Source organism: Geodermatophilus sp. SYSU D00705 (assembly GCF_054050135.1).
This window is the reverse complement of record NZ_JBJGYT010000010.1, coordinates 1-56,081: the sequence shown is the minus strand read 5'-3', so window position 1 is coordinate 56,081 and position 56,081 is coordinate 1. Positions and strand designations below refer to the sequence as shown.

The following is a 56,081-nucleotide window of genomic DNA, read 5'->3' as shown; positions in this document are numbered from 1 at the left end:
GAGACCACCGTGACCGGCGTGGCCCCGGGCACCGGCTCGGTGCCCTGCACCAGCACCGGCCCACTGCTGCGCGCCGTCAGCGGCGACTGGACCTCGCCCACCAGCGGACCTCTCACCAGCGGCTTCGGCCAGCGCGAGAGCCCGACCGGCGGCGGCGTCCGGCTGCACGCGGGGCTGGACCTCGCCCCGGGCTGCGACGCCCCGATCGTCGCCGCGGCGGCCGGCGTCGTCGTCCGCGCGGGGGTCTCCGACGGGTACGGCAACCTGGTCGTCGTCGACCACGGCAACGGGGTGGTCACCCGGTACGCCCACATGGAGGACGACGACCTGCTCGTGGTGGTCGGCCAGCCCGTGGCCGCGGGCCAGCAGGTCGCGCGGGTCGGCACGAAGGGCGACTCGACGGGCTGCCACCTGCACTTCGAGGTGCTGGTGGACGGCGTCCCGACCGACCCGGTGGCCTTCCTCGCCGAGCGGGGGCTCCCCCTCGCCTGACTGTGGGCCGCAGCGCACCGGCGCCCGGAACAGCGGGTCGCCCGGGACTGCTGGACACGGTGTGGGAGCCGAGCCGACCCCGACCGCCGTCCACCCCGACCTCGCCCGGCTGCTGCCGGTGCGCGAGATCCACGCCGAGCCCGCCGCCCTCGCCTCCCCGCGTGGCCGCGAGGTGCTCGCCCGCTTCCAGGACGCCGAGGTCGTCGAGGTGGCCTCGCACTGGCAGATCCCGGAGCTGCACGGCAACGCCGGCAACGTCGAGCGCTGGGTGCGGGTGAAGTCCGAGACGCTGGTGATGGGCGTCAAGAAGTCGCTGTCGGCCCGTCCGAACGGCCGTTCGGCCAACTGGATCGCCCCCTCGACCGCGAACGGCTGCGCGATGGCGTGCGCGTACTGCTACGTCCCGCGGCGCAAGGGCTACGCCAACCCGATCACCGTCTTCACCAACATCGAGCAGATCACCGGGTACCTGCGCCGGCACGTGGCCCGGCAGGGCGCGAAGCCGGAGCCCGACGAGTGCGACCCGGTCAGCTGGGTCTACGACATCGGCGAGAACAGCGACTGCTCGGTCGACGCGCTGGTCAGCGACAACGTCGCCGACCTGGTCGCCACGTTCCGCGACCTACCGACGGCGAAGGCCTCGTTCGCCACCAAGTACGTCAACCGGCAGCTGCTCGACCTGGACCCGCGGGGACGCACCCGCATCCGGTTCTCGCTGATGCCCGAGCCGGACGCCAAGGTGCTCGACGTGCGCACCAGCCGGGTGGCCGAGCGCATCGCCGCGGTCGACGACTTCGTCGAGGCCGGCTACGAGGTGCACCTCAACCTCTCCCCGGTCGTCCTGCGCGAGGGGTGGGAGGCCGACTGGACCGAGCTGCTGCAGCGGCTGGACGGCGAGCTCTCGCCGGCGGCCAAGGCGCAGGCCGCCGCCGAGGTGATCATGCTGACCCACAACCGCGAGCTGCACGAGGTCAACCTCGGGTGGCACCCGAAGGCCGAGGAGCTCCTCTGGCGGCCGGACCTGCAGCAGCCCAAGCGCAGCCAGAACGGCCAGTGGAACGTGCGCTACCGCAACGACGTCAAGCGCGCCGGCCTGGAGCGCCTCCGGGGGCTGATCGCCGCCGCGGCGCCCTGGCTGCAGGTGCGGTACGCCTTCTGACCGCGGACCCCGTGCGCCCAGCGCTCGCAGGCTCGCGCCGGGCCCCTGCACGAGGCCGCACAGACGTCGGCAACCTCGCTCAGCCGGTCTGACCGGTGTCCGCGTGGGCGGTGCCCACCGGCTTGGACTCCGGCGACCCCCGCTGGCGCAGGTAGACCGAGAAGATCGCCATCGAGCCGACGGCCAGCATCTCCGACTGCCAGTTCTGGAACGACCGGTTCCAGAAGTCGGCCTCCCCGAGGTAGCCGACCCAGCCGACCGGGTCCTCCTTGTCCGCCAGCTGCTCGGAGTTGTAGGCCGACCAGCCGGCGATCGAGGAGGCTGCCCAGGTCAGCAGGAACAGCGCCCCCATGAGCAGGCCCAGCGAGCGGGAGAACACCGTCGTCCGCCAGCCGCCGGCGCGCGCCCAGGCCGGCGACTCCTCGTCGGCGTGCCGGCCCACCTTCTGCTCCTCGTCGGACTCGGGCCCCTCCTGCCCCGGCTCCTTGGACTCGGTCGACCCGCGCTGGATGAGCCACACGGTGGCGAACACGTAGAGGAAGAACTGCAGGTACTCCGACTGCCAGTTCTCCATGACGTCGACCCCGAAGGACGACGAGGTGACGTAGTCCAGGAAGGAGACGGTGGGCAGCCCGTCGGTGACCTGCTGGGCGTTGAAGTCGGCGGTCCCCGAGATCGCCTGGCCGACCAGGGTGACCAGGAAGAGGGCGCCGAAGACGAGGCTGAGCGCGTTGGCACGCAGCGGCCCGTACCGGCTCATCGCCCCATCAACCCCAGCGCCGTGACGTAGACGATGCCGGCCAGCAGCACGACCAGGTAGACGGTGAAGACCGCCCGGACACTCCTCACGGCCCCTCCACCTCACAGTCGTAGGGCGCGTCGGCGCGGGGTTCGCACGCGGCGGCGACCACCTTCCAGCCGGCGACGGTCTCGGCGAGGAAGACGGTGTCGCCGCCGAGCAGGACCTGGGCGTTGCCGCCCCAGACCTCCACCGACTCCACTCCGCCGCCCGGCAGCGGGATCTGCTCGATCGCGTCGGCGCACGGCGAGGACTCCTCGGACTCGAGCGCCGCCAACGTGGCAGGGGCGAGCAACGCGCACCGCTGCGCGGGGTCGCCGGCCGGGTCCTCGAACGCGGCGGCGACCTCCCCGACGTCCTCCTCCTGCAGGTCCGCGCACCCGGCCAGCACCGCGACGGCCGCCAGCGCGCCCCCGGCCAGGTACCTCCTCGTCGAGGTCCTCACGTGCCCTCCCGCTCGTCCCCCTCACGTCCCGGCGGTGCTGGCCGGGTGCATCGCCTACCCCACCGGGGACAGCGGGCAAACGATCTTCATCCGGCCGGGGGAACGGGGAGTTGCGGGGCGGGCCGCGGTTACCGTGGCCGCGTGGCGCGGGTGGTGGTCGTCGGCGCCGGGATGGGTGGCCTCGCGGCGGCGGCCCGGCTGGCGGCCCTGGGGCACGGCGTGACCGTGCTGGAGCAGGCGCCGGACGTCGGCGGCAAGCTCGGCTGGTCCGCACGCGACGGCCACGGCTTCGACACCGGGCCGAGCCTGGTCACCCTCCCCCAGGTCTACCGCGACCTGTTCGACGCGACCGGTGGGCCGCTGGACGAGGCGGTCGACCTGGTCCGCCTCGACCCCGCCGTCACCTACCGGTTCGCCGACGGCACCCGGCTGGCCGTGCCCGGCCGCCGCGAGGAGGTCCCGGACGCCGTCGACGCCGCGCTGGGCCCGGGGACCGGCGCCCAGTGGGCCGCGCTGATGGACCGGGCCGAGGCGATGTGGCGGGTGACCGAGCGGCCGTTCCTGCGCTCGCCGCTGGCCGGTGCCGCCACCCTGGCGCGGCTGGCCCGCAGCGCCTCCGACGTCGCCACCGTGGCGCCGTGGCAGTCGCTGCGCGGCCTGGGGACGGCGCACCTGCGTGACCCGCGGCTGCGGACCCTGCTCGACCGGTACGCCACCTACTCCGGTTCGGACCCACGGCGGGCACCGGCGGTGCTGGCCACCGTCCCGTACGTGGAGCAGGCGTTCGGCTCCTGGTACGTGCGGGGCGGGCTGCGCCGGCTGGCCGAGGCGGTCGCGGCACGGGCGGTCGAGCGGGGCGCCGTCGTCCGCACCGGCAGCTCGGTCGAGCGGCTGCTGGTGGCCGGCGGGCGGGTGTCCGGGGTGCGGCTCACCGGCGGCGAGGTGCTGCCGGCCGACGTGGTGGTCTCCGGCGCGGACGCCGCCGTGCTCTACGCCGACCTGCTGCCGGCGTCCCGCGCGACGCGGCGGGTGCGCCGGGACCTCGCGCGCAGCACGCCCTCGCTGTCGGGCTTCGTGCTGCTGCTGGCGCTGCGCGGACGGACCCCGCGGCCGGCCCACCACACCGTGCTGTTCCCCGCCGACTACGACGCCGAGTTCGACGCGGTCTTCGGCACCGGCCGGCACCGTGGCGCCCCGCAGCCGGTCGAGGACCCGACCGTCTACGTCAGCGCGCCCGACGACCCGGCGACCCGGCCCGACGACGACAGCGAGTCGTGGTTCGTGCTGGTCAACGCCCCCCGGCACGATCCCGCCGGCGGGGTCGACTGGGACACCCCCGGGCTGGCCGACCGGTACGCCGCCCGTGTGCTGGAGGTGATGGCCCGGCGGGGCCTCGACGTCCGCGACCGGGTGCGCTGGTGCGTCGTCCGGACGCCTGCGGACCTCGAGCGGGACACCCGCAGCGCCGGCGGCTCGATCTACGGGACGTCGAGCAACGGGGCGAGGGCGGCGTTCCTGCGCCCCGCCAACGCCGCGCCCGTGCCGGGACTGTTCCTGGTGGGCGGGTCGGCGCACCCCGGCGGCGGGCTGCCGCTCGTGGCGCTGTCGGCCGAGATCGTCGCGGGCCTGGTCGGACCGGCCTGAGCTCGCACCCGGGATGGCCGAGGGGCCCCTGCCGCGGGCGTCAGTGGTGGGGGCCGTGCCGGCCGAGGGTCTGCTCCGGCGTCGCGCCGGGGCGGGTCCACTGCGGCGCAGGGCGGCTGGTCGGGCCCCAGGTGGGGTTGCCGCCGGCGTCCGAGCGCCAGTACCAGCACGCGTGGCGCCCCTCGGGCCACCCCTCGGGCTTGTCCTCCCACGTCTCGCCGCGGCCGTAGGGCGTCATGTCGAGCAGGCCGAGGGACCCGTCGGCCGGCTCGTTGCCACGGCCCGTCGTGGAGTAGGTGAGGAACACGCGGTCGCCGTCGCGCAGGTAGCACTCGATGTGCCCCTCCTCCGTGGCGATCCGCGCCTCCACACCGCGCACCGAGTACCAGGGCTGGGTGTAGCCCATGAACGCGACGTAGTCGGCCACCTCGCCCCACCGGCCCGACGTCAGGACGGCGAAGGACACGCCGCGGGCGTGGAGGTAGACGGTGTCCCTCATCTGCCAGATGTTGAAGGTGCAGCCCTCGCACTGCCCCTGGTGCGGCGCGCCGTCGTACCACATCGAGTGGTAGACCACGAGCTCGTCGCGGCCCTGGAACAGGTCGCGGAACGGAACCGCGCCGTCGGGTCCGACGACCTCGGCCGTCCCGTCGACCTCCACCATCGGCAACCGGCGGCGGGCCGCGGCGATGGCGTCGCCCTCGCGGGTGTGGGCCTTCTCGCGGACCAGGAGCTCGTCCCGGGCGACCTGCCAGGTGGCCCGGTCGACGACGGGCGGGCGGCCGGGCAGCGCGGTGGTCGGGTCGGTCGGCGTGGTGGTCATGGTGAGCTCCGTGGTGTCTCGGGCCGGGAAGCGTCGTCCGACCTCCTACGGCGGTCACCAGTTCGGACTCGCGGCCCGGCCGGAACTCATCGCGGCAGGGACGCTCTCGGCCCAGCCCCTCACGGGCCGCGTCGGGCCGGCGAGCCGACCGACGCGGTCCCCACTCGCCCTCCTGCTCGAACTCAGGGCGCGGAGTCGCGAGTCAGCTTCGGCAACGGCCGAGCCACTCGCCCCCGCCGGTGCGCTGAACGACGATGGGAGACGCCACCGACCGCCGCGCACACGGCATCGACGTGGCCGCACTCGGCGGACGGCCGGGCGTCAGCCGCGGGCGGCGCCGTACCCGAGCAGGGCGGCCAGGCCGAGTGCGCTGCGAGGTGCGTAGGCGCTGCGCCACAGCCCGCCGTGCGCGGCGGCGTGTGCCTCGTCCTGCCACGGGTGCTCGTGTGCCGGGCCCCCGCCGGTGTGCAGGTCGTGCACCAGCAGGGCGGCCATGAGCACGTTCGAGGTGGCCGGCTCGAACACCTCGACGCCGAACCGGTGCGCTCCGGCGTAGGCCGCGGCGAGGGCGCGGTTCTTCACGACCGAGCGGGTCCGGGTCGGCGGCGCCACGTTCATCGAGACCGTGCGCCCCGCCGCCCGCGCGGTCGTCGCCCGCCACCGCTGCAGCCGCTTGGCCAGCGCGTAGTTGGGACCCTGCTGCGCCACCAGGCTGTCGGCGATGCCGGGGTCGCTGCCGGGCACGTAGGCCCGCTGCAGCAGCCGCCCGGCCGAGAGCGTCCGCAGCGGGCGGCCGAGGAGCTTGCCCGTCCGCGACCGCGCCGCGTACGCCCGCACCGACTGCTCGACCGCCTCGGCCGGGACGGCGAAGACGTCGGTCGGCGTGGCGAGGAACGCCAGCGCGAGGTCGTCGCGGGCCGCGGACAGCCGCACCGTCAGCGCGTCGACCGCCACCGAGACCCGCACGTTGGTCGCGCCGTCGGCGTAGACGTAGTTGCCGAGCACCAGGCGGCCGGGCAGCGCGGCCACCCAGTCGGCGACGGCCGGCACCTCGGCGATGAGGTCGGCACCGGCCACGGCGGCGACGCCCCCGGCCGCGGCGACGTCCCCGGTCCCGGCCACGTCCCCGGTCCCGGCCACGTCCCCGGCGTCGCGCACCGGCACCAGGAGCGTGCCGGCGCCGCGGCGGGCGGTGTCGAGCACCCGCTCCCACAGGGGCGCGCGCGGCAGGTCGACCCCGGCCACCCGGACGCCCCAGCGCAGCAGGGCGGGCAGCGGCCCCATCTCCGCGCCGGCGCCCAGCACGACCACGGTGGTGCCGGGCAGCGCCAGCCACTCCGGGTGGGCGGCGACGGTGCGGACCGCCTCGGCGCACGAGGGCTCCACCACCCCCGCCTCGACCCACGCGTCCAGCCGGCGCAGCAGGGCGTCGCCGCGCAGCCGCCCGCCGTGGAAGGGCAGGGACAGCTCCCGCTCCGGCTCCGCGGTGCCCCGCACCTCGGCCGTGGCCAGCACCCGCCCGGCCGGCGCGGTGGCCAGGACGTCGAGCCCCGCCTCACCGCCCCCGCCGGCGACCCGCATCCGCGTGTGCAGGGCGGTCAGCCCGGCGTCGGCGACGTCCCGCGCCGCCTGCGGCGTGGCCAGCCCCGCCTCCACCAGCCGGCGGAAGTGGGTGATGTACCCGGCCCGCCAGTTGGTCTCGCGCTCCGCGGCGCCGGCCCCGGTCGGGTCGACCGGGCGCAGCGCGTCGGCGACGACGGCCCGCCCGAGCGCCGCGGTGCTGCGCCGGCCGTCGGGGCCGGCCGGGAAGACGACGCCGCTCTCCTCGCCGGCCATCAGCCGGCGGTCATGGGGGCGTCGGCCGGCGCACCGGCCTCCAGCCAGCGCAGCAGCGTGCGCGCCCCGAAGCCGGTGCCGCCCTTCACCACCTCGGCGTCGTCGGCCGCGGCGCGGGCCGGCCCGGCGACGTCCAGGTGCGCCCACGGCAGGTCACCGGCGAACGGCCGGAGGAACAGCGCGGCGGTGGTGCCCCCGGGGTTGCCGGGCGCGTTGTTGGCGTCGGCGACCGCGCTCTCCAGCAGGTCGGCGTGCTCCTCGGCCAGCGGCATGCGCCAGACCGGCTCGCCGGCGTGACCGGCGGCGGTGCGCAGCGCGTCGGCGAGGCCGTCGGTGGTGGCGTACAGGCCGGCGGTGCGGGTGCCGAGCGCGACCTTCATCGCCCCGGTCAGCGTGGCGACGTCGACCAGCACGGTGGCGCCCAGGTGCAGCCGGGCGTGGGCCAGCCCGTCGGCGAGCACCATGCGGCCCTCGGCGTCGGTGTTGAGCACCTCCGTCGTGCGGCCCCCGACGTGCCGGACGACGTCGGCCGGCCGGTACGAGGAGCCGGAGACGGCGTTCTCCGCGGCCGGGACGACGGCGGTGACCGCGACCGGCAGCCGCAGCCGGGCGGCGGCGTCGACCGCGGCGAGGACGGCGGCGCCGCCGGCCATGTCGGTCTTCATCTCGCGCATGCCGGCGTTGGGCTTGATCGAGATGCCGCCGGTGTCGAAGGTGATGCCCTTGCCGACGAGCACGGGGTGCGCGGCGCCCGCGCCCGGCGGGCGGTAGGACGCCACGATCACGCACGGCGGCGTGGCCGAGCCGCCGCCGACGGCGAGCACCCCGCCGAAGCCGCCGGCCCGCAGGTCGTCGACGTCGAGGACGTGCACGGTGACGTGGTCGAGGCCGGCCAGCCGCTCCCCCGCCTCGGCGGCGAGCCACGCCGGGTTCTTGGTGTTGCTGGGGGTGTTGACCAGGTCGCGGGCCCAGGCGACGGCCCGGGCGGCGGCCTCACCCGCGCGGGCGGCGGCAGTGACGGCGGGGTCGCCGGCGTCGGTGGCCACGACGGTGACCGTGGCCAGCCGCGACGGGTGCGGCTTGGAGGTCTCCCGGAAGCGGTACCCGGCCAGCAGCACGGTCTCGACGGCGGCGCGCACCTCCTCCGCACCGGCGGGCGCGGCGGCGTCGTCCACCGGCAGCACCAGCCGGCGGGCGCCGTGCTCGGCGAGGGTCTGGGCCCGTCGGACGGCGACGCCCACGCCGCGGCGCAGGTCGGGCAGGGTGGCGTCGCCGACCCCCACCGCGACGACGCTGCGCGGGCGCCGGCCCGGGATCGGCACGTTGGTGACGACCCCCGGCCCGCCGGTGTTGCCCGTGTCGCGCAGGGCGCCGGCGACCAGGTCGGCGTCGACCGGCGCACCCGGCGCGGTCAGCCACGACGGCAGCGCGGTGCCCGACCCGACCGGCACGGCCAGGACGTCGTCCTCGCCGAGGGCGGGGAGGGTGGTGGCGAGCTCGATCCGCGGCAACGGCGCGGCCCCGGTCGCCGGCGTGCTGCCGGCGGCCGGGGCCGTGTCGTCCTGCGCGGTGCTGCCCGGGGGCAGGTGCGCTGCGGTGTTCAGCTGGTCGCGCCCTTCAGTGCCTCGGACAGCGCTGCCGCCTCGTCCGGCGACAGCTCGACGACCAGGCGACCGCCGCCTTCGAGCGGTACGCGCATGACCAGGCCGCGCCCCTCCTTGGTGACTTCCAGGGGACCTTCACCCGTGCGCGGCTTCATGGCCGCCATGCGTGCCTCCTTCATCGGCCACCCGCGAGCCTGGTGAGCTGCGGTGCGGCTGCTCGTCGATGCTGTGAGCTCTACCGTCCATGATCCCGTATCCGGCGCTCAGGACCAACACGAGGCCCCCTCGTGGCCGTGTCCCCGCCCACCGGGCCCCCTCAGGGAGCAGCGCGGAAGCAGTCGGCGACGTGGTCGTCGACCATGCCGGTCGCCTGCATGAGGGCGTAGGCGGTGGTCGGGCCGACGAAGACGAAACCCCGGCGTTTGAGCTCCTTGGCCATCGCGGTCGACTCCGGGCTCGTGGCCGGGACGTCGGCCAGCGTGGCCGGGCGGGCCCGCGGGCCGGCCGGCGCGAACGACCACAGCAACGCGTCGAGCCCCTCGGGGACCTGCTGCGCCGCCCGGGCGTTCGTGATCGCGGCCCGGATCTTGGCCCGGTTGCGGACGATGCCGGCGTCGGCCATCAGCCGGGCCTCGTCGTCCTCGGTGAACTCCGCGACGGCGTCGACGGCGAACCCGGCGAAGGCCGCCCGGAACGCCGGCCGCTTGCGCAGGATGGTGATCCACGACAGCCCCGACTGGAACGCCTCCAGGCACAGCCGCTCGAAGAGGGCGTCGTCCCCGTGCAGCGGCGTGCCCCACTCCTCGTCGTGGTAGGCGACGTACTCCGGGGTGCTCTCGCCCCATGCGCAACGGATGAGCTCCACGGCGCGGAACGCTAACCGCAGGCACCGACAGCCCTACGGTCGTCCGGTGGCCGCGCCGGTGACCCTCCCCTCCCCGGTCGCACCCCGGCCCGCCGTGGCCCGGGCGCCGCTGGCCGCGCTGGCCGCCGGCGTCGCGCTCCTGCTCCTCGCGGTCTCCGGCCGGTACGGGTACCACCGCGACGAGCTGTACTTCCTGCGCGCCGGGCGCGAGGCGGCGTTCGGGTACGTCGACCAGCCCCCGCTCACCCCGCTGCTGGCCGCCGCCGTCGACGCGCTGGCGCCCGGGTCGCTGGTGGCGCTGCGGGTGCCGTCGGCCCTGGCCGCCGGGCTGGTCGTGGTGCTGACCGGGCTGCTCGCGCGGGAGTTCGGCGGCGGGCGCGCCGCCCAGCTCCTGGCCGCCGCCGCGATCGGCGTCTCCGCGTTCCTGCTGGCGGTCGGCCACCTGCTGTCGACCTCGACGGTCGATCTGCTGGCCTGGGCGGCACTGTCCTGGCTGCTGGTGCGGGCGCTGCGCGACGGGGGCGCGGTCTGGGCGACCGCGGGTGCGGTCGCCGGGGTGGCGCTGCAGAACAAGGTGCAGCCGGCGTTCCTCGTGGCCGCCGTCCTGCTCGGGGTCCTGGTCGCCGGGCCGCGCGCGGTGTTCCGGTCGCCCTGGCCGTGGCTGGGCGGCGCGCTGGCGCTGCTGCTGTGGTCGCCCAACCTGGTGTGGCAGGCGGCCAACGGCTGGCCGCAGCTGGCGCTGGCCGAGGCGATCGCCGCCGGCAGCTCGGGCACCAGCGAGCCGTGGTACCTCTTCCTGCCCTTCCAACTGGTGCTGGTCAGCCCGCTGCTGGTGCCCGTCTGGGTCGCCGGCTGGGTGCGCCTGGCCCGCGACCCGGGGCTGCGCCCGTGGCGGGCGTTCGCGGTGGCCTACGTCGTCCTCGCGGGGGTGTTCCTGCTGACCGGAGGCAAGCCGTACTACCTGGCCGGCCTCTACCCGGTGCTGCTGGCCGCCGGCGCCGAACCGGTGCTGGCATGGGTCCGGCGCGGGGCCGGCCGGCTGCGGGGTCGGCTGGTCGCGGCCGCGCTGGTGCTCAGCCTGGCCGTCGACGCGCTGCTGATGCTGCCGCTGCTCCCCCTCGGCGCGCTGGCCGGCAGCCCGGTGCCGGCGGTCAACTACGACGCCGGGGAGACCGTCGGCTGGCCGGCGTTCGCGGCGGCCGTCGAGCGGGCCCGGGAACGGCTGCCGGCCGGCGAGACGGTCGCCGTCCTCACCCGCAACTACGGCGAGGCCGGCGCCGTCGACCGCTTCGCGCCCGGCCTGTCCCCCGCGTACAGCGGGCACAACGCCTACTGGTCGTGGGGCCCGCCCGGGGACGAGGTGACCGCGGTCGTGGCCGTCGGCTTCCCGGAGGAGCAGCTGCGCCGCTGGTTCGCCCGGGTCGAGCTCGCCGGGCGGGTGGACAACGGCGTGGGCCTGGACAACGACGAGCAGGGCGTGCCGGTCCGCATCGCCACCGACCGAATGGTGCCCTGGTCGCAGATCTGGCCGCAGCTGCGCCGGCTCGGCTGAGAACGGGGACCGCCTCAGCCCTCCAGGTCCAGCACCCCGATCGGGACTTCGGCCCACAGCTGCCGGGAGGCCTGCTCGGGGTACCGGCGCACCCCGCCGCGCTCGCCGGCGTCGAACACCCGGGTCAGCTGCTGCCGGTCGTCGTGGGCGGCCCAGCCGGGGTCGCCGTCGCGGGCGAACGCGGTCCACGCCGCCTGCAGCTGCGCGGAGACCTCGGCCGCCTCCGGAGGGGCCGTGGGGCCCAGCAGCTGCAGGGCCAGCCCCTGGTCGAGGACGCCGAACACCAGCGGGACGTCGAGCGCGTGGCAGGCGCCCAGGACGCCGCCCGCCGCCGGAGCCGGCCAGGTGAGCTCGTAGAGGTGGCTGCGCCCGCCGCCGGCGGTCTGCGCGCGGGCCAGCTGCAGGCTCGGCACGCGGAACATGCGGTCGGAGCGGGCCAGCACGTACAGCTCCTCGGCACCGGCCCCCGGGAACGCCGCCCGCATCCTACCCGGGGCGTCCGGGCCGGGCCCGAACACGGCCATCGCCTCGTCGGCCATCTCGTCGGTCACCCGCCCGGCCAGCCCGTCGAGGGCGAGGAACAGCCGCCACTCGTCCCGGTTGTGCCCGACCACCAGCGGGACGTCGCGGCCGGCGCCGGCGGCCAGCCCGGTCCACGGATCGGTGGGCAGCACCTCGCCGTCCACCACCGGGGAGTACGGCGTGGGCGTGTGCGAGACCAGGCCCCAGCGGTCGAGGGAGGACATCCGCCGGTCCAGCGCGGACAGCGCCGCCACGAGGTCGGCGGGCGGGACGTCGGCGAGCGCGGCGGCCGACGGGGCCAGCCCGAGCGGCGCGGTGAGCTCGGCGCTCACGTCGCGGGCCAGGGCGGAGGAGAGGTAGGTCCCCGGCACGCTCTGCGCGATCGCCTGCGCGAACAGGCCCTCGGCGGCCGGCACGACCAGCAGGGCGGCGATCGCCCCGGCGCCGGCGGACTCGCCGAAGACGGTCACCCGCGCGGGGTCGCCGCCGAACGCGGCGATCTCCTCCTGCACCCAGCGGAGGGTGGCCACGACGTCGAGCAGGGCCCGGTTGGCCGGCGCGCCCTCCAGCTCGGCGTAGCCCTCGACCCCCACCCGGTGGTTGGCGGTGACCACGACGGCCCCCGAGCGGGCCAGCGCGGCGCCGTCGTACCCCGGCTCGGCGGAGCTGCCCATCCGGTACGCCCCGCCGTACACCCAGACCAGCACCGGCAGCCCGGTCGCGCCCGGGTCCGGCGTCCAGACGTTGAGGGTCAGCCAGTCGTCCGGGTCGTGCCGCACGGGCCCGGAGGCGGCGGGGGCCGGCGGCGGCGGGCCCATCCACGCCTGGGGCGGCGGGGGCCCGAAGACGTCGGCCTCCCGGACGCCGTCCCACGGCTGCGCCGGGCGCGGTGCCTGGAACCGCAGCGGGCCGACCGGGGGTGCGGCGAACGGGATGCCGCGGAACACCGCGGTCCCGCGCTCGGTCCGGCCACGGACGGCGCCCGCGCGGGTGCGGACGACCGGCTGTTCGGTCATGCGGTTCCTCCGGGGGTCAGGGGACGGCGGCGTCGACGTCGGACAGCTCGCTCCGGTCACGGCGCACGGGACCGCGGCGGGTGGCGAGCACGCAGCCCAGCACGATGACCGGCAGCCCGAGGGCGAGGCCGAGGGTGAACGGCTCGTCGAGCAGCAGCACGCCCAGCAGGACCGCCACCGCCGGGTTGAGGAAGGTGATGACCAGCGCGCGCTGCGGACCGACCTCGCGGATCAGTGCGAAGAACAGCGCGAGGGCGACCGCGGTGCACAGCACGCCGAGGGCGGCCACCGACAGCAGGGCGTCGGCGGGCGCCTGCACCACGTCGTCCAGCTGCGGCGCGGCGAAGGGCGCGTAGACGACGGCGGTGACGGTGAGCGCGATCGCGCTGGCCGCCACCCCGGGGACGTCGGGCAGCTCGCGGCTGACGATCAGCGGTGCGGTGGCGTAGCCGACCACCACCAGCGCCACCGCCAGCAGCGGCAGCAGCGCCAGGCCCTCGACGTCCAGGCCGAGCAGGACGGCGATGCCGACGACGCCCAGGCCCATCCCGGCCAGCCGCACCGGCGTCAGCCGCTCCTCCTCCCCCGCCAGCCGGCCCGCGAGCGCGGCGACGAACGGCACGCCGGCGACCAGCAGCCCGGTCAGCGAGCTCGACAGCGTCTGCTCGGCGTAGGACAGCAGCAGCCAGGGACCGGTCATCTCCAGCACGGTGAACGCCAGCAGCGGCCGCCAGCGCCGCAGCGCCGGGCGCACCTGGCCGCGGGCGATCGTCCAGGGCAGCAGGAGCGCCGCGCCGAGCACGCAGCGGGCGAACACCACGACCACCGGGGAGAGCTCGCCGACCGCCACCTTGATCAGCAGGTACGGCACGCCCCAGATGAGCGACATCGCCAGGAACAGCGCCCAGCCCCGCCGGCTCACGCCGGCACCTCCCGGCTCCCCGTCACACGCACCGGCCCATCCTGGCCCACGCACGGGTCCCCACCCACGCGGACATCCGGAACGGATCTGTCTTGTGGCGCGCCGAGCGGCTCCGGGACCCTGGCGGCACCCCGTCCCGCCCACGCGAGGGGTGCACATGGACGCGACGGTCACCGGGCCCTCGAGCCGGGACGCCGACGCGGCGGCACCGCACCGGATCCGGCTGATCACCGTGCACGGCATCGGCGGGCAGGAGGCCGGCGGGACGGCGGCACGGTGGGCCGACGCCCTGATCCGCTTCGCCGAGGCCGCGGAGCACCGGGTCACCGTGCTGAGCGCGGACCTGCGGCGGGACCCCTGCATCCGTGTCCGGCTCGACCCGCCCGTCCGGCCCGGTCTCCCCCACCCACCCACCACCGAGGTGACCGTGGTGGAGGCCCACTGGGCCGACGCGTTCGCCGAGCCGTCGCTGAGCCGGGTCCTGCGCTTCCTCGCCACGATCGCGCCGACGCTGGCCGTGACCCAGTCGATCCTGGTCCTGCGGCAGCGCACGGGGCTCTGGCCGCAGCACGCCGCCGGCGGGTTCGTGCCGGCGGCCGGCCGCGTCGCCACCCTGGTCCTGCCGCTGGCCGCGGGGATCGTCGCGCTCGGCGTCGCGGCACCGGTGCTCGCCGTCGTCCTGCTGGCGGCCGCCGTCGTGGCGCTCGTCCCCGTCCCGACGGTCCGGAAGGCGCTCGGCCGCGGGCTCGGGTGGATGAGCACCACCATCGGCGACGCCTACCTGTTCGTCGCCGACCCGGTCAGCCGCGCCGCCATGGAGAGCAGGCTGGAGGCTCGCCTCACCGAGAAGGCCGCGCAGGGAGACCCCGGGACGACCGTCGTGCTGGCCCACTCGCAGGGCGCCGCGGTCGCCTACCGGACCCTGAGCCGCATGCCGCCCGAGCGGCGACCACCCCACCTGGTCACCGTCGGGTCCGGCCTCGGCCGGCTGGACGACGTGAGCCTGCTCCGGCGCTTCCCCCGGTACCTGACGCCGCTGTACCTGCTCATCGTGGTCACCGGCGCGTGGGCCGTCCGGCGGTGGGACTCCTGGTCGTGGCTGCTCCTGGCGGTCTCCGTGGCGCTGACCGCGGTGGTCTGGTGGCGCTGCCTGGTCGCGCTGGACCGGCTGACCGCCGGCCCCCTCGAGGGCCTCGACGGCGTGGCGTGGCTGGACATCCAGGCGGTCTTCGACCCGGTGCCCAACGGTCCGGCGGCGCTGGAGGGCGGCGGGGAGTACCGGTACGTGCGGGTGGCGGGCGAGCAGTCGGTCGTGCGCGACCACGTCCGGTACGAGCGCGACTTCGCCCGGACCCTTCCCCTGCTCGCCGGCCGGCTGGGCATGGGCCGCCCGGCGGGTCCCGGCGGCCCGGGCACCGGTGCGCGTGCGGCGCCGACGGCCCCGGGCACGGACGACGGCCGGCCGCCCCTCGCGCTGCGGGACTGGGTCGGGCTGGGGCTGCGCCTCCTCCCGCCCGTGGCCGCCGTGGTCGCCGCGGTGCAGACCGACCTGTTCGTGCTGGGGCTGTGGGCCGGGGTGGCCGGGCCGGACCCGCTGGACTCCCTCATCGGCCTGGTCATGGTCCCGCTGGGGTGGATCGCCGGCCTGCTGGCGGCCACGTGGCCCCACTCGCCGGCGCCCGAGACGATGCTCGGCGTCCTGCTCCTGGCGCTGCTGGGCCTGGCCGGTGCCGACCTCACGCGGCGGGTCCTGACCTGGCTCCGGGACCGGGAGACCCGCCGGTGGTTGCGCGGGGGCGGGCTGCTCGGCGAGGACGGTGGCCGGTGGCGGCCGTGGCGCTGGGTGGTGGCGTTCGTGCCGGTCGTGCTCGTCGCGGCCGCCGTCCCGGCCCTGCTGCTCTGGCGGGCCGAGGGGCCGCCGTGGACACCGCAGGAGGCCGTCGACGCCTACCTCACCGCCGTCGCCGACGGGAACGCCGGCGCTCTCTGCGCGGTCACCACGGGCACCATCGAGCAGCTGGGCCGGTCGGACGCGGCGTGCGCGCGCAGCGGGTTCCCCGGGGTCCACCGGTCCTGCGCCGACGCCCGCGAGGCGGTGGGCGAGCTGCCCTCCGGTGCGGTGTCCCTGTCCGGGACGGGGGGCGAGCGCACGGTGACGGTGACGTGGGTGCCGGAGCCCTGGCCCACCTGCTCCGCCACGGTCCCCGAGCCGGTCCCCGTGCCGGCCCGCGTCGTGCGCGCCGGCGACGCGTGGCTGGTGAGCGCCGTCGGCGGGCCGCCGGGGTCCTGACGCCCCGTTTCCGGCCCCTCCCCCGGGGCACCGCTCGGCCGTGACCGATGCCCGCGTCGTGCCCGGCCGCCGCCTGCTCGTCTCCGGGCTGCTGCTGGGCGCCGGCCTCATGGGGGCGGTCGACGAGATCGTCTTCCACCAGCTGCTGCACTGGCACCACTTCTACGACCGGGCCGGTGGCGCCGCCGGCCTCGTCTCCGACGGGGTGCTGCACGCGGCCACCCTCTCGGCCGTGGTCGCCGGGCTGGCGCTGCTGGCCGACGTCCGGCGCCGCGGGACGTTCGACCGGCTGCGCTGGTGGGCGGCGGTGCTGCTGGGCGCCGGCGCCTTCCAGCTGTGGGACGGCGTGGTCGACCACAAGCTGCTGCGGGTGCACCAGGTGCGCTACGGCGTCGACCTCGCCGCGTACGACGCCGCGTGGATCGGCGGCGCCGTCGTGCTGCTGGCCGCCGGCACCCTGCTGGGGCTGCGCGCCCGCCGCCGGCCGTGACCGCGCTCGCCGTCCTCGTCGCCGCCACGCTGTACGTCGCGGCGACCTGGCGGTGCGGGGCGCCGTGGTCCCTGGTGCGGACGGCGTGCTGGCTGGCGGGCCTGGTCGCGGTCGGTGCGGGCTGGGCGCTGGCCGGCGCGCACGGCGACCTGCGGACGCACATGGCCGGCCACCTGCTGCTCGGCATGGTCGGGCCGCTGCTGCTGGTGCTGGCCGCACCGGTGACCCTGGCGCTGCGGGTCCTTCCGGTGGACACGGCGCGGCGGCTGGCCCGGGTGCTGCGGACACCGCCGGTCCGCTGGGCGAGCGACCCGCTGGTCGCCGTCCCCCTCAACGCCGCGGGCCTGTGGGCGCTGTACGGCACGGGCCTGCACACGGCGACCGTGCACCGCCCGGGGCTCGGCGCGCTGATCTCCCTGCACGTGCTGGTCAGCGGGTACCTGGCCACCGCGGCGGTGCTGGCCGTGGACCCGGCACCGCACCGGCGCGGGGTGGGCGTGCGGGCCGCTGCGCTGGCGGCCGGCATGGCGGCGCACGACGTCCTCGCGAAGGCCCTCTACGCCGGCCCGCCGGCCGGGGTCGTGGCCGCGCAGGAGGGCGCGCGGCTGATGTACGACGGCGGCACGGTCGTCTCGCTGCTCACCGCCGCGGTGCTCTGGCGACGCTGGTACGTCAGCCGCGCCGCCGTCCGCCCCGCAGCCGCCGCGGCTGCCCGACCATGGGGGGCGTGGACGCCCCGGACCGCTTCGCCGCGCTCGTCGACGCCCTCGCCGCCGAGCCCGGCGTGACCCCGCCGGACGGCGACGGCGGGCGCCGGTTCGGCTCGGACACCCTGCGCGCGGGCGGGGCGGTCTTCGCGATGGTCACCGGGGACGCGGTGGTGCTGAAGCTGCCCGCCGACCGGGTGGCCGCGCTGCTGGCCGACGGCGGCGGACGCCCGTTCGGCGCCGGGAAGGGCCGGCCCTACCGCGAGTGGGTCGCCCTCCCGGACGGGGAACCGGCGAGCGACCTCGTGCTGGCCCGCGAGGCGCTGGCGTTCGTCCGCTCCCGCCGGGGCTGAGAGCTCTCAGACGTCCCCGCGCAGGTAGGCCCGCCGCCGGTCGGGCGGGTACTTCTCGATCGCGTGGCGCAGCATGGTCCGCGGCATCCGCCGGTAGCGCGGGGCGAGGAACTGCTCGGCGAGCGCCCGGTCGCGGTTGCCGACCTCGCGCAGCATCCAGCCCACCGCCTTCTGCACGAGGTCGTGCGGGTCCTCCAGCAGGCGGTCGGCCAGGGCGAGGGTCGGCCCGAAGCGCCCCGCGCGGACCGTCGCGAACGTCGCCATGACGGCGATCCGGCGGTCCCACACCGACGAGGAGGCGGCCAGCTCGTCCAGCACGGCCGGGTCGACGTCGCCGAGCAGGTGGGGCGCCGAGGCGTCCACCAGGTCCCAGTTGGACACGTGCTCCCGGCAGCGCAGGTACAGCTCGACGATCCGCTGCCGCTCCGCCTCGTCGGCCCGCTCGAAGCGCCGCACCAGCACGAACAGCGCGGTGAGCCGCTCCTCGTGCACCGGGCTGGTGAGCAGCTCGCCGGCGTCCGCCAGGGACGTGCCGGCCGCGTGCACCCGGGCGATCCGGCGCTGCTCGGGCACGCCGATGCCCAGGAAGCGGTCGCCCTCGCCGTAGCCCCCGGGCCGGGCCTGGAAGTACCGCGCCATGCCGTCGGCCCGCTCCGGGTCGGCAGCCGCGGCGAGGTCGGCCCGGATCGCCGCCGCGGTCACGGCCCGGGGTGGGCGGCGGCGAAGGCGGCGAACCGGCGCAGCGACCGCCGGACCCCCAGCACCACGAACGGGCGCACCAGCGGCCAGCCCACCACGCCCAGCAGGCCGAAGGGCAGGTACAGCCGCTCGGTCCAGGTGAACGCCGTCCGCCCGCCGTCGGGCACCAGCTCGAAGATGCCGGGGCCGCGCACGATCCGGCCGGTGTGCTGGACGACGACGCGCCGCGGCGGGTCCCACTCGGTGATCACCATCGTGTCCAGGACGCCGAGGTGCCGCCCGCGCCGCCACGGGATGCCGGTGCGGGCGGCCAGCCGCCCGCCGAAGCCCTGCGCGTCCCCGCCGACGGTCTCCACGTCGGTGAGCAGCATCCATTCGCCCTGCCGGGTCCAGTCGGTGAGCGCCGCCCACACCCGCTCCGGCGGGGCGTCGACGGTGGTCGTCTCGACGAGCTCAGGCATCGGCGTGGGTCCCGTCCTCGGTGGCGGGCGGGACGTCGTCCCGCGCGGGGGCTCCCCGGTCGTCCAGCCGGCCGCGCAGCTCGGCCAGCTGCGCGTCGCGCTCCTCCAGCGTCTGGGCCATCTGCTCGACCAGCCAGTCCACCTCGGTCATCCGGTAGCCGCGCACGGTCACGCTGATCCGCGCCGCCCGGAGGTCGTCGGCGGTCACCGGCCGGTCCTCCGGCAGCTCCAGCGGGGAGCGGTCCGGATCGGCCGGCGGCCGGGTCTCCCCGCGGCCGAGCAGCAGCGAGCCGCCGAGGAACACCAGCGCCCCGACCACCAGGACGACGACGACGAAGACGACGGCGGAGAGCACGTGGGGATCTCAGGCGTCGCTCGGGTCGGCCTCGACCGGCACCGACCGCATGCCGCCGCCGTTGTCGCCGGCCTGCCGGGCCGCCTCGGCCTCCTGGACCACCCGGACGACCTCGTCGACGTCGTCGGTGACGGTGAACAGGTCCAGGTCGGACTCCCTGATGGTGGCCGCCGGGACCATCGTGCTGCGGATCCAGTCGACCAGCCCCGACCAGTACTCCGACCCGTACAGCACCACCGGGAAGCGGGTGACCTTGCGGGTCTGCACCAGGGTCAGGGCCTCGAACAGCTCGTCGAGGGTGCCGAAGCCGCCGGGGAGGATGACGAAGGCCTGCGCGTACTTCACGAACATCGTCTTGCGGACGAAGAAGTAGCGGAAGGCGATGCCGACGTCGACCCACTCGTTGAGCTCCTGCTCGAACGGCAGCTCGATGCCCAGGCCGACCGACAGCCCGCCGGACTCCGACGCCCCACGGTTGGCCGCCTCCATCGCCCCTGGGCCGCCGCCGGTGATGACCGCGTACCCGGCGCGGGACAGCGCCGCCCCGATCTCGACGCCGGCGGCGTAGTGCGGGGAGTCCCGCGGGGTGCGGGCGCTGCCGAAGACGCTCACCGCACGGGGCAGCTCGGACAGCAGCCCGAAGCCCTCCACGAACTCGCTCTGGATGCGGAGCACGCGCCAGGGGTCGGTGTGCACCCAGTCGGTGGGACCGCGCCGGTCCAGCAGCCGCTGGTCGGTCGTCGTCCCGACGGTGCGGGCGTCGGGCTCGCCGCCGCGCAGCATCACCGGGCCGCGGTGCCGGGTCGGGCGGGGCCTGCGGCCGTCGGCGGGCTGCGGGGTGGTCGTCATGCGCGGCTCCTCAGGCGGAGGGGGTCGACAGGTAGGCGACGAGCGCGTCCTCGGCCGGCTGCAGCCGCTCGACGACGACGTGCTCCTCACGGGTGTGGGCCAGCTGCGGGTCGCCGGGGCCGTAGTTGACCGCGGGGATGCCGAAGGCGGCGAAGCGGGCGACGTCGGTCCAGCCGAGCTTGGCCCGGGCCGGGCGCCCGACGGCGGCCACGAACGCGGCGGCGGCGGGCTCGGCCAGCCCCGGCAGTGCCCCGCCGGCGTTGTCCACGAACGTGAGCGTGGCGCCGGCCTCGACCGCCTCGGCGAAGACCTCGCGGACGTGCGCCTCGGCGGCGTCCTCGTCGCGGTCCGGCGCGTAGCGGAAGTTGACCGTCACCGCGCAGCGGTCGGGGATGACGTTGCCGGCGACCCCGCCCTCGACCCGGACGGCGTTGAGCCCCTCGCGGTAGGTGCAGCCGTCGATCTCCACCTCGCGCGCCTCGTAGGCGGCGAGGGTGGCGAGGATGCCGGCGGCTCCGTGGATCGCGTTGACCCCCAGCCAGCTGCGGGCGCTGTGCGCCCGCCGGCCCGGCACCTCGAGCACCGCCCGCAGGGTGCCCTGGCAGCCGGCCTCGATCTCGCCGTCGGTCGGCTCGAGCAGGATCGCGAGGTCGCCGTAGAGCCAGCCGCGGCGCTCGCGGGCGACCCGGCCGAGGCCGTTCTTGACCGCCTCGACCTCCTCGTTGTCGTAGAAGACGAAGGTGAGGTCGTGCGCGGGCGCGGCACCCGGGACGCCGAAGCGGGCGGCCAGCCGCAGCATCACCGCGTCGCCGGCCTTCATGTCGCTGGTGCCGCAGCCGTAGAGCCGGCCGTCCTCGACCCGGCTGGGCACGTTGTCGGCGATCGGCACGGTGTCCAGGTGGCCGGCGAGGACCACGCGGGTGGGGCGGCCGAGGTCGGTGCGGGCGAGGACCGCGTCCCCCACGCGCTCGACCTCCAGCCCGCCCAAGGACCGCAGCGCCGCCTCCACCGCGTCGGCCAGCGCCGCCTCGTCGCCCGACACGGAGGGGGTGTCGACCAGCGCGCGGGTGAGGGCGAGGACGTCGGCGGAGAGGTCCAGGTGCGGTGCGGAGCTCACGGTGGACGACCCTACGGGCGCCGCCGGACACCGGCCGCCGCACCGCGCCAGGTCACCGGTTGGTCGCGCACCGTTCACCCGGCGGGGCGTCCGCCTCCTGACCGGACCCCGCCCCGCGCTGGGTAGCGTCGTCCCCGTGACGAACGCCGCCCCGCACTCCGCCGTCGCCGCCGGCCTGGCCACCGTGACCCCCTCGGGGACGGTGCTCGACACCTGGTACCCCGAGCCCCGCCTGGGCGCTCCCGAGGGCTCGGCCGCCGGGACGACGCGCCTCGGCGCGCTCGAGCTCTCCGGGGAACTGGGTCCCGACTACGGCGGCCTGGTGCGGCGCGACGAGGCCCGGGGGGTGGAGGTGATCGCCGTCCGCACGGTGATCCCGGACCTCTCCGCCCCGCCGGTCGACACCCACGACGTCTGGCTGCGGCTGCACCTGCTCTCCCACCGGCTGATCCGCCCGCACGGCGCCGACCTGACCGGCGTGTTCGGCCTGCTCACCAACGTCGCCTGGACCAGCGCCGGCCCGGTCGAGGCGGCCGCCTTCAACGCCCACCGGCTGCGCGCCGCCCACGGGCAGGTCACCGTGTACGGCGTCGACAAGTTCCCGCGGATGGTCGACTACGTCATCCCCTCCGGCGTCCGCATCGCCGACGGCGACCGCGTGCGGCTGGGCGCGCACCTCGCCGAGGGGACGACGGTCATGCACGAGGGCTTCGTGAACTTCAACGCGGGCACCCTGGGCCCGTCGATGGTCGAGGGCCGGATCAGCGCCGGCGTCGTCGTGGGCGCCGACAGCGACGTCGGTGGCGGCGCCTCGATCATGGGCACCCTCTCCGGCGGCGGGAAGCAGGTCATCTCCATCGGCTCGGGCTGCCTGCTGGGCGCCAACGCCGGCATCGGCATCTCCCTCGGCGACCGGTGCGTCGTCGAGGCCGGCTGCTACGTGACCGCCGGCTCGCGGGTCACCCTGCCCGACGGTTCGACGGTCAAGGCCGCGGAACTCTCCGGCCGCGACGGGCTGCTGTTCCGGCGCAACTCGGTCACCGGCGCCCTCGAGGCGCTGCCGCGGGACGGCGACTGGGGCGCCCTGAACGCGGAGCTGCACAAGAACTGACGGGAAGGGCCCCCGTGCCCCCACCGCTCGCAGGCTCGCGGCGGGTCCCTGCACGGGGGCCGTTCCGTTCCGGTACGTTCCCAGGCTCGCGGCGGGTCCTGCAGGGGTCCTCCGGCGCTACGCTCCGCCGCACTCGTGCGCGGACCGAGCCGGAGGAGACGACGGTGGCCGACCAGCGGACCAAGATCCTGCTCGAGGAGTCGCAGCTCCCGACGCAGTGGTACAACGTCGTGCCCGACCTGCCGAGCCCGCCCCCGCCGCCGCTGCACCCCGGCACGATGCAGCCGGTCGGCCCCGACGACCTGGCCCCGCTGTTCCCCCCGGACCTCATCGCGCAGGAGGTCACCGGCGAGCGGTTCGTCGACATCCCGGGCGCGGTGCTCGACGTCTACCGCCTGTGGCGGCCCTCGCCGCTGTACCGCGCGCACCGGCTGGAGAGGGCCCTCGGGACGCCGGCCCGGATCTACTACAAGTACGAGGGCGTCTCCCCCGCCGGCTCGCACAAGCCCAACACCGCCGTTCCCCAGGCGTACTACAACGCGCAGGCCGGCGTCCGGAAGCTGACGACGGAGACCGGCGCCGGGCAGTGGGGCACCGCGCTGGCGTTCGCCAGTGCCCTGTTCGACCTCGACTGCGAGGTCTGGATGGTCGGCGCCTCCTACGACCAGAAGCCCTACCGCCGGATCGCGATGGAGACCTTCGGCGCCCGCGTGCACCGCTCACCGTCCGACCTGACCGCGGCCGGCCGCGCCGTCTCCGCCGAGGACCCGCGGCACCCCGGGTCGCTGGGCATCGCCATCAGCGAGGCGGTGGAGGTCGCCGCGCAGGAGCCGCAGACCCGGTACGCCCTGGGCAGCGTCCTCAACCACGTGCTGCTGCACCAGACGGTCATCGGCGAGGAGGCGCTCCTGCAGCTCGCCGCCGTCGGGGACACGCCGGACGTGATCGTCGGCTGCACCGGCGGCGGGTCGAACTTCGGCGGGCTGGCGTTCCCCTTCCTCCGGGAGAAGCTGGCCGGCCGGATGTCGCCGACGATCCGGGCGGTCGAGCCGGAGTCCTGCCCGTCGCTGACCCGCGGCGTGTACGCCTACGACTTCGGCGACACCGCCGGGATGACGCCGCTGCTCAAGATGCACACCCTCGGCCACCGGTTCATCCCCGACCCGATCCACGCAGGTGGGCTGCGCTACCACGGGATGTCGCCGTTGCTCTCCCACGTCTTCGAGCTGGGGTTGATCGAGGCGCTGGCGCTGCCGCAGAGCGAGTGCTTCACCGCGGCGGTGCGCTTCGCCCGCACCGAGGGGATCATCCCGGCGCCCGAGCCGTCCCACGCGCTCGCCGCCTGCATCCGCGAGGCGGTGGCCTGCCGGGAGTCCGGCGAGGAGCGGGTCATCCTCACGGCGCTGTGCGGGCACGGGCACTTCGACCTGGCGGCCTACGACGCGTTCCTGTCCGGCCGGATGTCCGACGAGGACGTCACCGACGAGCGCCTGGCGCCCGGCCTGGCGGATCTGCCGGCCGTGCCGGCCGGGGCCTGAGGGCGGCGGGGCCTGGGGCCGGCGGGGACCGGGGGGGGGGGGGGGGGCCCGGCCGCCCCCGCCCGCCGCAGCAGGCCGAACCGGTCGTCCAGTCGGTCGAGCAGCTGGGCCGGCGTGAGGGTGCGCAGCCGGACGGCGGCCAGCTCCAGGGCCAGCGGGATGCCGTCGAGCCGCCGGCACAGCTCGGCCAGCACGGCGTCGTCGCCGGGCGGGAGCTCCAGGTCGGGGACCGCCGCCGTGGCCCGCTGCCGCAGCAGCGCGATCCCCTCACCGCCGACCAGCGGCGGCACCGCGCACAGCGCCTCCCCGGGGACGTCGAGCGGCGTCCGGCTGGTGGCCAGGACCGTCAGCCCGGGGCAGGCGCCGGTGAGCGTGTCGACCAGCACGGCGGCCGCGTCCCGCAGGTGCTCGCAGTTGTCGAGGACCAGCAGCAGCCGGCGCTCCCCCAGCACCTCGGCCAGGGACGCCGGCAGCCAGCGTCCCGTGGAGTCGCGGACGTCGAACGCGGCGGCGACCTGCGCGGCCACCAGCGCCGGGTCGGCGACCGCGGTGAGGTCGGCCAGCGCGACGCCGTCGGGGAAGGATCGGCCCAGCTCGGCGGCGGCCCGCAGCGCCAGCCGGGTCTTGCCCACCCCGCCCGGCCCCACCAGCGTGACCAGCCGGGACTCCCCGAGCAGCCCGCGGAGCCGGGTCAGCTCGGCCCGCCGGCCCACGAACGAGCTGCGCTCCGCGGGCAGCCGGTGCCCGGGAGCGGGGACCGGCCGCCGCGCCATGGCCGGGGACGGTAACGGCGCGGTACGGGTCCGCGGCAGTACCCGTACCGCCGTCCGTAGCTCCCCCGGTGTGCCCGGGACGCCGGAGCGGGAGCGTGCCCGCGTGGTCGACCGGCGGCACGGGCGGACGGGTCTCTACCTGGTGGAGGTCCGCAGCTGCCCGCCGTCGGCGGACGACGCGGTGGAGATGCACCGCGCACTGGCGCGGGCGGTGGCCCGGCTCGGCACGGCCGGGACGCCGATCCGCTGGTGCGCCGCGGTGCTGCTCCCCGGCGCGGGCCGCTGCCTGTGCCTCCTGCGGGCCGCCCGGCAGGCCGACGTCGTCCGTGCCCTCGACCTCGCCGCCGTCACCACCGCGTCGGTCTCCCCCGCCCGCGCGCTGGCCGACTCCCTCCCCCTCTCCGGAAGCAGGTCCTGACGTGTCCACCCTCGACGCTCGTCCTCCGCTCCGCGCCGGTGCCCCGGCCGCCCGTGGCCTGCGGGCCCGGGTCGCCCGCCACCCGCTGGCCGCCTTCCTCGTCCTCGTGTTCGGCCTCGGCTGGCCGCTGCTGGCGATCCCGGCGCTGACGGCGCACGGCGTCCTCCCGGGCGGCGCGCTGCCCGAGGAGCCGTTCACGCTCGCGCTCACGCTGCTGGTCATGCTCCCGGCGGCGCTGTGGGTCACCGCCGTCACCGAGGGCCGCCCCGGCGTCCGGGCCCTGCTGCGCCGCGCGGCGCAGTGGCGGTTCGGGCCCGGCTGGTGGGCCGCGGCGCTGCTGGCCCTGCCGGTGCTCACGCTCGCCCTCGGGGTGGCCGCCGGCCGGGAGCTGCGGACCGGCGACCTGATCGCCACGCTCGGCTCGGGCGCCGTCGCGGTCCTCACCTCGCTGCTGCTGGTGCACCTGTGGGAGGAGACGGTCTGGGCCGGCTTCTTCCAGGGCCGGCTGGAGCGGCGACACGGTCTGCTGGGCGCGGCCGCGCTGACGGCGCTGCCCTTCGCCGCCATCCACCTGCCGCTGCAGTTCACCGGCGAGATCGCCGCCGGCCCGCTGGCGCTCGCGGTCGCCGCGCTGCTGGTGTTCGGCGTCCTGCTCCGGCTGCTGGTCGGGGTCACCGTGCGCGGCGCCGCGGGCAGCCTGCTCGCCGCGGGGGTCGTGCACGCGACGTTCAACGCCTCCAACAACGCGGGCGGGCTGGCCGACGACCTGCTCGGCGGCGGCCAGCCGACGCTGTTCGCGATCGCCGCCGCGCTGCTGGTCACCGCCGGCGCCCTGCTGGCCCTGCGCACCCGCCGCTGACCGGGTGGAGTGCCAGGGGCGAGGTCCCTCCCCCCTGGCGCTCCACTGCGCGTCGCGGGGCGGCTGGGACCCGCGTGGCGTGACGTGACGGTCCGGCACGGGCATGACGATCCCCACACCGCCGGGTCGGTCGGGCACATCCGTGCAGGTCAGGGGTTCGCCAGAGCCCGCCATACGTCGGCGGCGGGACGGCGCGCGGGAGGCGGCCGGTTGGGCGTGTCGCCGTCGGCCCGGCGAAGATGGGTCCCGACATGGGGAGTGCAGCACGAGCGGAGGCCGTTGGCCCGCAGACGACCAGCCGACCGCTCCGGGCGTGGCAGCAGGCCGCGCTCGCCAGGTACGAGGAGAGCTCCCCCAAGGACTTCCTGGTCACCGCGACCCCGGGCGCGGGCAAGACGACCTTCGCCCTGACCCTCGCCGCGCGGCTGCTATCCCGGCGCGAGGTCGCCCGCGTCATCGTCGTCTGCCCCACCGACCACCTGCGCCTGCAGTGGGCCGAGGCCGCCGACCGGATGGGCATCGTCCTCGACCCGAACCTGACCAACGCCGTCGGCCCGGTGCGCGCCGGCACCCAGGGGTACGTCACCACCTACGCGCAGGTCGCGGGCAAGCCGATGCTGCACGCCGCCCGCGCCACCGCCGTCAAGACGGTGGTCATCCTCGACGAGGTGCACCACGCCGGCGACGGCCTGTCCTGGGGCGAGGCGGTCGAGGAGGCCTACGGGATGGCCGCCCGGCGGCTGTGCCTGACCGGGACCCCGTTCCGCACCAAGCCCGACGAGCGCATCCCCTTCGTCCGCTACGAGGAGGACGGCTTCGAGGGCGACGACGGCGAGGGCGGCATGGGCCTGGTCAGCCGCGCCGACTACACCTACGGCTACAAGGAGGCGCTGGCCGACAACGTCGTCCGCCCGGTCGTCTTCGCCGCCTACACCGGCACCTCGCGCTGGCGGAACTCCGCCGGCGAGGTCGTCGCCGCGTCGCTGTCGGAGGCCGGCACCCGTTCGGTGGAGATGCAGGCCTGGCGCACCGCCCTGGACCCCAAGGGCCAGTGGGTGCCGCACGTCATCGCCGCGATGGACGACCGCATCACCCACCTGCGCGAGAACGGCATGCCCGACGCCGCGGGGCTGGTGCTGGCCAGCGACCAGGACGACGCCCGCGCCTACGCCAAGATCGTCCGCCGGGTCACCGGCAAGCCGGCCGAGCTGATCCTGTCCGACGACCCCAAGGCGTCGAAGAAGATCGAGCGGTTCGCCACCGGGTCCGCCCGGATCGCCGTCTGCGTCCGGATGATCTCCGAGGGCGTCGACGTCCCGCGCGCCGCCGTCCTCGCCTGGATGACGTCCTACCGGACGCCGCTGTTCTTCGCCCAGGCCGTCGGGCGCGTCGTCCGCTCCCGCGCGCCGCACGAGTCGGCCACCGTGTTCCTCCCCGCCGTCCGGCCGCTGCTGGGTCTCGCCGCGTCGATGGAGAAGGAACGGAACCACGTCATGCCCCCGCCGAAGACGGTGCAGGGCGACGAGCTCGACCTCGACCCGCTGCCGCCCAAGGAGCGCGAGGTCGGCGACAGCGTCAAGCAGTTCGAGGCCCTGGAGGCCGACGCCCGCTTCGCGCACGTCCTGGCCAGCGGCACGGCGCACACCGGCGAGGGCAGCTCCGCCGCGGGGCGGGCGGGAGACCTCGGCGCCGAGGAGGAGGAGTTCCTCGGCATCCCCGGTCTGCTCACCGCCGAGCAGACGGCGTCCCTGCTGGCCAAGCGGGACGACGAGCTGCGGCTGCGGATCGCCCAGCGGGCACACCACGAGGACGACGAGGCCGGGCTGTTCCCCGTCGAGGACCACCCGGAGGAGATCGACGCCGGCCGCTCCTGGCGGGACGCCGCCGAGCTCCGGCGCGAGATCAACCGCCTGGTCAGCCGGGTGGCCGCCCGCACCTCGCAGCCGCACGCGGTGGTGCACACCGAGCTGCGCAGGTCGGTGCCCGGACCGCCGTCGGCCTCGGCCTCGGTCGACGTCCTCCGCGCCCGCCGGGAACGCCTCCGCACCATGCTGTGACAACGCGGTCCTCCGGACCGCACCGCGGCCAGGTGCCGTCCCCGGCCCGCCGCTGAGCCGCTGCCGACCGCGACTCGCGACTGGGCACCTGTGGCCGCCTGCCGCGGCGTGCCGGCGCGTGTCGGCGACGTCAACTGCCCAGTCGGCCGGCCTCCGCTGACGGGAGCAGGCCGCGGGCCGCGGCGATGGCGACGGCCTCGGTGCGGCCGCCGGCGCCGAGCTTGGCCAGGATGTTGCTGACGTGCACGCTCGCGGTCTTCTCACTGATGTGGAGCTCGGCGCCGATCTGCCGGTTGGTCCGGCCCTGGGCCAGCAGCCGCAGCACCTCGGTCTCCCGCGGCGTGAAGACCGCACCGCCCTCCACGACCCGCCGCGCCCCCGGGAGGTCCAGCGGCAACCGCCAGCGGCGGGCCAGCGCCACGACGGCGGCCTGCAGGGGCGCCGCCCCCAGCCGTACCGCTGTCTCGCCCGCGGCACGCAGCTCCGCGGCGGCGCCGTCCCGGTCGTCGGTGGCCAGCAGCGCCTCGGCGAGCCGGAACCGCGACCGCGCCTGCTCGAAGACGTGCCCGTACCCGAACCCGTCGACGGCGGCCCGCCACAGCTCCGGCACATCCCGCCCCGCCAGGCGGGCCGTCTCCGCCTCCACCCGGGCCCGCCACGCGGCGGCCTCCACGCCGTACCCGCCGATCGCCCGGACGTGGTCCTCGACCGCCGAGCGAGCCGCGGCGGCGAGTTCCTCCCCGGCGGCCGACCACCGCCGGACCGCCGCGTCGTCGCCGGTCAGCCGGGCGGTGGCCGCGGCGTCGGCCACCGGCGCGAGCGCCGTCGCGACCAGGCGCAGGACGGCCAGCCGGTCGACGTTCCAGTACGTGTGCACCTGCTGCACCGCGGCGCGGGCCCGCTCCACGGCGGTTCCGGCGTCGCCGGACCAGGCCGCGAGGTCGATCTCCGCGCCGGCGGTGGCCAGCAGCAGGAGGACGTGGGCGTCCAGCCGGGTGGTGAGCCCCCGCGCCCAGGCCACCCGCTCGGCGGCCGTCGGATCCCCGCGGCCGACCCGGACGAGCAGCCCGGCCGCGCGCACGTGCGCCGCCATGTCCGGCACCCGCGCCAGCTCCTCGGCCAGCGCCAGGCTGCCGTCCCAGTCGCCGGACACGTAGCGGACGACGACCCCGAGGTGCCGCAGCTCGGCGGGGTAGAACGCCCACTCCACGCCGAGCTCGCGGGCCCGCGTGAGCCCGGCGTCGATCCAGGTCCCGGACTCGGCCAGCTCGCCGGCCTCGTAGGGGACGACGGCGAGGTTGAACAGCACCCGCAGCTCGACGTCGGTGTCGCCGGATCGGCGGGCCCGCGCCAGCGCCTCCTCGAGCCGGGCGCGCACCGCGGCGCGGTCCCCGGAGCCGCGGACCCGCGCCAGGGACACGGCGGTGTCGGCCCAGGCGCTGTCCAGGCCGAGCGCGTCGGCCGCCGCGAGCGCCTCCTCGGCGGCGGCGTCACCGTCGGCCCACCGGCCCACGTCGTAGCTGGTGCGCGCGTGCGTGGCCGCCGCCCACGTGCGCACCACCGACGGCGGCTGCGCCGGCACCAGCTCCATCGCCCGGCTGCTCTCGCGGTGGGCCGCGGCCTGGTCCTCGATCCGGCCCAGCGCCTGGGCGAGGGTGGAGTGCACCTGGGCCCGCACCACCGGGTCGCCCTCCTCCCCCAGGAGCGCGAGCGCCTCCCGCAGCAGGGCCACCGCCCGGTGCAGCTCGCCGCCGCGCCGGGCCGCGGCCGCGGTCTCCAGCAGCAGGGCGGGGTGGTCGCGCCCGGCCCGCTCGGCCGCGTCGGGCACCGCCGGCCACAGGGCCAGCGCCGCCTCCAGGTGCTGCAGCTGCTCGGCCGGCGCGCCCGCCCGGCCGGCCTCCGCGGCGGCGTCGAGCGAGGCGGAGAGGGCCCGCGGGAGGTCGTTGCTGCCCAGCGCGTGGTGGGCCAGCTCGGCGGCGGTGCCCGCGCCCGGGACGGCGGTGAGGTGGGCCGCGATCGCGGCGTGCAGCCGCACCCGTTCCCCCGGCAGCAGGTCGGCGAGCACGGCCTCGCGCAGCAGGGCGTGCCGGAAGCGGTAGCGGCCGCCGTCGGACACCACCAGCAGGTGGTGGTGCACCGCCTCGGCGAGCGCGGCCTCCAGCTCCGCGGGCGCGAGCCCGCTGACCGCGGCCACGAGGTCGTGGTGGACGCGCCGCCCGGCGACCGCGGCCACCCGCAGCACGCGCTGGGCGGCCTCGCCGAGCTGCTCCACCCGGGCCAGCAGCACGTCGGTGAGCGCCAGCGGCAGGGTCTCACCGGCCAGGCCCGCAGCGGTCAGCTCCTCGGCGTAGAAGGCGTTGCCCTCGGCGCGCGCCACGACGTCGTCCACGGTCTTCTCGGGGACGCCTGCGGCCAGCCCGCGCACGAGCTCGCCGACGGCGGCGTCCGGCAGTGGCTCCAGCTCCAGCCGCTCCACGCCCGGCAACCGCACCAGCTCGGCGAGCAGCGGGCGCAGCGGGTGGCGGCGGTGCAGGTCGTCGGAGCGGTAGGAGACCACCATCGCCACCGGCTCGTCGGCCAGGCGGGCGAGCAGGTAGCGCAGCAGGTCGCGGCTGGAGCGGTCGGCCCAGTGCACGTCCTCCAGCACCAGCAGCAGCGGGGTGGCCGCGGCCAGCTCGGTGAGCAGCGCGGCGACCCCCTCGAACAGCGGCAGCCGGCCGTCATCCAGCAGGGGGCGGGACGCCAGGTGCGGCAGCGGCCGCCCGAGGTCCGCGGCCTCGCCACCCGGCTGCTCCGGGACGGCCACCGGCGCGCGGCCCGCCCACAGCCCGGCCGGCGGCTCACCGGTCACCGGCCGCAGCAGGTCGACGAACGGCAGGTAGGGCAGGCCGACGTCCCCGAGGTCGACGCAGTGCCCCACGAGGACGCGCACCCCGTGCGCGGGAGCGCGGGCGGCCAGCTCGTCGAGCAGCCGGGTCTTGCCGACGCCGGCGTCACCGGCCAGCAGCACCGCGCAGCCGCGGCCCTCCACGGCACGGTCGACCGAGGCCAGCAGCCGGGACAGCTCCTCGGCGCGGCCCACCAGGGGTCGGTCGTCCCACTGCGGCACGCCCTCGATCGTGGCAGAGCCCGGGGACAGCTCCGCGGCGGCCGGGACGAGGGGCGCCCCGGCCGCCGTCAGGCCGCCCGCCGGCGACGCGAGAACCAGGGTCCACGCCGGGTGCGCGTCCCGCGGCCGATCTGCTGCAGCACCTCGCGGCGGTAGGCCAGCTCGGCCTCGAGGCCGGGGTTCGGGTAGGTCGCCATCACCGTCTCCTGTCGTCGTCCGTTCCGACGACGTCGACGGTGTTGCTGAGGGGCCTGCCCCGGCATCGGCCGGTCGGGCAGTCCTGCGGGCCCGGCCGGGGCCTGAGGCCCCTCAGGTCACCTCAGCGCAGCTCGGTGCCCTTGGTCTCCTTCAAGGTCAGGATGACGCAGAACGCGATGGCGGCAGCGATGGCGACGTACCAGAAGAACCACAGCGGGTGCCCGGCGTCGGACAGCGCGACGATGACCAGCGGGGCCGTGCCGCCGAACAGGGCGACGGTGAGGTTGTACCAGGCCCCGATGCCGGTGGCCCGCAGCTCCGTGGGGAACAGCTCGCTCATGATCGCCGGCGCGATGGAGGCCAGCAGCGCGTACAGCCCGAGGCCGGTGCAGAAGACGACGATCAGCGAGAAGAGGTTGTCCTGCACCAGGAACGACAGGGGGACGATGAGGATCGCGTACCCGGCGGACCAGACCAGCATCTGCGGCTTGCGCCCGAACCGGTCCGACAGCGCCCCGAACGGGTAGCACAGCGCCACGAACAGGGCCGTGCCGATGGAGAGGGCCAGGAAGACGTCGCTGCCGTCGGCGTCGCGGAAGTTGATCGCGAACGGCGTGAGGGCGCTGAAGAACGTGTAGTACGACAGCGTCGACAGCAGGGTGAACGAGCACAGCTGGACGACGGCCTTCGGGTGGTGCTTGATCGTCTGCAGCAGCGGGTGCTTGGTCGCCCGCGCCTTCTCGGCGCTCTCCTCGAACTGCTCGGTCTCGACCAGCGACCGGCGCAGCCACATGCCGATCAGGCCCAGCAGACCACCGAGGAAGAACGCGATCCGCCAGCCGTAGGCCTGCAGCTGCCCCTCGTCGAGCACGTTGGTCAGCAGCACGCCGAGCAGCGAGGCGGCCAGCAGCGCCGAGCCGGTCGAGATGTAGAAGAACGACGAGTAGCGGCCGCGGTGGGCCGGCGGGGCGATCTCGCCCAGGTAGGCCGACGCGTTGGACACCTCGCCGCCCAGCGACATCCCCTGCGCGATGCGGGCCAGCAGCAGCAGGATCGGGGCCAGCCAGCCCGCCTGCTCGTAGGTGGGCAGGATCGCGATGACCATCGAGCCGCCGGCCATCAGCAGGATGGTGAGCAGCATCCCGGCCTTGCGGCCGCGCAGGTCGGCGAACCGGCCCAGCAGGATGCCGCCCAGCGGCCGGAAGAAGAAGGCGAGCGCGTAGGTCGACGTCGCCCCGATCAGGGCCAGCGCCTCGTTCTCGGCCGGGAAGAACTGGCCGGCGAAGTACACGACGAAGGTCGCGTAGACCGTCCAGTCGAACCACTCGACCGCGTTGCCGATGCTCGCCGAGATGAGCGTCTTGACCGGTAGCCGGTGCCGCTCGTCGACCGTCGTCCTGCCGTGCCCGTGCTGGACCGCGCCTGCCATGCCCACTCCCGATGTCTGCCCGGTCACACCTGGGGACGACGGTAGGCGGGAGCCGCCGCGGCGGCATGTCGAGGTCTGGGTCCGGACCGGATGACGGCCGCCTCGCGGCGAGATGCACAACACGGCTCCAGGCCCCCGACCGGAGTCGGGGCGGTGGTCCGTGAAGGCGGTAACCAAATGGCACCCGGGGGCACGATGCACCCGGCCCGGACGCTTCGAGGTTACCCCCGGTCCCGAGAGCTCACACGGGGGCCAGTCGGGTCGGTCGACGCCGCGGTCCGCCGTCGGCCGGGATCGACCGGGTCGCGTGCCAGACTCCGCCCGTGACCGACCTGACCGACCTGACCGACGTCGAGGCCCGCGTCCTGGCCGCCGTCGACGAGCGGTGGGCGGTCGACCGGCTCCGCGAGCTGGTCGCGGTCCCCTCGGTCGGGGGCACGGCGGCCGAGAGCGAGGCGCAGCACCTGGTCGCCGGCTGGCTGGAGGAGCTCGGCTGCGCGGTGGACCGGTGGCCGATCGACCTCGCCGCGGCCGCGACCGCAGCGGACGCCCCCGGCCAGGAGGTGGAGCGCACCGAGGCGTGGGGCGTCGTCGGCACCGCGCCGGCCGCCGACGAGGGGGTGCCGGCGCTGGTCTTCGCCGGCCACACCGACGTCGTCCCGCCGGGGGACCCCGCCCTGTGGCCGCGCGGCCCCTTCGACCCCCACGTCGCCGACGGTGCGGTGCACGGCCGGGGCGCGTGCGACATGAAGGCCGGCGTGGTCGCCGCCCTGGCCGCCGTGGCCGCCGTCCGGACGGCGGGGGTGCGGCTGGCCCGGCCCGTGGCGGTGCACGCCGTCGTCGGCGAGGAGGACGGCGGCCTGGGGGCCTGGGCCACGCTGCGGCGGGGCCACCGCGGCGACCGGTGCGTCATCCCGGAGCCGACCGCCGGCGCGGTGGTCACGGCCAACGCCGGCGCCCTCACCTTCCGGCTGGAGGTGACCGGCCTCTCCGCGCACGCCGCCCACCGCGACCAGGGCGTGAGCGCCGTCGAGCTGTTCGCGGCCGTGCACGCCGACGTGCGGGCGTTCGAGGCCGAGCGGCAGGCCGGCGCCGATCCCCGCTTCGGCGGCGCCCGCTACCCCTACGGCATCAACATCGGCCGGATGCGGGCCGGCGACTGGGCCAGCTCGGTGCCCGACCGGCTGGTCGCCGAGGGGCGCTACGGCGTCCGGCTGGGCGAGCCGGTGGCCGCGGCCCGGGTGGCGTTCGAGACGCGGCTGGCCGCCTTCTGCGCCGCGGACCCGTGGCTGGCCGAGCACCCGGTCCGGCTCACCTGGACCGGCGGCTCCTTCGCCAGCGGCTCGCTGCCGGACGGGCACCCCCTGCTGGCCGACGTCCGGTGGGCGGTGGCCGACACCGGTGCCGGCGTGCCGCCCGAGCGGGCCATCCCGGCCGGCAGCGACCTGCGTCTGTACGCCGCCGCGGGCATCCCGACGCTGCACTACGGCCCCGGCGACCTGCACCTCGCCCACGGCCCCCTGGAACGGGTGCCGATCGCCGAGCTGGTCACCGCGGCGCGGGCGTTCGCGCTGCTGACCGTGCGCAGCTGCGGGCCGGCATGAGCCTGGTCGGCTTCGAGGAGTGGACACCGCTGGCCGGTGACTCCCCGACCTCGCGCACCGAGTGGGCCGCCGTCGTCGCCGCGTGGGGTCAGCCGCACCGCCGGTACCACGACCTCGCGCACCTGGCCGCCGTCCTGGGGCTGGTCGGCGAGCTGGCCGGTGCGGCCGCCGACCCGGACGCCGTCCGGCTCGCGGCCTGGTACCACGACGTGGTCTACGACCCCACCCGCGCCGACAACGAGCAGGTCAGCGCCGAGCGCGCGCGGGCCGGCCTGCGCGGGCTGGTGCCCGAGGCGCGGGTGGAGGAGGTGGCCCGGCTGGTGCTGCTGACCGCCGGGCACGACCCTGCGCCGGACGACGCGAACGGCGCGGTGCTCTGCGACGCCGACCTCGCGGTGCTGGCCGGCCCGCCGGAGTCCTACGCCGCCTACGCCTCGGCGGTGCGCGAGGAGTACGGGCACCTGTCCGACGAGGTGTTCACCGCCGGGCGCGTCGCCGTCCTGGAGCACCTGCTCGCGCTGCCCGCGCTCTACCGGCTGCCCGCCGTCGCCGCGGAGTGGACGCCGCGCGCCCGGGCCAACCTGACCGCCGAGCTCACCCTGCTGAGGCGGCGGGCCGCGTCTTCCTGAGCCGCAGGCCGGCCGCCCGCAGCCGGCTCAGCAGCTCCCGGCACCCGACCGGCAGCGCCCCGGCGGCCACGGCGACGTCGTAGAGGTCCTCGGGGACGTCGTAGTGGTCGCCCTGGAAGGCCCGCCGCGGGATGCCCAGCTCGGCGGCGACGAAGGCGTGCAGCTCCTCGTAGGAGACGTCGCTGACCAGGTGCGACCACAGCCGCCCGCGCCAGTGCCACACGGGGGTGTCGATCAGCACGGCCACGGCGCGAGTCTCCCCCGGCCCGGCTAGCGTCGCTCGGGTGACCGAGGAGATCCGCTGGGGCATCGTCGGACCCGGCCGCATCGCCGAGAGCGTGATGGGGGACTTCGCGCACGTGCCCGGCGCGCGGCCGGTCGCGGTGGCCTCGAGGTCGGCCGACCGTGCGGCGGCGTTCGCGCAGCGGCACGGGCTGGAGCGGGCGCACGGCTCCTACGCCGACGTCCTCACCGACCCGGACGTCGACGTCCTGTACGTGGCGACGCCGCACCCGCAGCACTCCGCGATCGCGCTGGCCGCCCTCGACGCGGGCAAGGCGCTGCTGGTGGAGAAGGCCTTCACCGCCACCACCGCGGGGGCCGCCGAGGTCGTCGACCGGGCCCGCGAACGCGGCGTCTTCGTCATGGAGGCCATGTGGACCCGGTTCCAGCCGGCGGTCGTGCGGTTGCGGGAGCTCGTGGCCGACGGCGCCATCGGCGAGGTGCGCTCGGTGCAGGCCGACCTCGGCGTGGCCCGCGACTACGACCCGCTGGACCGGCTGTTCGCCCTGGAGCTCGGCGGCGGGGCGCTGCTGGACCTCGGCGTCTACGTCGTCTCGTTCGCGCAGATGCTGCTGGGCGCCCCCGACACCGTGCACGTCGCCGGCTCGCTGTTCCCGACCGGCGCCGACGCCGAGGCCGCGCTGCTGCTGGGCTACGAGGACGGCCGCACCGCCACGCTCACCACCTCGCTGCGGTACCCGACGCCGGGCCAGGCCCGCGTCTTCGGGACGACCGGCTGGATCGACGTCCTCCCCCGCTTCCACCACCCGCGGACGATCGTGCTGCACCGCACGGGCGCCGAGCCGGAGACGATCACCCGCCCGGCGACCGGCACCGGCTACGCGCACGAGCTCGCCGAGGTGACCGAGTGCCTGCGGGCCGGCCGCACGGAGAGCACGGTGATGCCCCTGTCCGACACCCTGGCGGTGCAGGCGGTGCTGGGTGAGGCGGCCGACCGGCTGGGCATCCGGCACGCCGAGGACCGCACCGTCCTCGGCTAGGTGCCCGGCCTCGGCTGGGCCGGCGCGGGCAGGCCCGGCGTCCGCTGGTCCGGATCCCAGGCGGTGCCGAGGGCCTGGTCGGCGGTGGGCACGCGGGTCGGCGTCCCCCCGGCCCGGCGGACCGCCTCGGCGAAGTGGACGGCGTCGATGGTCGCCGCCCCGCCGGGGTCGTTGTTGAAGTACACGAGGACGTCGTCGTCCGGGCCCCAGGTGGCGGCCAGGCGGTCGGCCCACAGCTGCAGCGTGCCGGGCCGGTAGCGCCAGTCCTCCACGCCGGTGTGGAACCGCAGGTACCCCCAGTCGGTGGTGCGCCACAGCGGCGTCACCGGCTGCTCGTCTCGGTCGGCCCAGCACAGCGCGGCCCCGTAGCGCTCCAGGAGGGCACGGACCTCGTCGGTCCACCAGCTGTCGTGCCGCGGCTCGACGGCGACCCGCGTGCCGGCGGGGAACTGCGCGAGGCACTCCCGCAGCAGGTCGGGGTCGGCCCTCAGCGTGGGCGGCAACTGCAGCAGGACCGTGTCCAGGCGGTGCTCCAGGCCCTCGGCGCGGGCCATCAGCCGGGCCACCGGCTCCTCCGGCTCGCGCAGTCGCTTGACGTGGGTGAGGAACCGGCTGGCCTTGACCGCCCACCGGAAGTCCGGCGGGGTGCGCTCCCGCCAGGCGACGAAGGTGGCGTGCTCGGGCAGCCGGTAGAAGGCGTTGTTGCTCTCCACCGTCGAGAAGAACTCGGCGTAGTGCTCCAGCCACAGGCGCTGGGGCAGCTTCGGCGGGTAGAAGCGCCCACGCCAGTCGCGGTACTGCCAGCCCGACGTCCCGATGACCACCGCCACGGACAGCCGCCTACCCTGCGCGGTCATGGCCGACGCACCCGCCCGTCTCAAGGACCTCTGCCTCGACGCCCGCGACCACCAGGCCCAGGCCGACTGGTGGTGTGCCGCCCTGGGCTACGTGCGGCTGGCCGACCTCCAGCCCGGGGACTACCGGTCGCCGCGGCCCCCGGAGTGGCCGGTGCCCATCGCCGACCCCACCGGCGCGGGGCCGGTCATCTGGCTCAACCCGGTGCCCGAGGCGAAGACGGTCAAGAACCGCATGCACCTGGACGTCGTCGGCGACACCGCCGCGCTCGTGGCGGCCGGCGCCACCCTGCTGCGGGCCAAGGACGACGAGGTCGCGTGGGACGTGCTCGCCGACCCGGAGGGCAACGAGTTCTGCTGCTTCGCCGCGGAAGGCTGAGGCCCCCTCCGCGAGATCGGCGATCTCGTGGCGATCAGCCCCACCGGACCCACGAGATCGGCGATCTCGTGGGTTCCACAGGCGGTCCGGAACGCCGACAGGGGCGGCCCGCCGAAGCGGACCGCCCCTGCCGGGCAGTGCTGGTACTACGCGAGGGCGGGACTCAGAAGTCCATGCCGCCCATGCCGCCGTCGGCGCCCGGCATGGCCGGAGCGGCCTTCTCCGGCTTGTCGGCGATGACGGCCTCGGTGGTGAGGAAGAGCGCCGCGATGGAGGCGGCGTTCTGCAGCGCCGAGCGGGTCACCTTGGCGGGGTCGATGATCCCGTTGGCGACCAGGTCCACGTACTCGCCGGAGGCGGCGTTGAGGCCCCAGCCGGTGTCGGAGTTGCGCACCTTCTCCGCGACGACGCCACCCTCGAGGCCGGCGTTGACGGCGATCTGCTTCAGCGGCGCCTCGAGCGCGACGCGCACGATGTTGGCACCGGTGGCCTCGTCACCCTCGAGCTCGAGCTTGTCGAACGCGACGGCGGTGGCCTGCGCCAGGGCGACGCCACCACCGGCGACGATGCCCTCCTCGACGGCGGCCTTGGCGTTGCGCACCGCGTCCTCGATGCGGTGCTTGCGCTCCTTGAGCTCGACCTCGGTCGCGGCACCGGCCTTGATGACGGCGACGCCACCGGCCAGCTTGGCCAGGCGCTCCTGCAGCTTCTCGCGGTCGTAGTCGGAGTCCGACTTCTCGATCTCGGCGCGGATCTGGTTGACCCGGCCGGCGATCTGGTCGCTGTCGCCGGCGCCCTCGACGATCGTCGTCTCGTCCTTGGTGACGACGACCTTGCGGGCGCGGCCCAGCAGCTCGGTGCCGGCGGACTCCAGCTTGAGGCCGACCTCCTCGCTGATGACCTGGCCACCGGTGAGGATGGCGATGTCGGTCAGCATGGCCTTGCGGCGGTCACCGAAGCCGGGGGCCTTCACCGCGAGGGACTTGAAGGTGCCGCGGATCTTGTTGACCACCAGGGTCGCCAGGGCCTCGCCCTCGACGTCCTCGGCGATGATCGCCAGCGGCTTGCCCGACTGCATGACCTTCTCCAGCAGCGGGAGCAGGTCCTTCACCGAGCTGATCTTGCTGTTGACGACGAGCACGTACGGGTCGTCGAGGACGGCCTCCATGCGCTCGGCGTCGGTGACGAAGTAGGGCGAGATGTAGCCCTTGTCGAAGCGCATGCCCTCGGTGAGCTCGAGCTCGAGCCCGAAGGTGTTGCTCTCCTCGACGGTGATGACGCCTTCCTTGCCGACCTTGTCCATCGCCTCGGCGATGAGCTCGCCGATGGCCGGGTCAGCGGCGGAGATCGACGCGGTGGCGGCGATCTGCTCCTTGGTCTCGACGTCCTTGGCGGTCGAGAGGAGGTACTCGGTGACCGACTCGACGGCCTTCTCGATGCCCTTCTTCAGGGCCATCGGGTTGGCGCCGGCGGCGACGTTGCGCAGACCCTCGCGGACGAGCGCCTGGGCCAGCACGGTGGCGGTGGTGGTGCCGTCACCGGCGACGTCGTCGGTCTTCTTGGCGACCTCCTTGACCAGCTCGGCGCCGATCTTCTCCCACGGGTCCTCGAGCTCGATCTCCTTGGCGATGCTCACACCATCGTTGGTGATGGTGGGGGCACCCCACTTCTTCTCGAGGACGACGTTGCGGCCCTTGGGGCCGAGGGTCACCTTGACGGCGTCGGCGAGGGTGTTCATGCCCCGCTCGAGGCCGCGGCGAGCCTCTTCCTCGAAGGCGATCATCTTGGCCATGTGGTGATGTCCTCCATGCATGGATCGCTGCACGGCCGGGTTCGGCGCCCGCGACGGACGACACCGGTGGTGCGGGCACTCCGTCGGCCCGCGCACCAGCGCCTCACCGCATCCGACCTGATTGGCACTCGGCACTGTCGAGTGCCAATCGAGAGTCTGGCACTCGCCCCTGCCGAGTGCAAGAACGGGTGGGGAGGAGGCCGCTGTTCCCGCGGATCCGGGAGGACGACGGAGGCCCGGTCCCCCCGCAGGGTGACCGGGCCTCCGTGTGTCTCGCGGTGGTTCTCAGGCGACGCGGACGGCGTCGGCCTGCGGACCCTTCTCGCCCTGGACGACCTCGAAGGTGACCCGCTGGCCCTCGTCGAGGCTCTTGTACCCGTCCATCTGGATGGCCGAGTAGTGGACGAAGACGTCCTGGCCGCCGTCGACGGCGATGAAGCCGAAGCCCTTCTCGGCGTTGAACCACTTCACGGTGCCCTGTGCCACGTGTGCTCCCACGTTTCGTGCGTGCGGACGACCCCCGCGAACCAGGAGGCCGGGTCTAGCTCTTCCGCCCGCCGAACACGAACGTGGAACTGAAACCGCGGGAGAACGTACAGCACGAAACGCGTGGTGAGAGCAAACTCACGCACGCGTCACCCCGGATCGGGGGACACCCACCGACCCGGACGGTGCCGACCCTACGCGGTCAGCCGATGAGGCCCGCGGCCCGCACCGACTTCAGCGAGGGCTCGACGACGTGCGTCGGCCCCACCACCGGCTCGAGCGGGTCGAGGGTCTTGAGGCCCTCGCCGGTGTTGAGGACGACGGTCTCCTTGGCCGGGTCCAGCCGGCCGTCCTCGACCAGCTGGCGCAGCACCGCGACGGTGACCCCGCCGGCGGTCTCGGCGAAGACGCCGGTGGTGCGGGCCAGGTCGCGGATGCCCTGGACGATCTGCTCGTCACCGACCCGGCCCACCGATCCGCCGGTGCGGCGGATGGCGTCGAGGGCGTAGGGGCCGTCGGCGGGGTTGCCGATGTTCAGCGACTTCGCGATGCCGGTCGGCTTCACCGGCTTGACGACGTCCCACCCGTTGTCGAAGGCGGTGGCGATCGGGTCGCAGCCGGCCGACTGGGCGCCGAAGATCGTCCACTCGGAGGCCTCGACGATGCCGGCGGCGGTGAGCTCGCGGAAGGCCTTGTCCACCTTGGTCAGCAGCGACCCGGACGCCATGGGGATGACCACCTGGGCCGGGATCCGCCAGCCGAGCTGCTCGGCGATCTCGTACCCCATCGTCTTGGAGCCCTCGGCGTAGTAGGGCCGGACGTTCTGGTTGACGAACGCGGTGTCCTCGAACTCGTCGGTCTCGGCGAGCTCGCTGGTCAGCCGGTTGACGTCGTCGTAGGAGCCCTCGACGGCGACCAGCGTCTGGCCGTAGACGGCGGACTGCACCACCTTGCCCGGCTCCAGGTCGGCGGGGATGAAGACGAACGAGGGCAGCCCCACGCGGGCGGCGTGCGCGGCGACCGAGTTGGCCAGGTTGCCCGTGGAGGCAGCGGCGATCTTGGTGTAGCCCAGCTTCTTGGCGGCGGTGGCGGCGAGGCTGACCACGCGGTCCTTGAACGAGTGAGTGGGGTTGGCGGAGTCGTCCTTCACCCAGAGCCCGCCGGTGAGGCCGAGCTCGGCGGCGAGCCGGTCGGCGCGCACCAGCGGGGTCAGGCCCGGGTCCAGCGAGACGCGCGAGGCCGGGTCGTGGCCCACCGGCAGCAGGGCGACGTAGCGCCAGATGTTCTGCGGGCCGGCCTCGATCTGCTCCCGGGTGACCGCCCGCATCACCGCCGGGTCGTAGTCGACCTCGAGCGGGCCGAAGCACTCGGCGCAGGCGTGCTCGGCGATCAGGCCGAAGGTGGCGCCGCAGTTGCGACACACCAGCCCGCGGGCGGGGTTCTGCGGGATCGGGCCACCGCCGGACGAGTCGGCCTGGACGGAACCGGGAGCGGTCAGGGTCATGCGACGACTACCTCCTCATCTTCCCCACCCCGGGCCGTCGAGCCGGGTGGGACGGAATTGGCACCTTCCGCTGTGCGAGCGCACAGGCGGCGGTTGCCGGGGCTTCGTCGGGCCGTGTCCCTCTGCCCCTCTGGATGAGTGGAACGCCGTCGACTCTACCCACGTGGGCGGCGCCCCAGGGGGCCGGGCCAGGATGGGCCGGTGAGCACGCGCGTCGTCTACACCGACCTCGACGGCACGATGGTCGGCCCGCGGGGCTCCTTCTGGCACACCGCGAGCCGCGACCTCACCGCCTCGCCGGCCACCGCGCTGCTCGACCTGCACCGCGCCGGGGTGGAGTTGGTGCTGGTGAGCGGGCGGACCTACGAGCAGGTCGTGGAGGCGGCGCGGATCTTCGCCGCGGACGGCGCGATCGCCGAGCTCGGCTCGGTGGTCAGCTGGGACGCCGGGCGCAGCGTGCACCACCTCACCGGCGACCTGCCCGCGGAGTACGCCGACCAGGCCCCGATGGACGTGATGGAGCGGCTGGGCGTGGTCGACACGCTGCTGGCCCGCCACGCCGGCCGGCTGGAGTGGCACGCGCCCTGGCACACCACCCACCGCACCGACGCGCTGCTGCGGGGCCGGGTCGACCCGCTGGCGGTGGACGCCGAGCTGGCCGCGATGGGAGCCGGTTGGCTGACGCTGAAGGACAACGGCTCGATCCCGGCGACGGGCCGCATGACCCTGGCGCCCGAGGCGCTGCCGCCGCGGGTCTACCACCTGATGCCGCGCGGCATCTCCAAGGGCGCGGCGATCGCCTGGGACCTCGAGCGCCGCGGCCTCACCCCCGCCGACGCGGTGGCGATCGGCGACAGCGTGAGCGACCTGGAGATGGCGCCGGCGGTGGAGCGGTTGTGGATCACCGCGAACGGGGCCACGGTCGACGGGATGGCCGACCTGCTGGCCGCCGTCCCCAACGTGACCGTCACCGACGCGCCGATGGGCGAGGGCTGGGCCCAGGCCGTCCGCGCGAGCCTCTAGCGGAGGCTGGGAGCGCAGGTTTCCTGCGCTCCCAGCCTCCGCTCAAGAGGTGACGTCGCGGCGGGCGAAGTGGCGGAAGGCCAGCGCCGTGAAGACCGCCGCGTAGACCAGCGACTGGACGACGCCGCGGAAGAGGTCCCCGGAGTCGACCGGGGTCTGCAGCAGGTCGGTCCAGGCGAACTCCTCCGCCGTGGGGAACCAGTCCCGGATCGAGCCCAGCTGCTCCACCTGGTCGAGGATCGCGAAGACGAACATCGTGAACACCGCGCCCCCGACGGCGGCCAGCGGGGCGTCGGTGATCGTGGAGAACCAGAACGCCAGGGTGCCCACGACCAGCAGGTGGACGGCGAGGTACCCGACCATGCCGGCCAGCCGCAGCAGCCCCTCCCCCTGCGGCAGGGTCACCCCGACCGGGGTCTGGATGGCCTCGAACCCGAACGCGATGCCGCCGGCGACCAGCCCGACCAGGACGAGGGTCAGCAGGGCGCCGACCGACAGCACCAGCGCCGCGTACCACTTCTGCCGGAGCAGCCGCATGCGCGGCACCGGGGTGGCCAGCGTGTAGCGCAACGACCCCCACTGCGCCTCGGCGGCCACGGTGTCGCCGAAGAACAGCGCGTAGACGACGACCAGGAAGAAGCTCGTCGTCGCGAAGAGCACGAACAGGGTGAAGTTCAGCCCGCTGGACGTGGCGACGTCGACCAGGTTGAGCCGGTCGTTCTCCGCGGCCTCCTCGCTGGCGCCCAGCTGCAGGGCGGCGATGAGGACCAGCGGCAGCGCCACCATGAGGGCGAGGACGCCGATGGTGCGCCGCCGCTTGAACTGCCGCCGCAGCTCGACCGACAGCCGCAGGGTGCGCTCGGGCCGGTAGCCGGCCACCGCCCCGGTGGGCTGCACGTGGCCCTCGGCCGGGACGGCCGCCCGGGCCAGGTCCTCCGCCGCTCGCTGCGTCGTCATGACTCCCCCACCAGCGCCAGGAAGGCGTCCTCGAGCCGACGGCGCGGCGTGAACTGGTCGACCTCGATCCCCTCGGCCACCAGCGCCTGCAGGGCCCGTGCCCGGCTGGTGCCGTCCAGCTCGGCCACCAGCCCCTCGTCGGTGCGGCCGGCGGTCACCCCGGGCAGCGCCTCCAGGGCGGCGATCGCCCGGTCGGTGTCGGCGTCGTCGGCCAGGCCGACGAGCACCGCGCCACCGACGCCGACGATCTCCTCGACCGTCCCCTGCGCGATCTTCTGCCCCTTGGCCATGACGACGACGTGGCTGCAGGTCTGCTCGATCTCGCTGAGCAGGTGGCTGGAGACGATCACCGTGCGGCCGGTCGCGGCGTAGGAGCGCAGCACCTCGCGCATGGCGTGGATCTGGGGCGGGTCCAGCCCGTTGGTCGGTTCGTCGAGCACCAGCAGGTCCGGCAGGCCGAGCATCGCCTGGGCGATCGCGACCCGCTGGCGCATGCCCTGGCTGTAGCGGCGGACCGGGCGGTCGATGGCCGCGCCGAGGCCGGCGACCTCGATCGCCTCCTCCATGTGCGCGTCCTCCGCCGGCCGGCCGGTGGCCGCCCAGTACAGGCGCAGGTTGTCCCGGCCGGACAGGTGCGGCTGCAGGCCGGTGCCCTCGACGAAGGAGCCCAGCCGGGAGAGCACCGGCGCGCCGGGCCCGGCCGCGTGGCCGAAGACGCTGATCCGCCCCTCGGTGGGCCGGATCAGGCCCATGAGCATGCGCAGCGACGTCGTCTTGCCGGCGCCGTTGGGGCCGAGCAGGCCGAGCACCTGGCCGCGGCGCACCTCGAAGGAGAGGTCGCGGACGGCGACGAAGCCGTCCTTGTAGGCCTTGGTGACGCCGGTGAACCGCAGCGGCACGTCCTCACCGTCGGGCTCGACCGCCGAGACGCGGCGGCGCCGGCGGCGGCCCCACAGCACCGCCGCCACCCAGCCGAGCAGGCCGAGCCCCGCGAGCACGCCCAGCAGCACCCACCAGCGCGACGTGCCGCCGACGCCGTCGGCCTGCGCCTGGACCTGCGGGACGGCGAGCGCCGCGCCGTCCCCGCCGGCCAGCGCGACCGAGTAGACGGCCGACTCCGCCGGCAGGGCGAACGCCTGGTCGGTGGAGGAGACCACCAGGCGCATCGTGTGCCCGGCCTCGAAGCGGTGCACGATCCCCGGCAGGGTCACCGGCACCGTGGTCGGCGCGGTGGGGTCGGCCGAGAGGCCGGTCAGCGCCAGCGGCGCGACCAGCCCCGACGGCAGCGTCATGCCGCCGTCGGGGCCGACGTCGTAGAGCTTCGCGAACAGCGTGGCGGTGCCCGAGGGCGCCGCGACGGCGAGGTCGACGGTGGCCGCGCCGACGACCTCCACCGCCTCGTCCAGCGGCCGGCTGTCGAAGGCGGCGGCCTGGCCGGGGATCTCGATGGTCGTGCCGCCGAGCGCCGCGGTCACCGCACCGAGCCCCGGGTAGGTGGTCAGCGCCGACGGCGACCCGCCGGCCGGGGTGACGACGGGCTGCACGCCGCCGTCCAGGGCGACCGGGAGACGGTCGGCGGCGGCCGAGCCGCTCAGCCCCGGGTAGCGGTCGGCGGTGACGGTCTGCGATCCGCCCTGGACGGTCAGGCCGCTGCCCACGCCGGTCGGCTCGGGGAACTCGAAGCCGGTGCCGGGGTCGGGGCCGCGGGCGGGGTCGTCGCCGTCGCGCAGGTGCCGGTCGAACCAGCCGGCCACCTGCTCGCGCAGCCGCTCGGTCGTGCGCTCCGATGCCTGCGCGTCGTGGCCGCCGGCGTACCAGACGACCTTGACCGGGGCGCCGGTGGCGGCGATGCCGCGGGCGTTGGCGTCGGCCTGGTCGAGGCCGAACAGCGAGTCGCGGGTGCCCTGCACCAGCAGGGTGGGCACGTCGATGCGGTCGAGCACGGTCGCGGGGCTGCTGCGGTCCAGCGCGGCGGCGATCTCCGGCGTCAGCGTGCCCGTCGCCGCGGCGGTCTGGTAGGCGGCGCAGATGTCGGCGCGGAACCGCCCGCAGGTCAGCAGCTGCTGCACCGCGGCCGGGTCGGCCGAGGCGGGGTCCACCGGCAGCGCCGTCGTCCCGGCGTCCGCCGGGGCGCCGTCCGCCGCCGCGTCGTCGCCGCCGAGCGCGGCGGCCAGGCCACCGGACGGGGCGCCGCCGATGCTGAAGAACAGGCCGGCCCAGACCCGCTTGAACACGCCGGCGTCCGTGCTGGCGGGGGTGGCGGCGACCGTGCCGGCGTCGTCCTGCCCGACCTGCGAGGGGAACAGCGCGGTGGTCAGGGAGTTCCAGGTGATCTGCGGGGCGATGGCGTCGACGCGGTCGTCGTAGGCGGCGCCGAGCAGGGCCAGCGCCCCGCCGTAGGAACCGCCCGCGACGCCGACGCGCGGGTCGCCGTCCCCGTCGAGGAGGACGTCGTCGCGCTCGGCCAGCCGGTCGAGCAGCGTGGAGAGGTCGGCGACCTCGAAGCGCGGGTCGTTCAGCCCGATCTGGCCGGTGCTGGTCCCGAACCCGCGCGCGGAGTACGTGAGGACGACGTAGCCCCGGCCGGCGAGGTCGCGGGCGTCGTCGGCGACGGAGTCCTTGCTGCCGCCGAAGCCGTGCGCGAGGACGACGGCCGGCGCGGGCTCGTCCGCGGTCGCGGAGGCCGGCACGTAGAGGGTGGTGTCGAGCTCGACGGCGTCCGCACCCGCGCCCGAGGGGACCCGCGCCTCCTCGGTGCTGACGTCCTCCGCCGCGGCGGCCGGCGCGGCCGGTGCGGCGACGAGCAGGATGCCGGAGAGCAGCGGGGTGAGCAGGGCGGCGAGCGTCACGCGGGCGCCGGAGCGCGGGCAGGGACGCGCGGGCCCGCGGAGGGGACGCACGGAGCGGCCAACGGACGGTGGCGTCCCGGTGTTCCGGGACGGCGCGCCGCGCAGCCGCCTCAGGGCCGCCACTCGCCGGTGGTGACCACCACGAGGCCGGGGACGGCGACGTCCGGTACCTCGAAGAAGCGCTCCACCGGCCCGGTGATCTGCGGGAACTGCTCGACCAGCTGGACGGCGGCCTGCCGCTGGGTCTCGTCGCCCTTGGTGAAGTAGACGGTGGTGACCGCGACGTCGCCGCCCTGGTACTGCCCCACCCCCGGCGACTCCCAGCCCTGCGCCCCGAGCGCCGCGGCGACGTCGGCGGCCAGGCCGGTGACGCCCGTGGCGTTGAGGACCGTGACGGGGGCGCGCACCGGATCGGCCGGGGCGGCGTCGGCCGGCGGCAGCGGCGCGACCTCCAGCGGCGGGAGGGCCGAGCTCGGCGCGGCGGGGGCGGCCGTCGACGAGGGGGCGGCCGAGGCGGTCCGGTCGGTCGAGGTCTCCTGCGGGTCCGAGCCCGCGAAGGAGTAGACGCCGAGCACGAGCAGCGCCACGACGGCCACGGCGAGCAGGCCGGCGGCGGCGCGGCGCACCCCCGAGCCGCGGCGGCCCTCGCCGTCGGCGTCGTCGAGGCGGGCGGCGGTCGACCCGCCGCCGCTGCGGCGGGCGGCCTTGCGGCGCTCGGCCTCGGCGGCCTGACGCTCGGCGCGGAAGGCGGCCCGGCCGCCCACCACACCGGTGTCGGTGCCGGTGTCCGGGCCCCGGTGGCGGTCGGTGTCGGCCTGCGGGCCACGCTCGTCGTCGGCCCGGTCGCGACGGTCGGCGTTGCGGTCGGGGATGGCCTCGGTGGCCGGCGCGGGGGTCCGGCCGGCCCCGCTCCCGGCCTGCTCCCGGACCGGGTTCCGGTCGGGGATGGCCTCGGTGGCCGGCGGCGGTGCGGCGTCCCGGGTGCGGGACGGGCTGGTCCAGTCGCGGTAGCCGGGCGCGGCGTCGGACGGGCCGGAGGCCGCGGCCGGCCGGTCGCCCCGGGACGGCCGCGGGGACGACGGCTCGACGGGGTCGGCGTCGGCGGGGTGGCCGGTCGGCGCGGCGGGACGGCGCTCCGCCCGCTCCTCACGCGGCCGGCCGGCCGGGGACGCCGGCTCGTCCGGGGAGGGGTCGGGCCGGGGGACCGCCTGGAACGGCGCGACCGTGGTGCGCGGCGCCGCGGGGGCGGCGGGTGCCGACGCCGCCGGCGGCAGGGGCAGCCGCACGCGGGTCTCCGGCGCCGGCTCGGCCGGCCGGGGGCGGGCCGGCGGGGGCGCCGGACGCGCCGGGGCCGCTGCGCGCGCCGCCGCGGGGGTGGCGCCGGAGCGTCCCGCGGCCGGACCCGGGAGCGGTGCGGCGGGAGGACCGGCCGGCGCGGCGGCGGACCGGCCGGCAAGGGGGGCAGCGGACCGGGTGGCGGCCGGAGGGGCGGCGGGCCGGCCGACGACCGGGCCGCCGCCGGGACGCCCGGACGCCGGCGGAGCCGCGGGACGGCCGGAGGCCGGCGGAGCCGCGGGACGGCCGGAGAACGGGGCGGCCGCGGGGCGGCCGGAGGCCGGAGGGGTGACACCCGGGGCAGCAGCCGCCGCCGTGGGCAGCGGCCGGGACGGCGGGCGGCGGCGGCCCGGGTCCTCCCCTGCGTCGAGGAGGCCCTCACGCCGGCGGTCGGCGCGGCTGCGGCCCGGCGTCGTGGGGTGGTCGCTCAGGTCCGGCTCGGCCGCCACCGGGGGTGGCGGGCCGTCCGTACGGCGTCGCCCGTGGGGGACCGGGGCGGTCCCCCGGTCCGATATGTCACTGCCTGACGCGGCGTGCCTGCCCACGGTGACCAAATCTAAACGGCGGAGCCCCTGTTGCCCAGGACGTGGGACGAACGACGCTGTCCCCGTGCGTCCCGCAGCCGGCGCAGGCGGCGGACGAGCAGGGGATCGGCCTCCAGCGCGGCGGGCCGGTCGACCAGGGCGTTGAGCACCTGGTAGTAGCGCGTCGGCGCGAGCCCGAACCGCTCTCGGATCGCCGTCTCCTTGGCACCGGGCCGTCGCCACCACTGCCGCTCGAAGGTCAGCATCTCGTGCTCGCGCCGGGTCAGGGCGCCGGCGGGGACCGGCGCCGGCTCCGTGGGAGGCGCTTCGGGTGTGGGAGGGGGCGGCACCTCGCCCCCCGGCGGGGAGACCGCGGGAGCTGGTTCGGCAGACATCGGACGTCCTTCTCCGGTGGTGGTGAGAACTCGACGGTAGCCCCGCCCACCGACATCCCGGGACCCGGACCGGCGCGCCGTCAGACCGGTGCGACCGCCGCCTCGGCGGCCCGCCGGCGGCTGCCCGCGCGGGCCTGCCGGAGGCTGTCGACGGTGAACACGGCCAGGGCGATCCAGACGATGACGAAGCCCGCGAGCCGGGCCGGCGGCATCGGCTCGTGGTAGACGAACACGCCGATCGCCAGCTGCATCAGCGGCGTGACGTACTGCAGCAGCCCCACCGTCGACAGCGGGATGCGGCGGGTGGCCGCGGCGAACAGCAGCAGCGGGATCGCGGTCGCGACCCCCGAGCTCATCAGCAGCAGCAGGTGACCGACGCCCGCGGAGCCGGCGGTCCCCTCCCCCTGCGCGTGCAGGACGGCGAGCACCACCGCCGCCGGGACGGCGACCAGCGCCGTCTCCACGAACAGCCCGGGCGCCGCCTCCACCCGGACCACCTTCTTCATCAGCCCGTAGAGGCCGAAGCTGACCGCCAGGGCCAAGGCGATCCACGGCGGGCGCCCGTAGTCGACGGTGAGCACGGCCACCGCGACCGCGGCGATGCCGACCGCCGTCCACTGCAGCGGCCGCAGCCGCTCGCTGAACACGACGACCCCGAGCAGGACGCTGACCAGCGGGTTGATGAAGTAGCCGAGCGAGGTCTCGACGACGTGGCCGGAGTTGACCGCGTAGACGAACACCAGCCAGTTGACGGCGATCAGCAGCGCCGCGCCGAGCAGCACCAACAGCGAGCGCCGGTCGGTGGACACCGCACGGACGTGCGACCAGCGGCCGACGACGGTCAGCAGGCCGGCGACGAACAGCAGCGACCACAGCACGCGGTGCGCCACGATCTCCAGCCCGCCGGCCGGCTCCAGCAGGGGGAAGTACAGGGGGAACAGCCCCCACATGCCGTAGGCGGCCAGCCCGGAGGCGACCCCCGAACGCCGCTCGTCCACCGGGGAACCGTACGCCGGGGGCCGCCCGCGGTGCGGCAGCCCTCAGGAGGTCTGGATGTAGTCGACGAGCTGGGCGCGCTCGTTCTCCAGCTCGTCCAGGCGCGCCTTGACGACGTCCCCGATGGACACGATGCCCACGAGCCGGCCGCCGTCGACGACCGGCACGTGGCGGACGCGGTGGTCGGTCATGGTGCGGGCGAGTTCCTCGACCCCGGCTCCCGGGGCGCAGGTGTGCACGTCGGCGGTCATGACGCTGGAGACGGGGTCGGTGAGCAGTCCGGCCCCGCGCTCGTGCAGGGCGCGGACGACGTCGCGCTCGGACACGATGCCGTCGACGGAGCGCCCGTCGGCGGAGACGACGAGGGCACCGACGCCGTGCTCGGCGAGCAGCGCGAGCGCCGTGCGGATGCTGGCGGAGGCCTCGACGGTGGCGACGTGGGCGCCCTTGCGGCGGAGCAGCTGGGTGATGTGCACGGGACCTCCCCGGGCGAGACGGCGGGAGCAGTGTGCTCCTGGCCACAAGTCCCCGGCAACGCCGCCGAGGCCTACCGTCGAGGTGTGCCCATCCGGTCCACCCAGCGCCGCCCCACCCCGCTGCAGTGGGTGCGGTACGCGCTCGGGGCCGGGCTGCCCGCGGAGCTGGCGCCGTGGGTGCTCGCCGACACCACCGAGCGGGGCTGGGTCCGCCGCCACCTCACCCGCGCCCTCGTCCAGCTGCTGCCGGTGCTCCTCCTCTGCCTGACGGTGGTGGCGGTGCCGCTGGCCTACCGGCTCTCGGCCGCGGCCGGCGGCCTGCTGCTGGGGTTGTTCTTCTCCCTCGCCTTCATGACCGAGACCATCGAGCACCGGGTGGCCAAGGCCGGCTACCCGGCCGGGACGGCGGCGAGGTTGCGCGCCGAGCGCGCCGAGCGGGAGCAGCGGGAGCGCCGCTCCCCCTACCGCCGGGACGGCGCCGGCAGCTTCGACTGACGGGCCGCGCCGGCCGCGTGGGGGACGATCCCGCGGTGAGCCCGCCCGCCTGCCCGTCCCGCCGCACCCTCCTCACCGCCACCGGCGCCGGCCTCGGCGTCCTCGCGCTGGCCGCGTGCGGAGGAGCCGAGGCCCGCGCGGTGGCCGACACGGGCAGCGGCACCGTCCTGGCGCGGCTGGAGGAGGTGCCCGAGGAGGGCGCCCTGGAGCTGGCCCTGGGCGACCGCCACGTGCTGCTGGTGCGTGCCGGGGACGCGGTGGCCGCGTACGACGCCGAGTGCCCGCACCAGGGCTGCACGGTGCGCCCGACCCGCGGCGGCCGGCTGGTCTGCCCCTGCCACGGTTCCGCGTTCGACCCGGTCGACGGCGGGGTGCTGCAGGGTCCGGCCACCGTCCCGCTGGCCCCCGTCGACGTGGTCGTGACCGGCGGCGAGGTGCGGCTGGCCTGAGGGCCACCCGGTTGACGGACGTGACGTGGGTCACGGATGGTGCTGGTGGCTGCGGAACGCCGTTCCGACCCGCCCCGGACAGAGGAGCCTCCGTGCACCCATCCCTCCGGCGCCGCTGCGCCGCACCGGTCCTGCTCGCCCTCGTCTCCCCCGCGCTCGTCGCCTCGCCCGCCGGGGCCGCCGACGGGCCGGACACCTCCGCGCTGCGCGACGCGGTCACCGTGGAGGGGGTCGCCGAGCACCTCGAGGCGTTCCAGCAGATCGCCAAGGACAACGACGGCACCCGCGCCAGCGGCACGCCCGGGTTCGACGCCTCCGGCGACTACGTCGCCGACCGCCTCCTGGACGCCGGCTACCGGGTGACCGAGCAGGAGTTCGCCTTCCCCTACTTCGAGCAGACCGCCCCGGCGACGTTCGTGCGCACGGCGCCCACCGAGCGGGCCTACACGGCGGAGGACTTCGCCGTCGCCCAGTACTCGGGCTCGGGCACCGCCTCGGCCCCCGTGCAGGCGGTGACCGACAACCTGGTCCCGCCGCCACCGGAGCCCAACAGCTCGACCGCCGGCTGCCAGGCCGAGGACTACGCCGGCTTCGTGCCCGGCAACATCGCGCTGGTCCAGCGCGGCACCTGCACCTTCGGGGAGAAGGCCACCGTGGCGGCGGCCGCGGGGGCGAGCGCGCTGATCATCTTCAACGAGGGCCAGCAGGGCCGCACCGAGGTGCTGCAGGGCACGCTCGGCGGCCCGCTGCCCGCGGAGGCGGCCATCCCGGTGGTCGGCACCAGCTACGCCGTCGGCGAGGAGTTGACCACCCTCCTGGGCGCCGGCGAGGTGCGCGCGGACATCACCACCTCGACCGTGTCCGAGCAGCGCACCACCTCCAACTACCTCGCCGACACCCGGACCGGCCGCACCGACGAGGTCGTCGTCGTCGGCGCCCACCTGGACTCGGTGACCGCCGGCCCCGGCATCAACGACAACGGCACCGGGTCGGCCACCGTCCTGGAGATCGCCGAGCAGTTCGCCGAGCTCGGCATCGAGCCGCGCAACGCCGTCCGCTTCGCGTTCTGGGGCGCCGAGGAGTCCGGCCTGCTGGGCTCCACGCACTACGTCGCGGGCCTGACCGAGCAGCAACGGGCCGACATCGCCCTGAACCTGAACTTCGACATGCTGGGCAGCCCCAACTTCGCCCGCTTCGTCTACGACGGGGACGCCTCGGACACCCCCACGGCCGGGCCGGCGGGCAGTGCCGACATCGAGCGGGTCTTCCTCGACCACTTCGCCTCCGTGGGCCTGGCGACCGCGCCGAGCGCGTTCAACGGCCGGTCGGACTACGGGCCGTTCATCGCCCAGGGGATCCCGGCCGGCGGCCTCTTCTCCGGCGCTGAGGGGGTCAAGACCGAGGAGCAGGTCGCGCTCTTCGGCGGGACGGCGGGCGTCGCGTACGACGCCTGCTACCACCAGGCCTGCGACGACATCGCGAACGTCAACCTGGAGGCACTGGGCCAGCTCGGGGACGGCGCGGCCCACGCGGCGCTGTGGTTCGCCCAGGCCGAGACCCCGCCCGCAGCGGACCCGGGCGCCGGCGGGGCGGCCGGCGGCGGCTCCTCCGGGCACCCGGACCGCTGACGCCGGCCGGCGGTGGGGGTGCCCAGCGGCACCCCCGCCGCCGGTGCGTGAGCCGACGAGGGGACTCGAACCCCTAACCGCCCGATTACAAGTCGGGTGCGCTACCAGTTGCGCCACGCCGGCGGGTCACGGGGACGGACCCCGGCACCCAGGATAAGGACACCGCAGGGGACATCCCCGGCGGCACGGTCGGGACGCCGGCCGGGTCTGCTCCCGCGGTGTCGTGCGCGCCCTTGCGGTGGTGCACCACCGCGAGACCCGCAGCGGCACCGCAGGACCACCGGGGCCCCGGTCCGCGAAGCGGAGCCCCCGCCACGCGCAGTGGTGCACGCCCGGTGCTGGACGCCGCCGGAGCTGGGTCGTTCCGTGGTCCGTGCGCAGGTGCGGGACGGCGCTCCAGCCGGTGGGCGCCCCACTCGGGCCGGCACGTGGCGGGTGCCGCGAGGGAACGGGGTGGGTGCGATGGTGGAGGTCCGGCCGCCGGCAGGGCGACACCGACCGGGGGCGACGTGGGTCGATCGCGCCGCCGGCGAGCGTGCGTGGCGTCGCGCAGCCGAACTGCAGGCAGACGCCCGCGCGTGCCAGGAACGCGCCGAGGCGCTGCGCCGGCAGTTCGAGGCCCGCCGACGGCGGACGACGGCCGCCCGGCCGGGTGAGGACGGGCGGGACGCCGGAGGCGGCGGACCGGCCGGCGGTGGAGCTCTGGTGGACGGCGGCGCCCGTGACGGTTCAGGCGGCCGGGTCGCCGTGCCGGAGGTGGACGGCGGGGTCGCTGCCCGGTAGCGGGACGGCCGCCATCCAGCGGGCGAACCCGGCCGGGTCACGGCGCTCCAACTCGTCGAGGGTCTCCTGGCGGCGGGCCACGATCGCCTGCCGGGCCGCCGCGTCGAGGGGACCGGCCAGCGCGGCGGTCGTCCGGACCCACTCGCGGCCCAGGTCGCCGGTGGACAGCGCCGTCACCGGCGACGACGTCACCACGGGCGGCCCGGGCGGCTGCACCCGGCGCACCGGGGGTCGGCTGCGCACCATCCACACCGTGAGGCCGGCCGTGACGCCGACGCCCGCGACCAGCAGCGTGAGGAGGGCGCCGCCGAGCGCCGCGGTACCGGAGAGCACGAGGAGCACCACGACGGTGGCCACGGCCGCCTGCCACGCGGCCGCCACCGTCCTGCGACGGTCCTGGTGGGAGGACTCCCGCACGATGCCGGCCGCGAGGCACCCGGAGACCACCGCGGCGATACCGATGGCGGCCAGACCCGTCGGGGGCAGCGCGAGGCCACCGACCACGACGAAGCCGGTGGCGGCGACGAGGCCGACCCCCAGCAGGAGACGGGCGAGAGGTCCGCGGATGGGCACGGGGCAGCCTCCAGGACGCAGGCCGGACACAGGGGCGGGCGCCGCCCCCGAGCAGCGACCCGAGCCGCCCCTACCCAGATAACAGGCGGCTTGCACGCACGGTGGTGGCCGTGTCTACCAGCAGGCACCCGCCGGGCAGGATCGGCGCCCGTGGGTTCCTCCGTCGTCGACCTCGGCCCCCGGCTGGCCGTGGTCCTCGGCCTGCTCACCGCCCTGGCGGCCGTGGCGGGCCGGGTCTCGGGCCTCGGCCAGGACCGGCCGGTCGTCGTGGCCGCGCTGCGGGCGACGGTGCAGCTCGGCGTCGTCTCCGCCGTCCTGCTGGCCGTGGTCGGCTCGCTGCCGCTGTCGGTGGCCTTCGTGCTGCTGATGCTCGGCGTCGCGGCGGCCACGGCGGCGGGCCGGGCCACCGGGCTGCCGGTCCGCGCGCCCGGCGCGCTGCGCCGGGTGGGCACCGCCGCCCTGCCGGTGGCGGTCGGGGCGGCGCCGGTGATCGCCCTGGTGCTGGTCAGCGGCGGCGTGCCGCTGCGCGGCGAAGCGGTGATCCCGATCGCCGGCATCCTCATCGGGGGCGCGATGACGGCGACCTCGCTGGCCGGCCGCCGGCTGCGGGAGGAGCTCACCTCCCGGCGCGGCGAGGTGGAGGCGGCACTGGCGCTGGGCCTGCTGCGGCGGGACGCCGTCCTCGAGATCGGCCGCCCCGCCGCGTCGACCGCCCTCGTCCCGCCGCTGGACCAGACCCGCACCGTGGGACTGGTCACACTCCCGGGCGCGTTCGTCGGCGTCCTGCTCGGCGGTGGCAGCCCGCTGGAGGCCGGCGCCGCCCAGCTCCTGGTGCTCGTCGGCCTGCTCGCCGCGCAGGTCGTGGCCGTGTGGACGGTGACCGAACTCGTCGCGCGGGGCCGGCTGCTGGCCGACGTCCCCCGGTAGCGACGTCCAGCGACCTCACAGCGAGTCACCAGCAGCGGGGCAGCAGCGGGGCCGACAGTGGTCTGCGAGGGCAGCGGACCGCTGCTCGTGAGGAGGACTCGGACAGTGAGCGACTACGGCACCCCCCGCCCGGCGCCCGGCACGTGGGCGCCCCCGTCGGCGTGGCAGCCGGCCGGAGGACAGCCAGGCGCCACGCACACCGCGACGCACCCCGGCCCCGGCCAGCCGGCCGCACCGCAGCACGGCGCCGCGTACCCCGGCGTGGGCTACCCGCCCGCCGGGCAGCCGGTCCCCGGCCAGCCCGGCGGCCCGGGCGGCCCGGACGGCACCGCGCAGTTCCCCCCGGCCGGGCCCGCCCCCGAGCGGGGCCGGCGCTCCGGCAGCTGGCGGATGGGCATCGCCGGCCTGGTCGCCGGCGCCCTGATCGGTGGTGGCGCCGGTGCCGGCGTCGCCGTCCTCGCCGACGGCCCGGACGGCGGCGGCGGGTCGGTCGCCGCCCAGAACGTCACGATCACCAACCCGGAGACGGCCACCGCGGTCACCGCCGCGGCGGCCAAGGCGGCCCCCAGCGTGGTGACGGTCTACGTCACCGGCGCGTCGGGCTCCGGCAGCGGCTCCGGGGTCGTGCTCACCGACGACGGCTACGTGCTCACCAACAACCACGTGGTGAGCCTCGACGGCTCCGGCGGGCAGGCCACGGTCTCGGTGCGCACCTCCGACGGCACGCTGCACGACGCGACCGTCGTCGGCACCAACGCCGTCTACGACGTCGCGGTGCTCGACGTGGACGGCGTCTCGAACCTGACCCCCGCCACCTTCGCCGACTCCGACGACGTCCAGGTCGGCGACCTGGCGGTCGCGATCGGCGCCCCGCTGGGCCTGTCGGACACCGTGACCGACGGGATCATCAGCGCCACCGGCCGGGCCGTGGCCACCGGCTCCACCGAGGGCGACGCCACGGTCATCGACGCGCTGCAGACCGACGCGGCGATCAACCCGGGCAACTCCGGCGGCGCGCTGGTCAACGGCGCCGGTGAGGTCATCGGCATCAACACCGCGATCGCCACGGTGGCCTCCGGCGGCCCCGGCGGGCAGTCGGAGAGCGGCAGCATCGGGGTCGGCTTCGCCATCCCCGGCAACACCGCCCACCGGATCGCCGAGGAGATCATCCAGAACGGCTCCGCGGAGACGACCTACCTCGGCGTCAGCGCGCAGACCGCGGCCGCCGACGGCAACAGCGAGATCGGCACCGGCGCGCAGGTCGTCCGGGTCGAGCCCGGCACCCCCGCGGCCGACGCCGGGCTGCAGGCCGGCGACGTCATCACCGCCGTCGGCGACCGGGTGGTCACCACCTCCACCGAGCTGACCGCCGTGGTCCGCAGCGGGACGCCGGGAGACCGGGTGAGCCTGACGGTGCAGCGCGGCCAGCAGACCGACACGGTCGACGTGACGCTCGGCAGCACCACGGGCTGACCTGCCCGTGGACGGGGACGGCGGTGGGGTGCCTAGGCTGGGGGGGGGGGGGGGCCCCCCCCCCCCCCCCCCCCCCCCCCCCCCCCCCCCCCCCCCCCCCCCGCCCCCCCCCCCCCCCCCCCCCCCACCCCCCCCGGTCCTGGCAGGGTGGGGGTGTGAGTTCAGTCGCGGGGCT

At 76.2% G+C, this 56,081-nt stretch carries 53 protein-coding genes, 1 tRNA gene and 1 riboswitch (1 of these 55 running past the window's edge); of the genes, 23 read left to right on the top strand and 31 right to left on the bottom strand.

Annotated elements, in window-relative coordinates:
• Together ACI78Q_RS10385 and ACI78Q_RS10380 are read left to right on the top strand one after the other, a co-directional pair.
• Positions 1 to 492, top strand: the end of a protein-coding gene (locus tag ACI78Q_RS10385; RefSeq protein ID WP_456923264.1) for a M23 family metallopeptidase. The gene continues 540 nt to the left of window position 1, outside the view; the window shows 492 of its 1,032 coding nt (coding positions 541-1,032); the start codon falls outside the window, past its left edge; its stop codon occupies positions 490 to 492.
• Positions 493 to 553: 61 nt separating this feature from the next.
• Positions 554 to 1,651, top strand: a complete 1,098-nt coding sequence (locus ACI78Q_RS10380) for a spore photoproduct lyase family protein (RefSeq protein WP_456923263.1) — start codon at positions 554 to 556, stop codon at positions 1,649 to 1,651.
• Between the two features lie 79 nt (positions 1,652 to 1,730).
• Here ACI78Q_RS10380 and ACI78Q_RS10375 read toward each other — a convergent pair whose 3' ends face one another.
• Both ACI78Q_RS10375 and ACI78Q_RS10370 read right to left on the bottom strand, forming a co-directional pair.
• Positions 1,731 to 2,411 (bottom strand): DUF6766 family protein, encoded by a 681-nt coding sequence (locus tag ACI78Q_RS10375; RefSeq protein WP_456923262.1) that lies wholly within the window; start codon positions 2,409 to 2,411, stop codon positions 1,731 to 1,733.
• A gap of 85 nt (positions 2,412 to 2,496) precedes the next feature.
• Entirely contained in the window at positions 2,497 to 2,895 is a 399-nt protein-coding gene (locus tag ACI78Q_RS10370) for a hypothetical protein (protein ID WP_456923261.1), read from the bottom strand.
• A gap of 141 nt (positions 2,896 to 3,036) precedes the next feature.
• Between ACI78Q_RS10370 and ACI78Q_RS10365 the strand changes: the two genes are divergently transcribed.
• Entirely contained in the window at positions 3,037 to 4,539 is a 1,503-nt protein-coding gene (locus tag ACI78Q_RS10365) for a phytoene desaturase family protein (protein ID WP_456923260.1), read from the top strand.
• A 40-nt stretch (positions 4,540 to 4,579) separates the two neighbouring features.
• On the opposite strand, the gene ACI78Q_RS10360 is transcribed toward ACI78Q_RS10365, so the two are convergent.
• The 5 genes from ACI78Q_RS10360 to ACI78Q_RS10340 form a co-directional block, all read right to left on the bottom strand.
• Positions 4,580 to 5,362, bottom strand: a complete 783-nt coding sequence (locus ACI78Q_RS10360; RefSeq protein WP_456923259.1) for a DUF899 family protein — start codon at positions 5,360 to 5,362, stop codon at positions 4,580 to 4,582.
• A 321-nt stretch (positions 5,363 to 5,683) separates the two neighbouring features.
• Positions 5,684 to 7,198: a hypothetical protein gene (locus tag ACI78Q_RS10355; protein WP_456923258.1), complete on the bottom strand. Its 1,515-nt coding sequence runs from the start codon at positions 7,196 to 7,198 to the stop codon at positions 5,684 to 5,686.
• Complete coding sequence (locus ACI78Q_RS10350; RefSeq protein ID WP_456923256.1) at positions 7,198 to 8,709, bottom strand: leucyl aminopeptidase family protein; 1,512 nt, start codon at positions 8,707 to 8,709, stop codon at positions 7,198 to 7,200. Before ACI78Q_RS10350 ends, ACI78Q_RS10355 begins: the two co-directional genes overlap by 1 nt.
• 89 nt (positions 8,710 to 8,798) lie before the next feature.
• A complete protein-coding gene (locus ACI78Q_RS10345; protein ID WP_012947303.1) occupies positions 8,799 to 8,966 on the bottom strand; it encodes a DUF3117 domain-containing protein in 168 nt (55 codons plus the stop codon).
• Positions 8,967 to 9,118: 152 nt separating this feature from the next.
• Positions 9,119 to 9,667: a DNA-3-methyladenine glycosylase I gene (locus ACI78Q_RS10340; protein WP_456923255.1), complete on the bottom strand. Its 549-nt coding sequence runs from the start codon at positions 9,665 to 9,667 to the stop codon at positions 9,119 to 9,121.
• A gap of 46 nt (positions 9,668 to 9,713) precedes the next feature.
• Between ACI78Q_RS10340 and ACI78Q_RS10335 the strand changes: the two genes are divergently transcribed.
• Positions 9,714 to 11,219 carry a glycosyltransferase family 39 protein gene (locus ACI78Q_RS10335; RefSeq protein WP_456923254.1) on the top strand — a complete coding sequence of 502 codons (1,506 nt, stop codon included), beginning with the start codon at positions 9,714 to 9,716 and terminating at the stop codon, positions 11,217 to 11,219.
• Between the two features lie 14 nt (positions 11,220 to 11,233).
• Here the strand turns inward: ACI78Q_RS10335 and ACI78Q_RS10330 are convergent, their stop codons facing one another.
• Both ACI78Q_RS10330 and ACI78Q_RS10325 read right to left on the bottom strand, forming a co-directional pair.
• Positions 11,234 to 12,757, bottom strand: coding sequence for a carboxylesterase/lipase family protein (locus tag ACI78Q_RS10330; RefSeq protein ID WP_456923253.1), 1,524 nt, complete (start codon positions 12,755 to 12,757; stop codon positions 11,234 to 11,236).
• 16 nt (positions 12,758 to 12,773) lie between these two features.
• Positions 12,774 to 13,679, bottom strand: a complete 906-nt coding sequence (locus ACI78Q_RS10325; RefSeq protein WP_456923252.1) for a DMT family transporter — start codon at positions 13,677 to 13,679, stop codon at positions 12,774 to 12,776.
• A gap of 157 nt (positions 13,680 to 13,836) precedes the next feature.
• Between ACI78Q_RS10325 and ACI78Q_RS10320 the strand changes: the two genes are divergently transcribed.
• From ACI78Q_RS10320 to ACI78Q_RS10305, 4 genes are read left to right on the top strand one after another with little or no spacing between them, the layout of a single operon-like run.
• Positions 13,837 to 15,969: a hypothetical protein gene (locus tag ACI78Q_RS10320; RefSeq protein ID WP_456923251.1), complete on the top strand. Its 2,133-nt coding sequence runs from the start codon at positions 13,837 to 13,839 to the stop codon at positions 15,967 to 15,969.
• Between the two features lie 40 nt (positions 15,970 to 16,009).
• Positions 16,010 to 16,459 carry a DUF2243 domain-containing protein gene (locus ACI78Q_RS10315; protein ID WP_456923250.1) on the top strand — a complete coding sequence of 150 codons (450 nt, stop codon included), beginning with the start codon at positions 16,010 to 16,012 and terminating at the stop codon, positions 16,457 to 16,459.
• Positions 16,456 to 17,247: a cytochrome c oxidase assembly protein gene (locus ACI78Q_RS10310; protein ID WP_456923249.1), complete on the top strand. Its 792-nt coding sequence runs from the start codon at positions 16,456 to 16,458 to the stop codon at positions 17,245 to 17,247. Before ACI78Q_RS10315 ends, ACI78Q_RS10310 begins: the two co-directional genes overlap by 4 nt.
• Positions 17,187 to 17,519, top strand: a complete 333-nt coding sequence (locus ACI78Q_RS10305) for a hypothetical protein (RefSeq protein WP_456923248.1) — start codon at positions 17,187 to 17,189, stop codon at positions 17,517 to 17,519. The genes ACI78Q_RS10310 and ACI78Q_RS10305 overlap by 61 nt, the downstream gene beginning before the upstream one ends.
• A 6-nt stretch (positions 17,520 to 17,525) precedes the next feature.
• On the opposite strand, the gene ACI78Q_RS10300 is transcribed toward ACI78Q_RS10305, so the two are convergent.
• The 5 genes from ACI78Q_RS10300 to dapE are packed head-to-tail and all read right to left on the bottom strand — an operon-like array spanning position 17,526 to position 21,000.
• Positions 17,526 to 18,221: a DNA alkylation repair protein gene (locus tag ACI78Q_RS10300; protein ID WP_456923247.1), complete on the bottom strand. Its 696-nt coding sequence runs from the start codon at positions 18,219 to 18,221 to the stop codon at positions 17,526 to 17,528.
• Complete coding sequence (locus ACI78Q_RS10295) at positions 18,218 to 18,679, bottom strand: SRPBCC family protein (RefSeq protein WP_456923246.1); 462 nt, start codon at positions 18,677 to 18,679, stop codon at positions 18,218 to 18,220. Before ACI78Q_RS10295 ends, ACI78Q_RS10300 begins: the two co-directional genes overlap by 4 nt.
• Positions 18,672 to 19,034 (bottom strand): DivIVA domain-containing protein, encoded by a 363-nt coding sequence (locus ACI78Q_RS10290; RefSeq protein ID WP_456923245.1) that lies wholly within the window; start codon positions 19,032 to 19,034, stop codon positions 18,672 to 18,674. Before ACI78Q_RS10290 ends, ACI78Q_RS10295 begins: the two co-directional genes overlap by 8 nt.
• 9 nt (positions 19,035 to 19,043) lie before the next feature.
• A complete protein-coding gene (locus tag ACI78Q_RS10285; protein ID WP_456923244.1) occupies positions 19,044 to 19,883 on the bottom strand; it encodes an LOG family protein in 840 nt (279 codons plus the stop codon).
• Positions 19,884 to 19,893: 10 nt separating this feature from the next.
• Positions 19,894 to 21,000 carry a succinyl-diaminopimelate desuccinylase gene (gene dapE, locus ACI78Q_RS10280; RefSeq protein ID WP_456923243.1) on the bottom strand — a complete coding sequence of 369 codons (1,107 nt, stop codon included), beginning with the start codon at positions 20,998 to 21,000 and terminating at the stop codon, positions 19,894 to 19,896.
• A 136-nt stretch (positions 21,001 to 21,136) separates the two neighbouring features.
• Between dapE and dapD the strand changes: the two genes are divergently transcribed.
• The gene (gene dapD / locus ACI78Q_RS10275; protein ID WP_456923242.1) at positions 21,137 to 22,111 is read left to right on the top strand and encodes a 2,3,4,5-tetrahydropyridine-2,6-dicarboxylate N-succinyltransferase; all 975 of its coding nucleotides are present in this window, start codon (positions 21,137 to 21,139) and stop codon (positions 22,109 to 22,111) included.
• A gap of 164 nt (positions 22,112 to 22,275) precedes the next feature.
• Entirely contained in the window at positions 22,276 to 23,649 is a 1,374-nt protein-coding gene (locus tag ACI78Q_RS10270) for a TrpB-like pyridoxal phosphate-dependent enzyme (RefSeq protein ID WP_456923240.1), read from the top strand.
• On the opposite strand, the gene ACI78Q_RS10265 is transcribed toward ACI78Q_RS10270, so the two are convergent.
• A complete protein-coding gene (locus ACI78Q_RS10265; protein ID WP_456923239.1) occupies positions 23,547 to 24,422 on the bottom strand; it encodes an ATP-binding protein in 876 nt (291 codons plus the stop codon). The two genes, ACI78Q_RS10270 and ACI78Q_RS10265, sit on opposite strands and share 103 nt — an antisense overlap.
• A 103-nt stretch (positions 24,423 to 24,525) precedes the next feature.
• Between ACI78Q_RS10265 and ACI78Q_RS10260 the strand changes: the two genes are divergently transcribed.
• The 3 genes from ACI78Q_RS10260 to ACI78Q_RS10250 all read left to right on the top strand — a co-directional run bounded on the left by ACI78Q_RS10260 (position 24,526) and on the right by ACI78Q_RS10250 (position 27,756).
• Positions 24,526 to 24,840: a hypothetical protein gene (locus ACI78Q_RS10260; protein WP_456923238.1), complete on the top strand. Its 315-nt coding sequence runs from the start codon at positions 24,526 to 24,528 to the stop codon at positions 24,838 to 24,840.
• A 1-nt stretch (position 24,841) separates the two neighbouring features.
• Entirely contained in the window at positions 24,842 to 25,699 is an 858-nt protein-coding gene (locus ACI78Q_RS10255; RefSeq protein WP_456923237.1) for a CPBP family glutamic-type intramembrane protease, read from the top strand.
• Between the two features lie 251 nt (positions 25,700 to 25,950).
• Positions 25,951 to 27,756, top strand: coding sequence for a DEAD/DEAH box helicase (locus tag ACI78Q_RS10250; protein ID WP_456923236.1), 1,806 nt, complete (start codon positions 25,951 to 25,953; stop codon positions 27,754 to 27,756).
• A gap of 130 nt (positions 27,757 to 27,886) precedes the next feature.
• On the opposite strand, the gene ACI78Q_RS10245 is transcribed toward ACI78Q_RS10250, so the two are convergent.
• The 3 genes from ACI78Q_RS10245 to ACI78Q_RS10235 form a co-directional block, all read right to left on the bottom strand.
• On the bottom strand, positions 27,887 to 30,865 hold the full coding sequence (locus tag ACI78Q_RS10245; RefSeq protein WP_456923235.1) for a helix-turn-helix transcriptional regulator: 2,979 nt from the start codon (positions 30,863 to 30,865) through the stop codon (positions 27,887 to 27,889).
• Between the two features lie 68 nt (positions 30,866 to 30,933).
• Positions 30,934 to 31,062 carry a hypothetical protein gene (locus tag ACI78Q_RS10240; RefSeq protein WP_456923234.1) on the bottom strand — a complete coding sequence of 43 codons (129 nt, stop codon included), beginning with the start codon at positions 31,060 to 31,062 and terminating at the stop codon, positions 30,934 to 30,936.
• 122 nt (positions 31,063 to 31,184) lie between these two features.
• Positions 31,185 to 32,492 carry an MFS transporter gene (locus ACI78Q_RS10235; RefSeq protein WP_456923233.1) on the bottom strand — a complete coding sequence of 436 codons (1,308 nt, stop codon included), beginning with the start codon at positions 32,490 to 32,492 and terminating at the stop codon, positions 31,185 to 31,187.
• Between the two features lie 323 nt (positions 32,493 to 32,815).
• Here ACI78Q_RS10235 and ACI78Q_RS10230 point away from each other — a divergent pair, with 323 nt between their 5' ends.
• Both ACI78Q_RS10230 and ACI78Q_RS10225 read left to right on the top strand, forming a co-directional pair.
• Positions 32,816 to 34,096, top strand: coding sequence for an ArgE/DapE family deacylase (locus ACI78Q_RS10230; protein ID WP_456923232.1), 1,281 nt, complete (start codon positions 32,816 to 32,818; stop codon positions 34,094 to 34,096).
• Positions 34,093 to 34,725 carry an HD domain-containing protein gene (locus ACI78Q_RS10225; RefSeq protein WP_456923231.1) on the top strand — a complete coding sequence of 211 codons (633 nt, stop codon included), beginning with the start codon at positions 34,093 to 34,095 and terminating at the stop codon, positions 34,723 to 34,725. The genes ACI78Q_RS10230 and ACI78Q_RS10225 overlap by 4 nt, the downstream gene beginning before the upstream one ends.
• Here the strand turns inward: ACI78Q_RS10225 and ACI78Q_RS10220 are convergent.
• The gene (locus ACI78Q_RS10220; RefSeq protein WP_456923230.1) at positions 34,691 to 34,972 is read right to left on the bottom strand and encodes a DUF4031 domain-containing protein; all 282 of its coding nucleotides are present in this window, start codon (positions 34,970 to 34,972) and stop codon (positions 34,691 to 34,693) included. The genes ACI78Q_RS10225 and ACI78Q_RS10220 overlap by 35 nt on opposite strands.
• A 37-nt stretch (positions 34,973 to 35,009) precedes the next feature.
• On the opposite strand from ACI78Q_RS10220, the gene ACI78Q_RS10215 reads away from it, so the two are divergent.
• Positions 35,010 to 36,008 (top strand): Gfo/Idh/MocA family protein, encoded by a 999-nt coding sequence (locus ACI78Q_RS10215; protein WP_456923229.1) that lies wholly within the window; start codon positions 35,010 to 35,012, stop codon positions 36,006 to 36,008.
• Here ACI78Q_RS10215 and ACI78Q_RS10210 read toward each other — a convergent pair.
• Complete coding sequence (locus ACI78Q_RS10210; protein ID WP_456923228.1) at positions 36,005 to 36,865, bottom strand: DUF72 domain-containing protein; 861 nt, start codon at positions 36,863 to 36,865, stop codon at positions 36,005 to 36,007. The two genes, ACI78Q_RS10215 and ACI78Q_RS10210, sit on opposite strands and share 4 nt — an antisense overlap.
• Here ACI78Q_RS10210 and ACI78Q_RS10205 point away from each other — a divergent pair.
• A complete protein-coding gene (locus ACI78Q_RS10205; RefSeq protein ID WP_456923227.1) occupies positions 36,864 to 37,241 on the top strand; it encodes a VOC family protein in 378 nt (125 codons plus the stop codon). The two genes, ACI78Q_RS10210 and ACI78Q_RS10205, sit on opposite strands and share 2 nt — an antisense overlap.
• A gap of 163 nt (positions 37,242 to 37,404) precedes the next feature.
• On the opposite strand, the gene groL is transcribed toward ACI78Q_RS10205, so the two are convergent.
• The 3 genes from groL to thrC form a co-directional block, all read right to left on the bottom strand.
• Entirely contained in the window at positions 37,405 to 39,033 is a 1,629-nt protein-coding gene (gene groL / locus ACI78Q_RS10200; RefSeq protein ID WP_456923226.1) for a chaperonin GroEL, read from the bottom strand.
• 285 nt (positions 39,034 to 39,318) lie between these two features.
• On the bottom strand, positions 39,319 to 39,519 hold the full coding sequence (locus tag ACI78Q_RS10195; RefSeq protein WP_091218572.1) for a cold-shock protein: 201 nt from the start codon (positions 39,517 to 39,519) through the stop codon (positions 39,319 to 39,321).
• 202 nt (positions 39,520 to 39,721) lie between these two features.
• Positions 39,722 to 41,023, bottom strand: a complete 1,302-nt coding sequence (gene thrC, locus ACI78Q_RS10190; protein ID WP_456923225.1) for a threonine synthase — start codon at positions 41,021 to 41,023, stop codon at positions 39,722 to 39,724.
• A 12-nt stretch (positions 41,024 to 41,035) separates the two neighbouring features.
• Positions 41,036 to 41,164, bottom strand: a riboswitch (SAM riboswitch).
• A 60-nt stretch (positions 41,165 to 41,224) separates the two neighbouring features.
• On the opposite strand from thrC, the gene ACI78Q_RS10185 reads away from it, so the two are divergent.
• Positions 41,225 to 42,046 carry an HAD family hydrolase gene (locus tag ACI78Q_RS10185; protein ID WP_456923224.1) on the top strand — a complete coding sequence of 274 codons (822 nt, stop codon included), beginning with the start codon at positions 41,225 to 41,227 and terminating at the stop codon, positions 42,044 to 42,046.
• Between the two features lie 42 nt (positions 42,047 to 42,088).
• On the opposite strand, the gene ACI78Q_RS10180 is transcribed toward ACI78Q_RS10185, so the two are convergent.
• From ACI78Q_RS10180 to ACI78Q_RS10155, 6 genes are all read right to left on the bottom strand, one after another.
• On the bottom strand, positions 42,089 to 43,003 hold the full coding sequence (locus tag ACI78Q_RS10180; RefSeq protein ID WP_456923223.1) for an ABC transporter permease: 915 nt from the start codon (positions 43,001 to 43,003) through the stop codon (positions 42,089 to 42,091).
• Entirely contained in the window at positions 43,000 to 45,852 is a 2,853-nt protein-coding gene (locus ACI78Q_RS10175) for an alpha/beta fold hydrolase (RefSeq protein WP_456923222.1), read from the bottom strand. The genes ACI78Q_RS10180 and ACI78Q_RS10175 overlap by 4 nt, the downstream gene beginning before the upstream one ends.
• Positions 45,853 to 45,962: 110 nt before the next feature.
• Positions 45,963 to 47,138, bottom strand: a complete 1,176-nt coding sequence (locus tag ACI78Q_RS10170; RefSeq protein WP_456923221.1) for a LytR C-terminal domain-containing protein — start codon at positions 47,136 to 47,138, stop codon at positions 45,963 to 45,965.
• Positions 47,139 to 47,743: 605 nt separating this feature from the next.
• Entirely contained in the window at positions 47,744 to 48,106 is a 363-nt protein-coding gene (locus tag ACI78Q_RS10165) for a DUF3263 domain-containing protein (RefSeq protein WP_456923220.1), read from the bottom strand.
• An 80-nt stretch (positions 48,107 to 48,186) separates the two neighbouring features.
• Entirely contained in the window at positions 48,187 to 49,104 is a 918-nt protein-coding gene (gene rarD, locus ACI78Q_RS10160) for an EamA family transporter RarD (RefSeq protein ID WP_456923219.1), read from the bottom strand.
• A gap of 42 nt (positions 49,105 to 49,146) precedes the next feature.
• Positions 49,147 to 49,578 carry a CBS domain-containing protein gene (locus ACI78Q_RS10155; RefSeq protein WP_456923218.1) on the bottom strand — a complete coding sequence of 144 codons (432 nt, stop codon included), beginning with the start codon at positions 49,576 to 49,578 and terminating at the stop codon, positions 49,147 to 49,149.
• A gap of 84 nt (positions 49,579 to 49,662) precedes the next feature.
• On the opposite strand from ACI78Q_RS10155, the gene ACI78Q_RS10150 reads away from it, so the two are divergent.
• The 3 genes from ACI78Q_RS10150 (at position 49,663) to ACI78Q_RS10140 (ending at position 52,150) form a co-directional block, all read left to right on the top strand.
• Positions 49,663 to 50,073, top strand: coding sequence for a DUF5313 family protein (locus ACI78Q_RS10150; protein WP_456923217.1), 411 nt, complete (start codon positions 49,663 to 49,665; stop codon positions 50,071 to 50,073).
• Positions 50,074 to 50,108: 35 nt separating this feature from the next.
• Complete coding sequence (locus tag ACI78Q_RS10145; RefSeq protein ID WP_456923216.1) at positions 50,109 to 50,522, top strand: Rieske (2Fe-2S) protein; 414 nt, start codon at positions 50,109 to 50,111, stop codon at positions 50,520 to 50,522.
• A 92-nt stretch (positions 50,523 to 50,614) separates the two neighbouring features.
• The gene (locus ACI78Q_RS10140; RefSeq protein WP_456923215.1) at positions 50,615 to 52,150 is read left to right on the top strand and encodes a M20/M25/M40 family metallo-hydrolase; all 1,536 of its coding nucleotides are present in this window, start codon (positions 50,615 to 50,617) and stop codon (positions 52,148 to 52,150) included.
• A 50-nt stretch (positions 52,151 to 52,200) separates the two neighbouring features.
• Here ACI78Q_RS10140 and ACI78Q_RS10135 read toward each other — a convergent pair.
• Both ACI78Q_RS10135 and ACI78Q_RS10130 read right to left on the bottom strand, forming a co-directional pair.
• Positions 52,201 to 52,273: transfer RNA gene (locus ACI78Q_RS10135), tRNA-Thr, on the bottom strand.
• Positions 52,274 to 52,879: 606 nt separating this feature from the next.
• Positions 52,880 to 53,506 (bottom strand): hypothetical protein, encoded by a 627-nt coding sequence (locus ACI78Q_RS10130; protein ID WP_456923214.1) that lies wholly within the window; start codon positions 53,504 to 53,506, stop codon positions 52,880 to 52,882.
• A 150-nt stretch (positions 53,507 to 53,656) separates the two neighbouring features.
• Here ACI78Q_RS10130 and ACI78Q_RS10125 point away from each other — a divergent pair, with 150 nt between their 5' ends.
• The gene (locus ACI78Q_RS10125; RefSeq protein ID WP_456923213.1) at positions 53,657 to 54,433 is read left to right on the top strand and encodes an ABC transporter permease; all 777 of its coding nucleotides are present in this window, start codon (positions 53,657 to 53,659) and stop codon (positions 54,431 to 54,433) included.
• A gap of 105 nt (positions 54,434 to 54,538) precedes the next feature.
• On the top strand, positions 54,539 to 55,906 hold the full coding sequence (locus ACI78Q_RS10120; protein ID WP_456923212.1) for a trypsin-like peptidase domain-containing protein: 1,368 nt from the start codon (positions 54,539 to 54,541) through the stop codon (positions 55,904 to 55,906).
• Positions 55,907 to 56,081: the final 175 nt, after the last annotated feature.

Excerpts from the sequence above, each read along its gene's own strand:
- ACI78Q_RS10240 (WP_456923234.1), bottom strand. The coding sequence starts at position 31,062 with ATGGCGACCTACCCGAACCCCGGCCTCGAGGCCGAGCTGGCCTACCGC.
- thrC (WP_456923225.1), bottom strand. The coding sequence starts at position 41,023 with ATGACCCTGACCGCTCCCGGTTCCGTCCAGGCCGACTCGTCCGGCGGT.
- ACI78Q_RS10205 (WP_456923227.1), top strand. The coding sequence starts at position 36,864 with ATGGCCGACGCACCCGCCCGTCTCAAGGACCTCTGCCTCGACGCCCGC.
- ACI78Q_RS10345 (WP_012947303.1), bottom strand. The coding sequence starts at position 8,966 with ATGGCGGCCATGAAGCCGCGCACGGGTGAAGGTCCCCTGGAAGTCACC.
- ACI78Q_RS10180 (WP_456923223.1), bottom strand. The coding sequence starts at position 43,003 with ATGACGACGCAGCGAGCGGCGGAGGACCTGGCCCGGGCGGCCGTCCCG.
- ACI78Q_RS10235 (WP_456923233.1), bottom strand. The coding sequence starts at position 32,492 with ATGGCAGGCGCGGTCCAGCACGGGCACGGCAGGACGACGGTCGACGAG.
- ACI78Q_RS10355 (WP_456923258.1), bottom strand. The coding sequence starts at position 7,198 with ATGGCCGGCGAGGAGAGCGGCGTCGTCTTCCCGGCCGGCCCCGACGGC.
- ACI78Q_RS10225 (WP_456923231.1), top strand. The coding sequence starts at position 34,093 with ATGAGCCTGGTCGGCTTCGAGGAGTGGACACCGCTGGCCGGTGACTCC.
- ACI78Q_RS10250 (WP_456923236.1), top strand. The coding sequence starts at position 25,951 with ATGGGGAGTGCAGCACGAGCGGAGGCCGTTGGCCCGCAGACGACCAGC.
- ACI78Q_RS10295 (WP_456923246.1), bottom strand. The coding sequence starts at position 18,679 with ATGCCTGAGCTCGTCGAGACGACCACCGTCGACGCCCCGCCGGAGCGG.
- ACI78Q_RS10375 (WP_456923262.1), bottom strand. The coding sequence starts at position 2,411 with ATGAGCCGGTACGGGCCGCTGCGTGCCAACGCGCTCAGCCTCGTCTTC.
- ACI78Q_RS10210 (WP_456923228.1), bottom strand. The coding sequence starts at position 36,865 with ATGACCGCGCAGGGTAGGCGGCTGTCCGTGGCGGTGGTCATCGGGACG.
- ACI78Q_RS10330 (WP_456923253.1), bottom strand. The coding sequence starts at position 12,757 with ATGACCGAACAGCCGGTCGTCCGCACCCGCGCGGGCGCCGTCCGTGGC.
- ACI78Q_RS10165 (WP_456923220.1), bottom strand. The coding sequence starts at position 48,106 with ATGTCTGCCGAACCAGCTCCCGCGGTCTCCCCGCCGGGGGGCGAGGTG.
- ACI78Q_RS10320 (WP_456923251.1), top strand. The coding sequence starts at position 13,837 with ATGGACGCGACGGTCACCGGGCCCTCGAGCCGGGACGCCGACGCGGCG.
- ACI78Q_RS10285 (WP_456923244.1), bottom strand. The coding sequence starts at position 19,883 with ATGACGACCACCCCGCAGCCCGCCGACGGCCGCAGGCCCCGCCCGACC.
- groL (WP_456923226.1), bottom strand. The coding sequence starts at position 39,033 with ATGGCCAAGATGATCGCCTTCGAGGAAGAGGCTCGCCGCGGCCTCGAG.
- ACI78Q_RS10265 (WP_456923239.1), bottom strand. The coding sequence starts at position 24,422 with ATGGCGCGGCGGCCGGTCCCCGCTCCCGGGCACCGGCTGCCCGCGGAG.
- ACI78Q_RS10360 (WP_456923259.1), bottom strand. The coding sequence starts at position 5,362 with ATGACCACCACGCCGACCGACCCGACCACCGCGCTGCCCGGCCGCCCG.